Here is a 56,313-nt window from a genome sequence, read left to right on the forward strand (position 1 = left end):
TCGGATTTCGCCGTACGGAACCTGGTCCTCGCCCATCACCGCCGCCGAGGTGGCCGCCGCCGGTGGCGGCCCGCAGTGGCTCGACGTCGTCGCCGGCGAGGTGTGGTGGGCCGAGGCGCGGCCCGGTGAGCAGGGCCGGGTCGCGCTGGTGCGTGCCGTGCCCGGCGGCGCGGAGGACGTGCTGCCCGCGCCGTGGAACGTCCGCAACCGGCTGCACGAGTACGGGGGGCGGCCGTGGGCGGTCGCCGACGGTGTCGTGGTGTTCACGCACTGGGTCGATCAGCGGGTTTACGCCCTGCGCGAAACCGGTGTGGCGCCGCTGACTCCGGAGCCGGCGCAGCCGCAGGGCGTCCGCTACGGCGATCTGCGCGCCGGGCGGGCCGGCGAGGTGTGGGCGGTGCGCGAGCGCGGTGTGGGGCCGCGGCCCACCGACGTCGAGCGGGAGCTGGTGGCCATCGCCGTGGACGGCGGCGGCGAGCGGGTGCTGGCCGCGAGCCACCACTTCCTGACCGTGCCGAAGCTGTCGCCGGACGGGCGGCACGCGGCCTGGTTCGGGTGGGACCACCCGGCGATGCCGTGGGACGGGACCGAGCTGTGCGTCGCCCCCGTCGCCGAGGACGGGTCGTTCGGGCCGCACCGCGTCGTGGCCGGCGGCCGGGACGTCGCGGTGTGCCAGGTCGAGTGGGAGACGGACTCGACGCTGCTCGCGTTGCTGGACCCGGACGGCTGGTGGAACCTGCACCGCGTCGGGATCGACGGGCCGGTGACGAACCTGGCGCCGGTGGAGCGGGAGCTGGGCGGGCCGTTGTGGAAGGCGGGCTCGCGGTGGTTCGTGCCGCTCGGCGGCGGGCGGCACGCCGTTCTGGTGTCCGGCCGGCTCGCGGTGCTCGACGAGGCCGGCGGCTCGGTGACGCCGGTGGCCGAGGAGCTGACGGCGTGGTCGTCGACCGGGCTCGCGGTGCTCGGTGACGCCGTCGTCGGCATCGCCGGCGGCCCGGTCCGGGAGCCGGCGGTGGTGCGGGTCGGGCCGGACGGGGTGGTGACGGACCTGACGCCGCAGCCGGAGCTGCCGTCGGCGTACCTGCCGATGCCACAGGAGCGGGTGTTCACCACCGACGCCGGCGAGACCGTGCCGGTGGTGCTCTACGAGCCGGCGAACCCGGACTTCGCGGCGCCCGAAGGCGAGCTGCCGCCGTTGCTGGTGCACGTCCACGGCGGGCCGACCGGGCAGTACCTGCCGGTGCTGGACCTGGAGGTCGCGTACTTCACGAGCCGGGGCTTCGCCGTGGCGGCGGTGAACTACGGCGGGTCGACCGGGTTCGGGCGAGCCTATCGCGAGCGGCTGCGGGAGCAGTGGGGTGTGGTGGACGTCGCGGACTGCGTCGCCGTGGCCGAGGCGCTGGCGGCGGCCGGGCTGGCCGACGGCGCGCGGCTGGCGATCCGCGGAGGCAGCGCGGGCGGGTTCACCGCGGCGGCGTCGCTGACGACGACGAAGACCTACCGGGCGGGCACCGTGATGTACCCGGTGCTGGACCTGGCCGGGTGGACCGGCGCCGAGGGCGACACGCACGATTTCGAGTCGCGGTACCTGGACGGGCTGATCGGCCCGCTGCCCGCGGCGAAGCAGCGGTACGTCGAGCGGTCGCCGCTGGCGAACGCGGCGTCGCTGGCCGGGCCGGTGCTGTTCCAGCAGGGGCTGGAGGACCGGATCTGCCCGCCGGAGCAGGCGGACCGGTTCGTGGCCGGGCTGGCCGGGCGCGGGATCCCGTACGCCTACCAGCGGTTCGCCGGGGAGCAGCACGGGTTCCGGCAGGCGGCGACGATCGTGGCGGCGCTGGAGGCCGAACTGTCGTTCTACGGGCAGGTGCTGGGTTTCGAGACGCCGGGTGTGGCGCAGCTGGAGCTGTCGCGGTGAGGCCGGCGCGGTTGCGGGCGGGCGACACGGTGGCGCTGGTGGCGCCGGCCGGGCCGGTACCGGCGGACTTGCTGGAGAAGGCGGTGCCGGTGCTGCGCGGCTGGGGTGTCGAGGTGCGGGTGGGGTCGTGCGTGCGGCTCGCGGCCGGGTCGCCGCCCTACCTGTCCGGTTCGGACGCCGCGCGGGCGGCGGAGTTCACCGAGGCGTGGCTGGACCCGGGTGTGCGGTGCGTGCTGGCGGCGCGCGGCGGCTACGGCGTGCAGCGGATGCTGGACCTGGTGGACTGGGCGGCGTTGCGGGAAGCGGGCCCGAAGGTGCTGGCCGGGTCGTCGGACGTGACGGCGCTGCACCGGGCCGTGAACGTCCACTTGGGACTGCCGAGCCTGTTCTCGCCGATGCCGGCGAGCGTGCTGTTCGACGACTGCGCGGTGGAGCACCTGCGGCGTGCGCTGTTCGAGCCGGAGCGGAACCGGGTGGTCCGCGGCGGTTCGCCGCTGGTGCCGGGGCGGGCGTCGGGTGTCTTGACGGGCGGGAACCTGTCGCTGCTGGCGGCGGGGATCGGGACGCCGGAGCAGGGGTCGGCGCGGGACGCGGTGGTGTTGCTGGAGGACGTCACCGAGAGCGTCTACCGGCTGGACCGGATGCTGACGCAGCTGCTGCGCAGCGGCTGGTTCGAGGGCGTGCGCGGGATCGTGCTGGGTTCGTGGGCGGCGTGCGGCGACCCGGCCGAGGTGCGGTCGCTGATGCTGGACCGGCTGGCGCCGCTGGGCGTGCCGGTGGTGGAGGAGTTCGGGTTCGGGCACGTGGCGTCGTCGCCGACGTTGCCGCTGGGCGTGCCGGTGACGGTGGACGCGGACCTGGGGACGCTGACGTTCGACTCCCCCGCGCTGACATGACCCCGGCGGAGGCTCGTTCCCGGTTCGCGTCGGCACGGGTGGCGCGGCTGGCGACCGTGTCGGGTTCCGGGGTGCCGCACCTGGTGCCGGTGACGTTCGCGGTGCGGGGTGACGTGGTGGTGTTCGCGGTGGACCACAAGCCGAAGTCGTCGACGTCGTTGCGGCGGCTGGCGAACATCGCTGCGAACCCGGCGGTGTGCTTCCTGGCCGACGAGTACGCCGAGGACTGGTCACGGCTGTGGTGGGTCCGGGCGGACGGGGTGGCGCGGGTGGTGCCGGAGGCCGAGCGGGCCGAGCCGGTGTCGTGGCTGGTGGCGAAGTACGCGCAGTACGCGGAACGGCCGCCGGAGCACGCGGTGGTGGCGACGGAGATCCACACCTGGCGAGGCTGGTCGGGGTCGGCCTGAACTGCCGGCTCGGCACGGGGTTGTCGTGGCATAGCCCGGGCGTGGCTTACGAGGACCGCATGACGGAAGTCGTGCCCGACGAAGATCTCTCGGTCGAGCCGACCGTGCGCGTCCACGCACCGGAGGAGCACAGCGTTCCGTACGACATCATGGTGTGGTTCACGGAGAAGCTGGCCGAAGAGATCGCACGCAGCCGCCCCGCCCATTCGGGCTACCAGGGCATGTAGTGCGTGGCCGCTGCGGCCGCGCCAGCCAGACGTCAGTCGCGGAGGAACTTCTCCGGGCGGCGCCAGGCGTCGATCAACCCCAGCGGGTCCGGGCGCAGCAGGGACGCCGCCGAGTAGAGGCTTGCCACCACGACCAGCGCGATGAACCACCAGTCGTACAGGGCCTGCTCGCCTGTCGGGTAGTACACCAGCGTCACGAACACCGAGACCGCCACCACCAGCGCCAGGTGCCTCGGCTGCCACTTGAACGCCGACAGGAGTACGAAACCCCAAGTCAGGTACCACGGCAGGGTGGGCGGCATGAGGATCGCCACGGCGAGCAGCGAGATCCCCGCGCGGTACACCGCCTCCGTGCCGCCGCCGCGGGCCAGCCACCACTGGCGGATGCCGAAGCCGATCAGCACCAGCATTCCCGCCGCGCGGGCGACCGTGACGAACGGGGACACCTGGACGTCGACGATCAGGTGGACCAAGTTGTAGAACACCTCGCCGATGCCGGTCGGGATGTTCAGCCAGTTGGCGATGAGCTGCGGGGCCTTGAGCCCGGACCACCAGCCGAGGTTGAGCGAGCCGAGCGAGATCCACGTACCCGCCACGAACACCGGCAGGAACAGCCCCACCGAGGCCGCGCCCGCGCGCAGGAAGTTGCGGACCTTCGACTCGCCGGTGAGGTGGTTGGCCCAGATCCAGACCAGGAACGGCAGGGCGATCGCCGCGGTCGGCTTGATCAGCATGCCGATGGTGACCAGGACGATCGCGACGACGTGCCGGCGTTCCAGCGCGGCCAGGACGCCGATCGTCAGGAACGCGAGCATCATCAGGTCGTTGTGCGGGCCGCCGAAGAGGTGGATCACCATCATCGGGCTGGCCACCGCGAGCCACAGGGCGACCGGGAGCTTGCCGCCGAGATGCTTCACCAGCCGCGGCAGCGCCCACAGCGTGCCCGCCAGCCCGGCGAGCAGCACGACGCGCATGAGGATGACGCCGGCGATCATGTTGTCGCCGGTGGTGGCGACGACACCCTTGGAGATGAGCAGGAACAGCGGCCCGTACGGGGCCGGCGTGGTCTGCCAGAGCGGGTGGACGTTCTGCACGACGTTCGGCAGGACGTCGAGCTCGGCGGGGCCGTTGGCGTACGGGTCGAGGCCGTAGAGCAGCTGGGCGCCCTGGCCGAGGTAGGAGAAGACGTCGCGGGTGAACAGCGGCGGCGAGACGATCAGCGGCGCCATCCAGCAGGCGGCGGCCACGAGGATCGGGCGGCTGCCGATGCGGCCGGCCAGCACGTAGCGGCCGAGCCGGACCCAGGCCCAGACGACGAGACCGAACCCGGTGTAGAGGACGGCGTTGGCGAGCATGCGCCCGTGGCCGTAGCGGACCCAGGACAGCGGGCCGTGGCCGAGGACGGGGTCGGAGATCAGGATGCCGCCGGCGCCGAGCGCGGCGATCATGAGCAGCGTGCTGCCGACCGTGCCCATCGCGATCGTGCGGTACGGGAATCGCGAGGGCACGCGGAGCCGCTCGGCCAGCCCGGCCGAGGGCGTCTGCGTGGGGTCGGTGGTGGTCGCCATTTCCGTTCGGAGATTACACACCGCGCTCGCGCGGGTTTCCCGCAGTGCCGGTTTTCCGCCGGGTCACGTCCCGACCGCGCGGCGCTGGGCGGTGCCGCCGGGCAGGGCGGCCAGCAGGGACTTCGTGTACTCGTGCTGCGGGTCGAGCAGGACCTGCTCCACGGTCCCGGTTTCGACGAGCTCGCCGCGGTACATCACGGCGACCCGGTCGGCGATGTTCCAGGCCAGCCCGAGGTCGTGGGTGATCACGAGCGCGGCGAGGCCGAGTTCGCGGCGCAGCCGCAGCAGCAGCGCGAGGATCTCGCCGCGCACGGACGCGTCGAGCGAGGCGACCGGTTCGTCGGCCACCACCACCGACGGTTCGAGCGCCAGGGCACCGGCGATGACGACGCGCTGGCGCTGGCCGCCGGAGAGCTGGTGCGGCAGCCGGTCGGCGTATTTCTCCGCCGGCCGCAGCTCCGCGGCTTCCAGGGCGCGGTGGACGACGGCGCGCTCGTCGGTCATGCCGTGGATCCGGGGGCCTTCGGCGACGGCTTCGTACACGGTGTGGGCCGGGTTCAAGGCACTGGTCGGGTCCTGCAGGACGAGCTGGACCTGTCGGCGGTAGGCCTTGAGGCCCGCGCCGCCCGCCGGCACCGGCCGGCCGGCGTAGCGGACCACGCCGGAGTCGGGTTTCTGCAGGCCGAGCAGGGTGCGCGCGAGGGTGGTCTTGCCGGAGCCGGACTGGCCGACCAGCGCGACGATTTCGTCGCGGGCGACGGCGAGGTCGACCCCGGCGACGGCGTCGATGCGCTTGCCGGTGCGGTCGCGGAACGACACGCGCAGGTTCTCCGCGGCCAGCAGCGGCTCTCCGCCGGTGACGCGGTCCGCCGGTTCGGGCGGCAGCGGGGTGGCGGTGGCCGGGGCGAAGCGGGACGCCGGGTCGCCGACGGTCGGGAACGCCGCGGCCAGCGCCCGGGTGTGCTCGTGCCGGGGCGCGGTCATCACTTCGGCGCTGGGGCCTTCTTCGACGATCTGCCCGTCGTACATGACGGCGATGCGTTCGCAGGTGGCGGCGAGCACCGACAGGTCGTGGCTGATCATGATCAGGCCGATGTCCTGCTCGGCGACCAGCCGGGAGAGCAGGGCGAGGACCTGGGCCTGGACGATGACGTCGAGGGCGGTGGTCGGCTCGTCGGCGATGATGAGCCGGGGCGAGCAAGCGAGGGCCATGGCGATCATGACGCGCTGCTTCTGCCCGCCGGACAGCTCGTGGGGGTAGGCGCCGGCGCGGCTCGGCGGCAGGTCGACCTGGGTGAGCAGCTCGGCGACGCGGGCGTCGACCTCGGCGTCGGTCGGGGTCTTCCCGCCGGGCGGGTGCAGCCGGATGGGCTCGGCGATCTGCTCGCCGATCTTGCGGACCGGGTTGAGGGCGTGCATGGCGCCCTGGAAGACGACGGACGCCTCGGCCCAGCGGACCGCGCGCAGCCGTCCCCATTTCATGGCGGTGACGTCTTCGCCGTCGAGGACGATCTCGCCGGTGATCTTCGCGGTGCGCGGCAGCAGCCGCAGCACGCTCATCGCGACGGTGGACTTGCCGGAGCCGGATTCGCCGGCGACGCCGAGGGTGCCGCCGGGGTCGAGGGTGAGGCCGACCCCGCGGACGGCGGGCACTTCCTTCTCGCCCACGGCGTAGGTGACGGTGAGGTCCTTGAGCTGCAGCAGCGGGGTGGTCACTTCTTCAACCTCGGGTTGAGCACGGTCTCCAGTCCCCGGCCGACCAGGGTGAAGCAGAGCACGACGAGCACGATGGCGATGCCCGGCGGGAGCAGGTTCCACCAGGCGCCGCGGGTGACGGCGCCGTTGTTGAGCGCGGTCTCCAGCATCGCGCCCCAGGACACGGCGTTCGGGTCGCCGACGCCGAGGAACGCGAGGGTGGCGTCGGCGATGACGGCGTTGCCGACGACGAGGGTGGTGTTGGCCAGCACGAGCGGCAGCACGCCGGGCAGGACGTGCTTGCCGACCACGTGCAGGTGGCCGCCGCCCAGCGCGCGGGCGCGTTCGATGTAGGGGCGGCTTTCGATGGTCAGCGTCTGGGCGCGGACCAGCCGGGCGGTGCTGGGCCAGGCAGTGAGGCCGATGGCGACGATGACGGTGAAGACGCCGTGCGGCAGCACCGCCGAGAGGGCGATGGCCAGCACCAGCGACGGCAGCACGAGGAAGAAGTCGGTGAACCGCATCAGGATCGTCGAGGTCCAGCCGCCGAAGTGGGCGGCGGTGATCCCGATGAGGGTGCCGATGAGCACCGACAGCACGGTGGCGGAGAACCCGACGAGCAGCGAGATCCGGGCGCCCCACAGCGTCATGAGCAGCACCGAGCGGCCGTCGATGTCGGTGCCGAGCCAGTAGCGGGCGCTAGGGGGGTTGAGGGCGCCGCCGTCGGCCTTGGTGACGTCGAGGCCGGATTCGTCGGACAGCACCGGCAGCAGCAGGGCCATGACGACGGTGACGGCGAGCAGGATCAGCCCGGTGAGCGCGCCTTTCTGGACGGTGAATTCGCGCCAGGTCCGGGCGACGGCCTGGCGGCGGCGGCGCCAGGCGATCGCGCGCGGCGATTCGAGGGTTTCGGTGGTGGTCATGAGGTGCGCACCCTCGGGTCGAGCACGCGGTAGAGCAGTTCCGCGAGCAGGTTCATCAGCACGACGGCGCCGGCGAGGACGACGAAGACGCCTTGCAGGACCGGCAGGTCCGGGCCGTGGAGGGCCTGGTAGGTCAGCTGGCCGAGGCCGGGCCAGCTGAACACGGCCTCGACCGACACCGCGCCGGAGACGACCATGCCGAACTGCATGAACACCAGCGTGGTGGTGGGCAGCAGCGCGTTCGGGACGGCGTGGCGGCGGCGGACGAGGTCGTCGCGCAGGCCCTTGGCGCGGGCGGTGGTGAGGTAGTCGGCGTTCATCTCCCCCAGCAGCGACGAGCGCATGATGAGCATGTACTGGGCGTAGAACACGGCCAGGAGCGTCACGCACGGCAGCACCAGGTGGTGCAGCACGTCGAGGGTCTGGGAGAGGAAGCCCGGCGCGGCGTCCGGGGAGTGCATGCCGCGGCTGGGGAACAGGCCGTTGGTGGCGACCAGCAGGATCAGGCCGAGCCAGAACTGCGGGACCGACCACAGGGTGAGCGCGATCCCGGTCTGGGTGCGGTCGAAGGTGCTGTCGCGGCGCCACGCCGCGCGCGTGCCGAGCCACAGCCCGAGGGCGACGGCGAGCACGGTCGCGCTGCCGACGAGCAGGATGGTCGGCCAGAGCCGTTCGTCGATCATGTCGCCGACCGGGCGGTTTTCCAGGTAGGACGTGCCGAAGTCGCCGTGCAGGAGCTTCCAGACGTAGTCGCCGAACTGCTGCAGCACGGGCTTGTCGACGCCGAGGCGTTCGCGCAGTTCCGCGACCTGCTTCGGGTCGGTGGGCCGCTCGCGGACCATGGTCGCGACCGGGTCGCCGGGCAGCATCCGGAACAGGAAGAAGAACAGCACGATCACCAGCGCGATGCTGACGACGGCTTCGACGAGTTTCTTGAGCACGAACCGGGCGGTGCCGGTCGAGCCGCGGTGCTCGGCGGGATCGACGAGCACCGCGGCTTGTTCGGGGGCGGTCATGCTTACTCTCGGTCCTCCGCCGACTTGCCGCGGCGGCCGAGCATGATGCCGCCGCCGACGAGCACGATCACCACGACGGCGCCGACGACGATCCACACGACGGTGCTGCCGCTGCCGGAGTCCGCGGCGGACTGGCTGCCGGCCGGGGTGGCGCCGTAGACGCCCCAGTAGCCGGACTGCTCGAGGATCGCGCCCTCGGGCTGGGGCTGCTTGGTGAAGCCGGAGAACTTGTCGGAGCGGTAGGCCTCGAGGGAGTTCTGGTAGTCGAGCACGACGTTCACGGCCTGGCTGGCGAGCCGGGCCTGGGCCTGCTTGACGATGCCGGCGCGCTTGGCGTCGTCGGTTTCGGCGAGCTGGGCGGCGCGCAGCCGGTCGTACTCGGGATCGCAGAAGAAGGTGTCGGTGGTGGCGCCCTTGCCCTGGGCGTTCGGCCGGGCCGCGCAGGTGTGCAGCTGCAGCGCGGAGTCCGGGTCCGGGTTGGTGGCGTAGCCGGAGACGGCGAGGTCGTACTTGCCGGCGTTGGTGCGGTCGTTCAGCTCGTCGTCGGAGACCAGCTCCTGCTTGACGGTGATGCCGATGTCCTTGAGCCAGCCGGAAACGTACTGGGCGAGGCGCTGGTCGTAGGGCCGGTTGGCGTGCCCGGTCAGGCGCAGTTCGAGCTTGCCGCCGCCGGGGGCGACGCGGACGCCGTCTGGGCCCTTGGCGTAGCCGGCCTGGTCGAGGGCGGCGTTGGCGGCGGCGATGTCGAACTTGACCTGCTCGTCCGGGGCCGGTTCCCAGTGGTAGGCGTGGTAGATCGGCGGGATGATGCCGGTGCCGATCTGGGCGTGCCCGCCGGTGACGCGGTCGACCACGGTCTGGCGGTCGATGGCCTGCACGATCGCCTTGCGCAGCCGGATGTCCTTGAGCGCGGGGTTGCCGTCGCCGATCGGCTGGTTTTCGCTGTTCTGGACGCCGAAGTTGAGGTTGATCTCGTCGTAGCGGCGGCCGGGGGCGGCGTTGGTGGTGATGCCGGGCTGGTTCTTGAGCGCGTCGAACTGGGTCGGGGTGAGCCGGTTGATGACGTCGACCTCGCCCTGGCGCAGGGCGTTGACGGCGGCTTCGGCGTCCTTGAACACCAGCAGCTGCAGCTCGTCGACCTGCGGGGCGCCGCGCCAGTAGTTCTTGTTGGCCTTGAACTTGACGTACTCGTTCTGCTTGTACTCGGTGAGCTGGTACGGGCCGTCGTCGACGCCGACGACCGAGATGTCGTCGGTCTTGGGGTCGTTGAGGTCCTTGATCGGCGCCCAGACGTGCTCCGGCACGATCGGCACGTCGAGCAGGTTCATGTCCGACTGCACGGTCTTGGTCTTGATGACCAGCGTGGTGTCGTCGGGGGCGGTGACGGTCTCGAAGTTGGTGACGTAGCTGCCGTTGGCGGTGCGGGCGTTTTCGTCGGTGAGCATCCGGTTGAACGTGAACGCGGCGTCCTTGGCGGTGACCGGCTGCCCGTCGCTCCACTTGGCCCCGGAGCGGATCTTGAACGTCCAGGTGAGCTTGTCCGGTGACGGGGTCCACGACTCGGCGAGCGCGGGCGAGGCCTGCGCGGTCTCGGCCGAGGGCACGGTGAGGAACTCGTAGATGAAGCGGCCGACCTGCGTCGACGCGGCGAGCGACGCAGTGAACGGGTTGAGGTGGTCGATGCCGGTGGTCAGCGCGACGCGCAGCACCTTGGCCTGCTGGGCCTGTGCGGGCGCGGCGAGCGGGATCGCCGCCAGCGTCGCGGCCGCGAGGGCCGCGCCGGCGCGGGCGATGCGCCCGGTTCTGCGTGGAAAGTGCACCAAAAACCACCCCATCGTTCTCGCTGTGAGCCTCCCCAAGGACGAGAAGTAACCACATACCGGGACAACCGCGCAATATGTTGGCGCCTCGGCAGGTGTCCGATCGTTATCGATCGCTTCCGGTGACGGTGGGTGACGAGCGGTGCGTGCCCGGGGCCCGGGCGGTCTGGTTAGAGTGCCGGGCATGCGCATCATGGTCTCGGCGGACATGGAGGGCGCCACCGGCGTCACCTGGACCGACGACGTCGTGCCCGGTTCGCCGCAGTGGGACCGCTTCCGGCGGCTGTTCACCGGCGACGTCAACGCGGTGCTGGCCGGGCTGTTCGCGGCCGGGGCGAGCGATGTCCTGGTCAACGAAGCGCATTCGTCGCAGCGGAACCTGCTGCTGGAGGACCTCGACCCGCGGGCGCGGATGCTGACCGGGCGGCACAAGCCGCTGTCGATGATGCAGGGCATCGACTCCGGTGTGGACGGTGTGGTGTTCCTCGGCTACCACGCCGGTGCCGGGTTCGACGGGGTGCTGTCGCACACGTACCTGGAGAACCAGATCACCGGCGTGTGGCTGGACGACGTGCCGGCGAGCGAGGGCCGGCTGAACGCGGCGGTGGCCGCGGAGTACGGCGTCCCCGTCCTGCTGGTTTCGGGTGACGACGAAACGTGTGAAGACGCCCGTGACTACGCTCCGGAGGCGGAGCTGGTCCAGGTGAAGGAGTGCGTGAGCCGGTACGCGGCGATCTGCCTGCCGCCGGCGCGCACGGCGGAGCTGCTGACCGGCGCGGCGGCCGACGCCATGGCACTGGCCGGCCGGGAGGAGCGGCGCGTGCGGGCGCACCGGATCGAGGTGGAGTTCGACGCGAGCCACCTGGCGCAGGCCGCGGCGGTGGTCCCGACGGTGGAGCAGATCGGGACGCGCCGGGTCGGGTTCGACGCGGTGAACATGACCGAGGCGATGAAGGCGTTCAAGGTCGTCACGGCGATCGCGGCGGGGGCGGTGCAGGGCATCTATGGCTGACGTCGTCGAGCTGTGCGCGGACCTGATCCGGTTCGACACGACCAACCGCGGCGGCAACGACGCCCGCCCCGAGCGCCCGGCAGCCGAGTACGTGGCCGCGTTCCTCGACGGCCTCGGCATCCCCTCCCGGATCCTGGAAGCCGCGCCGGGGCGGGCCAGCGTCGTCGCCCGCGTGCCGGGAACGGACCCGTCGCTGCCGGCGCTGCTGGTGCAGGGCCATCTCGACGTCGTCCCGGCGGACGCGGCGGACTGGTCGGTGCCGCCGTTCTCCGGCGAGGTCCGCGACGGGTACCTGTGGGGCCGCGGCGCGACCGACATGAAGGACTTCGTGGCGATGGTGCTCGCGGCGCTGGCCGGCGGGGTGCGGCCCCGGCGGGAACTGGTGCTGGCGTTCGTCGCCGACGAGGAGGACCGCGGCGAGTGGGGCGCGCACTGGCTGGTCGCCCGGCACCCGGAGCTGTTCGAGGGGTGTGTGGCGGCGATCAGCGAGTCGGGCGGCTACACCTATCACGTGCCGGCGGCCGACGGGCGTGACGTGCACCTTTACCCGGTGGGGACGGCCGAGCGCGGGACGGCGCACCTGCGGCTGACCGCGCGGGGCCGGGCCGGGCACGGGTCGCGGCCGAACGAGGAGAACGCGGTCACGCGGCTGGTGGGTGCGCTGCACCGGATCGCCGCGCACCGCTGGCCGGTGTCGCTGACCCCGGCCGTGCGGGCGTTCCTCGAGCGGACCGGCGACGCGCTCGGCGTGCCGGTCGACCTGTCCTCTTCGGACGGTGTGGACGCGGCGGTGGCGGCGCTGGGCCCGGCGGGTTCGCTGGTGGTGCCGACGGTCCGCAACAGCACGACCCCGACGATGCTGGACGCGGGCTACAAGGTGAACGTGATCCCGTCGACGGCTTCGGCGCAGGTCGACGTGCGGGTGCTGCCGGGGACCGAGGAAGAGCTGTTCGCGGCTGTGGACGAGCTGCTCGGCGACGGCGTGACGCGGGAGTTCGTGGCGCACCAGCCGCCGGTGCAGGCGCCGGTGGACTCGCCGTGGTTCTCGGCGATGGCCGCGGCCTTGCGGGCGGAAGATCCCGAGGCGGTCGTGGTGCCGTACTGCCTGGGAGGCGGGACGGACGCGAAGGCGTTCGCGCAGCTCGGCATCGACAACTACGGGTTCGCGCCGCTGTGGCTGCCGAAAGGCTTCCCGTACCGGGCGATGGCGCACGGCGTGGACGAGCGGGTGCCGGTGGAAGGCCTGCACTTCGGCACGCGCGTGCTGTCACGGTTCCTGGAGAGCTGCTGAGCCGGTCCTCAGCGCACCGGCGGGTCGGGCAGTTCCGCCTCGATGTCCGGTTCCGGCAGCGGCCGCGCGCCCGCGCCGCCGACCGGGGACGGCGGGAGCGGGCGGCGCGGCTCGCGCACCCCTGCCCCACCGTCGTCGTCCCCCGTGTCCTCCGGGTTGCCCGGGGCCGGCGGCGGTGCCGGGGATCGGTACTTGAGCTGCCGCGCGACTTTGCGGCGTTTCGCAGCGGCCATGGCGGTCCTTTCGCCGAGGTGTCCGTTACCGCGTGAAGGTGGCCCAGTAGCGCAGGCCGTCGCGGACCGTCTCCAGGCTCACCAGGCGGACGCCGTCCTGGGCGACGGACTCGACTTCCGCGCGGCTGAACGGCCACGGCGGGCTCTGCCACGCCGCCATGTCCTGCTTCTCCTCCGCCACTTCGGAGACGATCGCGGTGCCGCCGGGGGCGAGGAACCCGGCCAGCGACCGCAGCGCCGCGGGCCGGTAGTCCCGGGGCATCGCCTGGATGTTGATGATCTCCACGACCAGGTCGAACGCGTGGCGCCACTGCGCGGGCGGGTGCAGCAGGTCCGCGACCACGTAGTCCACAGTGGACTGCGGGAAGCGGGCGCGGGCCGCCTCGACCGCGGCCGGGGCCACGTCGAAGCCCGTGACCCGCCAGCCCGCCGAGGCCAGCAGCTCGGGGTCGTCGCCCAGTGCGCTGCCGACCACCAGGGCCCGCCGGCCCGCGCCGGGGTGGTCGGCGGCCCAGGCGACCAGCTCCGCGGTGGGCGCGCCGCGGGTCCACGGCACGTCGGCTTCGCCGCGGGCGGCGGCGGTGTAGAGCCGGTCGAACCACCCGGTGGGGTCGCCTTGGGCGAGGGAGGCGCGGGCGAGTACGCGGTCGGCGGGGTCCGGCGTCGTCATCGTCGTGACTCTAGCGGCGGCGCCGGGCTCTCGAGACGGGTTCGGGCGGTCAGCCGGCGGCTCGCTCGCCGGAGGGCGGGTGTACGGGAGCGGGCGCATGGTCGCGCTGCTCGTCGGCGGACTGGGCCACGGCGCCGGCGACCCGTAGCGGCTGGTCGCGTTCCCCTCGGTTGTCCAGTTCTGGCCAGGTTTGCCGAGCGGTCTTGACATCGATGTCACCCGCGCGTTTCGCTCTCTGGGCACCGCCGGTCCCCCGTCCGTCGGTCCCCCGTTCACCCTCCAGAGCTTGGAGCAACGATGCCCCGAAGCGCCAGACCGCCGGTCGCGTTCCTGGTGACCGCCGCCGTGGTCGCCGCCGGCCTGGTCGCCATCCCGGCGGCGGCGTCCGCCGCCGATGAAGCCCTGCCCGCCGATTTCTCCTCGTCCTTCGAGCCCGGCGACGTCCAGCCGGCGTGGACCGACACCGTCGACACCGACGCGGCCGGCAAGCCGCGCGCGTACGGCGTCAACGGCGCGAACGGCACCACGATCCCCGGCGACATCCGCGGCAAGGTCACCGAGACCAGCGCCAGCAGCGAGAACACCTCCGGCGGCGAGGTCGTGTCGAACCTGGTCGACGGCACCACGGACACGAAGTGGCTGTCGTGGGACCCGACGGCGTGGGCGCAGATCACGCTGTCGGAGCCGACCGCGATCACGCACTACGCGATCTCCTCGGCCAACGACTTCGCCGAGCGCGACCCCAAGGACTGGACGCTGCAGGGCTCGAACGACGCCAGCGCGTGGACCGACCTGGACACGCAGACCGGCCAGACGTTCGCCGAGCGGTTCCAGACGAACAACTACAAGCTGGCCGCGCCGACGGCGCCGTACAAGTACTTCCGGCTGAACGTCACGCGCAACAACGGCGGCCCGATCCTGCAGATGTCGGAGCTGCTGCTGGCCAACGACGACCCGGCACCGCCGCCGCTGCCGAACATGCGCAGCTTCGTCGACTCCGGCCCGACCACCGGCTACACGAACAAGAACCGGGTCGGCTTCACCGGGCTCAAGGCGTTCCGCTACTCCGGCAGCCAGACCGCGACCGGGCACGGCTGGTCGTACAACAAGATCTTCGACGTCGACATCCCGGTCGTGGCCTCGACCGAGCTGTCGTACAAGGTGCAGCCGCAGTTCATCACCGGCGACCTGAAGTACCCGAGCACGAACGTCGCGATCGACCTGGCCTTCACCGACGGCACCTACCTGCGCAACCTCGGCGCGACCGACCAGTACGGCTTCCCGCTGACCCCGGAGGGCCAGGGCGCTTCGAAGGTGCTCTACGCCAACCAGTGGAACCTGGTGCGCTCGGCGATCGGGCAGGTCGCGAAGGGCAAGACGATCGACCGGATCCTGGTCGGCTACGACAACCCGGACGGCCCCGGCACGTTCCAGGGCTGGCTCGACGACGTCAAGGTCTCGGCCACGCCGACGCCGCCGGCGAGCCTCCGCCCGAGCGACAACGTGATCACCACGCGCGGCACGATGGCCAACGGCACGTTCTCCCGGGGCAACAACTTCCCGGCCACGGCGGTGCCGCACGGGTTCAACTTCTGGACCCCGGTCACCGACGCGGGCGCCGACAACGGCGGCTCGCCGCGCTGGCTGTACAACTACAGCACCCAGAACAACGCGCAGAACCTGCCCGCGCTGCAGGCATTCAGCGTCAGCCACGAGCCCAGCCCGTGGATGGGCGACCGGCAGGTCTTCCAGGTGATGCCGTCCGCGGCCGCCGGCGTCCCGGACGCCAACCGCGACGCGCGGGCCCTGCCGTTCAAGCACAGTGACGAGGTCGCGCGGGCGCACTACTACGGTGTGCAGTTCCAGAACGGGATCAAGACCGAGATCGCGCCGACCGACCACGCGGCGATGTTCCGGTTCTCCTTCCCGGGCAGCGACTCGAGCCTGATCTTCGACAACGCCACCAACGCGGGCGGGCTGACGCTCGACACCGCGACCGGCACGCTGTCCGGCTACACCGACACCGGCAACTACGCCGGCGCGGGCCGGATGTTCGTCTACGCGACGTTCGACAAGCCGGTCACCGCCGGTGGCAAGCTCACCGGGCAAGGCCGCGACAACGTCACCGGCTACCTGCGGTTCGACGCCGGCGCGGACAAGACCGTGCAGATGCGGATCGCGACGTCGCTGATCAGCGTCGAGCAGGCGAAGAAGAACCTCGCGCAGGAGATCGCCCCGGCCGCGACGTTCGACTCGGTGCGTGACGCGGCGCAGAAGGCGTGGGACGACCAGCTGAAGGTGATCGAGGTCGAGGGCGCGTCGAAGGACCAGCTCACGACGCTCTACTCGAACCTCTACCGGCTGTTCCTGTACCCGAACTCGCAGTTCGAGAACACCGGCACCGCCGACAAGCCCGCGTACCAGTACGCGAGCCCCGTCTCGCCGAAGACCGGCGCGGACACCGCGACCCGGACGGGGTCGAAGATCGTCGACGGCCAGCTGTACGTCAACAACGGCTTCTGGGACACCTACCGCACGACCTGGCCGGCGTACTCGCTGCTCACGCCGGACATGGCCGGGAAGATGGTCGACGGGTTCGTGCAGCAGTACCGTGACGGCGGCTGGATCGCGCGCTGGTCCTCACCCGGCTACGCGGACCTGATGACCGGCACCAGCTCGGACGTCGCGTTCGCCGACGCCTACCTCAAGGGCGTGAAGAACTTCGACGTGAAGTCGGCTTACGACGCGGCGCTCAAGAACGCCACGGTGACGCCGCCGAACTCGGCGGTCGGCCGCAAGGGCCTGGACCAGGGCATCTTCCTCGGCTACACACCCAACACGGCCAGCGAGGGCTTCTCGTGGGCGATCGAGGGCTACGTCAACGACTTCGGCATCGCGAACCTGTCGAAGAAGCTGGCCGACGAAGCCGCGCCGAACGACCCGCGCAAGGCGGAGTACCAGGAGAACTACGAGTACTTCACCAGCCGCGCCCAGCAGTACGTGAACCTGTTCGACCCGAGTGTCGGGTTCTTCCAGGGCAAGGACGCCAACGGGAAGTTCACCAAGACCAAGGACCAGTACGACCCGCGCTCGTGGGGCGGGGACTACACCGAGACCGACGGCTGGGGCATGGCCTTCACCGTGCCGCAGGACGGTCAGGGCCTGGCGAACCTCTACGGCGGCAAGGCCGGCCTGGCGAACAAGCTGGACCAGTTCTTCGCCACCCCGGAGACCGCCACCTTCCCCGGGTCCTACGGCGGGGTGATCCACGAGATGCGGGAGGCCCGCGACGTGCGGATGGGCCAGTACGGCCACTCCAACCAGCCGGCCCACCACATCCTCTACATGTACGACTACGCCGGTCAGCCTTCGAAGACACAGGCGAAGGTCCGTGAGGCGCTGTCGCGGCTGTACAACGGCAGCGAGATCGGCCAGGGCTACCCGGGTGACGAGGACAACGGCGAGATGTCCGCGTGGTACATCTTCAGCGCGCTGGGCTTCTACCCGCTGCAGATGGGCAGCCCGGACTACGCGATCGGGTCGCCACTGTTCAAGAAGGCCACGATCCACCTGGCCGGCGGCAAGGACCTCGTGATCAACGCGCCGAAGAACAGCGCGAAGAACGTCTACGTCCAGGGCGTGAAGGTCAACGGCAAGGCGTACTCCTCGACGTCGCTGCCGCAGGACCTGATCGCGAAGGGCGGCGTCATCGACTTCGACATGGGCCCGAACCCCTCGACCTGGGGCACCGGCCCGGACGACGCGCCGAAGTCGATCACCACGGGTGACGCGGTCCCGACGCCGCTGCACGACGAGACCGGCCCCGGCCGGGGCACGCTGTCCACTTCGGACGGCTCCAACGCCGCCGCGCTGATCGACAACACCTCGCGCACCCAGGCCGCCGTCACCGGCGCCCTGCAGTACCAGCTCAACAACACCGACGAGGCCGTCACGCACTACACGCTGACGTCCCAGACCGGTGCGGGCGACCCGAAGAGCTGGACGCTGAAGGGCTCCTACGACGGCAAGACCTGGGCCGTGGCCGACCAGCAGACGAACCAGGCGTTCACCTGGCGGCAGCAGACCCGCGCGTTCAAGGTGGCCAACCCGGCGCACTACGCCTACTACAAGCTCGAAGTCACCGCGACCAGCACCGGCGCCCCGGCGCAGCTGGCCGAGTTCGAGCTGCTGGGCAAGCCGGACGCCGCCTGCACCCGCACGATCACGGGTGCGTCGAACGGGCCGCTGCCGGTGACGTCCGGCACGGTGTGCCTGCAGGACGCGACAGTGTCGGGCCCGGTGACCGTGTCCGGCGGCGCGTCGCTGGTGGTGCGCGGCGGGACGATCACCGGCCCGCTCTCGGCCACCGGCGCCGGGCAGGTCGTGCTCAACCGCACCAAGGTGGGCGGACCGGTGGCGATCACCGGGACGACCGGCACGGTGTCGATCGAGCTGACCGACGTCGGCGGCCCGGTCGCGCTGACCGGCAACCACGGCCCGGTGCTGACGTCGAGCACCGTGGGCGGCCCGCTGGCCTGCGCGGCCAACTCGCCGGCCCCGACGGACTACGACCTGCCCAACACCGTCCGCGGCCCCGCCGCCGGGCAGTGCGCGGCGATCTAGTCCACCCGATCGACCGGGAAGGCCTCCTCACCCCGGTGAGGGGGCCTTCCCGGCGTTCCGGGCCGCGGGCTGGGCCGTTCGGCGGATACGGTGGGCGCATGCCCGACGCCGTGTTCTTCTCCTCCTTCGAAACCGGTGACCCGCAGCCGGTGGACCCGGCCTTGCGGGTCGGCAGCGGCCCCGACCGCTCCCCCACGGCCAAGACCGGCGTCGGCTTCACCGGCCTCAAGGCCCTGCGCTACGACGCCCGCCCCGAGGCCGTCCTGTTCGAGCTGGACGTCCCGGTGACCGCGCGCACCGAGCTGTCCTATGCGGTCTTCCCCGTCGCCGACGGTGAGATCCCCGCCTACCACGCCACCCGGGTCGCCCTCGACGTCGAGTTCGCCGACGGCACCTCGGCCGGCTTCGCCCCGGTGGACGACAAGACCCGCTACGTCGACCAGTGGAACCTCGTCCGGCGCCCGCTGGGGGCGTTCGCGGGCCGCCGCATCAGCCGGATCGTGCTGCGCACCGCGTCCCCCGCGGGCGAGATCACCGGCTGGCTCGACGACGTCCGGATCGCCGAACGCCCCGAGCCGCCGCGCGAGCCCGCCGACTTCGTCCGCACCACCCGCGGCACGCACTCCAGCGGCGAATTCTCCCGCGGCAACACCTTCCCGGCCACCGCCGTGCCGCACGGGTTCAACTTCTGGACCCCGGTCACCGACGCCGGCGTCACCAACTGGATCTACTCCTACCACCGCCACAACGACGACCGGAACCGCCCGGCGCTGCAGGCCTTCGCGCTGAGCCACCAGCCGAGCCCGTGGATGGGCGACCGCCACACCTTCCACGTCATGCCCGGCACCGGCCCGGCCGAACCCGACCGCCGCCGGCGTGCCCTGGCCTTCACCCACGACGACGAGACCGACTCGCCGCACCACTACGGCGTCCGGTTCGCCAACGGCATCACCGCCGACCTCGCGCCGACGTCCCACGCGGCGATCCTGCGGTGCACCTTCCCCGGCGGCCGCGGCTGGCTGCTGTTCGACAACACCGCCAACCGCGGCGGCCTGCGCCTGCACCCGGAACGGGGTGTCGTCACCGGCCACACCTGGATCCGCAGCCGCCTCTCGGCCGGCGCGCGCCGGATGTTCGTCTACGCCGAAACCGACGTCCCGGCCCGGCGCGGCGGCAAGATCCACCGCCCGTTCTGGCGCACCGTGACCGGCGCCCTCGAGTTCGACGCGCCGGCGGTGACGCTGCGGATCGCGACGTCGCTGATCAGCCTCGCCCAGGCCAAGCGCAACCTCGAACTGGAGATCCCGGCCGGGACGCCGTTCGAACACGTCCGCGACCAGGCCCGGCAGCTGTGGCAGGACGTGCTCGGCCGCGTCGAGGTCGAAGGCGCCACCGAAGACCAGCGGACCACCCTGTACTCGAACCTCTACCGGCTGTTCCTCTACCCGAACATCGCGCACGAGAACACACCGAAAGGCATCCGGCACGCGAGCCCGGTCGTGCGCCGGTGGTGGCCGAGCACCCGCACCCGCACCGGCGCGAAAGTCGTCGACGGCGAGCTGTACGTCAACAACGGCTTCTGGGACACCTACCGCACCACCTGGCCCGCGTATGCGCTGCTCACCCCCGAGCACTGCGGCCGGATGGCCGACGGGTTCGTCCAGCAGTACCGCGAAGGCGGGTGGATCGCCCGCTGGTCCTCCCCCGGCTACGCCGACCTGATGACCGGCACCAGCTCGGACGTCGCGTTCGCCGACGCCTACCTCAAGGGCGTCAAGAACTTCGACGTCGAGGCCGCCTTCGACGCCGCCGTCAAGAACGCCACCGTCACCCCGCCGCACCGCGCGGTCGGCCGCAAGGGCCTCGACGAGTCGATCTTCCTCGGCTGGACCCCCTTCTCCGTCCCCGGCGGGCTCTCCTGGGCACTGGAAGGCTGCATCAACGACTTCGGCCTGGCCAACCTCGCCGACGCGCTGTCCCGGGAAAGCGATGGGCCACGCGCCCGGACGTTCGCCGACTACGCCGCCTACTTCCGCGAGCGGGCCAAGAACTACGTCCACCACTTCGACCCCGCGATCGGCTTCTTCCAGGGCCGCCACCGCGACGGCCGCCGCAGGTTCGCCCCCGAAGGCTACGACCCGGCCGCCTGGGGCGGCGACTTCGTCGAAACCAACGCCTGGAACACCGCCTTCACCGTTCCCCACGACGGCCCCGGCCTCGCCGCGCTGCACGGCGGACACGCCGGCCTTGAAGCCAAGCTCGACACCTTCTTCGCCACCCCGGAGACCGGCCGCCGGCCCGGCGCGTACGGCGGGCTGATCCACGAGATGACCGAAGCCCGCGACGTCCGCATGGGCCAGTACGGCCACTCCAACCAGCCGTCCCACCACATCCCGTACGTCTACAACCTCGCCGGCGCGCCCGCCAAGACCCAGCGCGTCGTGCGGGAAGTCCTCCAGCGGCTCTACACCGGCAGCGACATCGGGCAGGGCTACCCCGGCGACGAGGACAACGGCGAAATGTCGGCGTGGTGGGTGTTCGGCGCACTGGGTTTCTACCCGCTGGCCACCGGCAGCCCGCGCTACGCGATCGGCTCGCCCCTGTTCGAAAAGGCCACCGTGCACCTCGGCGGCGGCAAGCGGCTCGTCGTCCACGCCCCCGGCAACACCGCCGAGACCGTCTACGTCCGCGGGCTCACCGTCGACGGCCGGCCCCACGACGCGACCACCATCTCCCACGCCACCCTCGCCGGCGGCGCCGAGCTGGTCTTCGACCTCGCGACCGAGCCCACCGGCTGGGGCGCCCCGCCACCACCGGCCGCCCACCCGGACCCGGTCACCGACCTCACCGGCACCGCGACCGCCTCCGACGGCACGAACGCCGGCGCGCTGTTCGACGACACCACCCGCACCCAGGTCACCTTCCGCACCACCACCCCGGCGATCGAGTTCACCGTCACCGGCCCGCCCCGCCCGGTCGTGCTCTACACGCTCACCTCCGGCACCCGCCGCGGCGACCCCAGCGCGTGGGTCCTCGAAGGCTCCGACGACGGCACCCGCTGGACCACCCTCGACGAACGCCACGGCGAGCTGTTCCGCTGGCGCCGCCAGACCCGTCCCTTCGCGCTCGCCCACCCGGCCGCGCACCCGCACTACCGGCTGCGGATCACCGCCACCCGCGGCGGCCGCGCCACCGTCGCCCAGTGGGAGCTGCTCGCCCGATGAACCACCTCCGCTCCGCCGCGCTCGACCGGCTGGCGGCGGCCGACCCCGGGCTGGTCCGGCTGCGCCTGGCCGGCTCCGCCGTCCTCGGCATCGTCCTCGCCGTCGCCGCCCTGCTGCCCACCCACGTGCCGCTGACCGTCATGCTCGTCGGCGCCGTCGCCGCGATGATGTCGGCCTTCACCGTCAACGACGCCACCCCCGGCGGCCAGGCCGTCACACTCGCGCTGGCGTTCCTCACCGGCGCCGCCTCGATCACCGTCGCCAGCCTCGGCTCGGCTCTGCCGCCGCTCGACAGCGTCGTGTTCGTCCTGCTGATCTTCGTCGCCGTCTACGCCCAGCGCTTCGGGCCCCGCGGCACCGCGCTCGGCTCGATCGGCTTCTTCCTGTTCTTCTTCCCGATGTTCCTACAGGCCCACCTCAAGCAGGTCCCGCAGCTGCTGATGGCACTGGCCGTCGGCGTCCTCGCCAACGCCGTGGTCCGCTTCGTCCTGTTGCGCCACCACCCCGAAGCCGAGTTCCTCCGCGTCCGCCGCGCCTTCCGCGCCCGCCTCGGCGCGGCCGTCCGCGCCACCGAGGCCTACCTGGCCGTCAACGGCTCCGAACGCACCCGCAAGCAGCTGCGCAGCGCACTGGCCCGGCTCCACGAATGCGTGCTGCTCATCGAAGACGCCGCCCCCGACGTCGTCGACGCCCGCGCCGCCGACCGCCTCCGCCGCCGCGCCATCGAAGTCGAGCTGGCCGTCGAATGGCTGGCCATCACCGTCCAGCGGACCTGCTCCGACGAGCTCGGCACCGACGTCCGCGACGACCTCATCGCCCGGCTCGCCCGCTTCCGCGCCCTGATGGAACGCGACCCGCGCGAGCTGCCGCTGATCAGCCAGACCGGCGAGTTCAGCCGCATGCTCGTCGAAGGCAGCCGCATCGACTCCCACGCCGCCCCGGGCGACGGCGTCCGCAAGGCACTGGCCGAGCTCGCCCTGGCCGACGACCGCGCCCAGCGCGCCGCCGCCCCGGAAGCCACCCTCGACCCGCTCGACGAGGACGACGACGAGGAACCGACACCCGCGTTCGCCTACGACAACCGCACCCGCAGCGCCATCCAGGCCGTCGTCGGCGGCGGGCTCGCCGTTCTCGGCGGCGAACTCGTCTCCCACCAGCGCTGGTACTGGGCCGTGCTCACCGTGTTCGTGGTGTTCATCGGCGCCTCCAGCGCCGGCGCCACCTTCGTCAAAGGCGTCCGCCGCCTCGGCGGCACCCTGATCGGCATCGTCGGCGGCGTCCTGCTCGCCCTGCTCGTCGGCGGCAACACCACGGCCACGCTCGCCCTCATCCTGGTGTGCGTCTTCGGCATGGTCTACACCGCCCGCGTCTCCCAGGTCGTGATGGCCTTCTTCATCACCAGCATGCTCGGCCTGCTCTACAGCCTGCTCGGCACGTTCAGCCTCCAGGTGCTCTGGATCCGCGTCGCCGAGACCGCCGTCGGCGCCGCCGCGGGCATCCTCGCCGCCGTCGTGATCGTCCCGGTCCGCACCCGCTCGGTCATGCTCGACGACATCACCGGCGTGCTCGACGAGCTCGAGGAGTTCCTGGAACACGCCTGCGGCCTGCTCACCGGCGAGGAGAACGTCAACATCATCGAACTCTCCCGCGACCTCGACCGCGCCGTCGAACAGGTCCGCACCACCATCGAGCCGCTGACCCACCCGGTCAACCTGCGCAGCGCCCGCCGCGACTACGGCTGGCACGTGCTGACCACGCTCGAAACCATCGCCTTCCGCGCCCGCCACGTCGCCGCCCGCGCCCAGCCCGGCCAGCTCGCCGGCCCCACCGCCGACCGCCTGCGCCAGTTCACCGGACGGCTCCTGAGCAACATCGACGTCGTCCGCAAGGCACTGGAGTCGCCGGGTGGCCCCACACCCGGCACGCTCGTGCGCGACGACGGCACCCCGGTCTCCGACCGCGTCGAGCAGGCCGAGACCCGCGCCGTCCTGTCCAGCCTCAGCCACCTCGACGAAGCCCTCGTCTCCCTCGGCCGCGTCTTCGACATCCAGGCCACCGACCCCCGGACCCCGGCCAAGAAGTGAGAGCCGGGACGGCCCGCCGCCCCGGCTCTCACCGCGCTCCGCTCACGGACAGGTCAACCACGCGAAGTGGTAGGTGGTGGTGATGCTGCCGTCGGTCGAATCCATCGTCACGTAGCTGGTCGTCTTCTTCGGATCCGACGTCCCCGCCGCGGCCCGCAATTCCGTGTTGATGTTCAGATTGCGTTCCTCGCCGCACGGCTTGAACGCGATCGCGCCCACCTCGGTCGAATCGGTGAAATGCCAGTCGTCCTCGAACGGCCCGGCCAGCGGATGCTGCACGTACGCCGTCGGAGAATTACCCTGGAAATAGTAGTTCGCTCTTTCCAGCCCGGTCGCACCGCGTTCCAGGTGCGCGAATCCACGGTAGTCGGCCTGCGCGATTCCGTAGGTGAAGCCCTGCGGCACGTGCACCCGCAACCCGATCTGGCAGTTCTTCCGCGCGTCCAGCGGCCCCGCCCCGACGCCCACCAGTGCCGTGTAGGTGCTGTAGGTCACCGTGAACGCCGTGTTGTCCTGCGAGACCGCCACCGCGGCCGTGTTCGGCGGACACCCGGTGCCGTTGGCGTTGACGACGTCGATGACGATTTTGTCGGGCGGCGGCGGAGTGTTCCACGAATGCGGGACGACCACGGAGGACAGCGCCACAACGGCGGCAGCGACCGCAGAAAGCATCGGAATCCTTCCCAATACATTCGAATTGGGTACGGGGGCGCCGACCATGGTAGCGAAAGGATCACGGAAGCAAACCCCGCTGAACGGAGCAACGCCGCGCAGTCGTCCCACCACGCGGCATTGCCCATCATCCGACAATTTCGCACTCCCCATTCCCGCCAGGTGCGGACGTATTCATGAGGAAAACGATTTCGCACCCCCGGTCCACCCGGTCGCCGCCGCGATCACCCCCGCGACGTCCGGGCTTGATCGTTTCACCGCGGAGATCAGGAACAGCGCCAGGTGTACGGGTGGGAGTGGCGCGTCGCCGCGTCGTACCGGTACCCGCCCGCGGTCCCGTCATCGCCGAGCACCACCGGCAGATCCGCCGCCACGTCACCGAACCTGCCGGCGAAGACACCCTGGTTCCACACGCCGTACCTGGTCCCGGCCGCGTCGTTGCCGCCGCTCGCCTCGTCGATCCGGCCGACGATCAGGCCGGCGGCGTTGATCGTGAAGCCCGGGTTCCCGTTGGACAGGTTGTAGCTGGAGCTCGGCAGCACGTGCGCCGCGTGCTGCTGGTCCCAGTACACCCCGACCTTCTTGCCGCCGAACACGCCGTAGCCGACCACCCGCCCGTTCTTGACGGCCTCCGGCCACGCGTACTGCAGCCCCGGCAGGCCACCGAGGTGCGTCAGCGTCCCGTCCCGCCACAGATCCCCGCCCGAGAGCACGATCGTCCCGTCGGTGTCCACCGCGACCGGCCCGCCCCCGAGGACGGCGCCCCGGTCAGCAGCGTCACCGAACCCGGCTGGGCCGCGGGCCAGCGGACCGCGGTCAGCCCCGACCCGTCCTGCTTGCGCACCACCCCGATCACGTCACCCGACCCGGTGATGCCGGCCGCGGCCGACCGCGTGTACCCGGCCGGCAACTGGCCCGGCGCCGGGAACGGCAGCGCCACCAGCTTCCCGCCCGAGCTCTTGAACGCCCGCTCGAACACGAACCCCGAACCGAACAACGTCGTGTACGCCGTCCCGGCGACCGCCCCCGAACGGTTCTCCGCCGTCACCCGCGCCCCGCCGGTCCCGGCCGTGCCCAGATCGGCGTACGTCCCACCGGTCCACGACGCCGCCCGGGTGGTGTCGCCGAACTGGTCGCTCGGCAGCGCCCAGCCGGCGAACCCGCCGTTGTCGTCGGTGGCCGTCACGGCCGCGCTCACCGACGTGCCCGCGCCCAGCGCGGTGGGCTTCCAGGTGCAGGCGGCGGCCGACGTCGCGGCGGCCGCGGCCTGACCCGAACCCAGCAACCCCGCCGCCACCAGTGCACAACCCAGCGATCTGAACTTCATCGTCTCCCCTTCGTCCGCGGCGGCAGGCAGCCGCCCCCGCCCGAACGTAACGACGCGGCGACACCGGATCCGGATTCGCCCGCCGTGACTAGGGAAACCACCCGAGATCCCCAGCGTCCACAATGGACGAATCAGGCCACCAGCGCGGCGGCCCGCCCCAGCGTCTCCACCCCCGCCACCGACCACGGCCCGGCCGTGATCACGACCGCGTGCCCGATGCCCCACGCGGCGAACTCCGCACACCGCCTGGCGAACGACTCCGCCGGCTCCCCGGGCGCCAGCCGCGTGCTGATCGTCTTCTCGATCGCCTCGTACGGCCGCCCGGCCTCGGCGCAGTGCCGCGCCAGGACAGCCAGCTTGTGCCGCACCGTCTTCCCACCGTCCGGGACGTCGAACACATTGCACGCATCGGCGTACCGCGCGACCAGCCGCAGCGTCTTCCGCTCGCCCGCCCCGCCGATCAGCACCCGCGGCCGCCGCACCGGCAGCGGGTTCCCGATCGGCCGGTCCAGCCGGTAGTGCGCACCCTCGAACGGCGAGTCGTCCCCCGCCCACATCCGCAGCGCCAGCCGCACGGTCTCGTCGAGCCGCTCGAACCGCTCGCCCACCGGCGGGAACGGCAGGCCCATCGCCCGCGCCTCCCCGTCGTGGTGCCCGGTGCCGATCCCGAACCACGCCCGCCCACCGGAGAGGACGTCGAGCGTCGTGACGGCCTTGACCAGCAACGCCGGCGGCCGGAACGTCACCGCCGAAACCATCGTGCCCAACCCGATCCGGCTCGTCCGCGCCGCGAGGAACCCCAGCGTCGTGTACGCCTCCAGCATGGCCGAATCCGGCGTGCTGTTCGGGTCCGCCTGCAGCAGGTGATCGGCCACCCACAGCGTGTCCAGCCCGGCGGCCTCGGCCGCCACGGCGACGTCCGCCAGGTCCCCGGCCGGCCCGCCGGCCCACGAGAAGTCCGTGACGCCGATGCTCACCCGCATCACGACCCCCTCGTGAGCAGTTCCATGTTGTGCCCGTCCGGGTCGGCGAAGTACACCCGGCGGCCGCCACCCACGACGTCGACCTCACCGGCCCGCTCGTGGAACGGATCCGCCCAGTACGCGATCCCGGCCTGCTCGATCCGCGCCATCGCGGCGTCGAAGTCGGCTTCGCCGACCAGGAACGCGTAGTGCTGGGCGGTCACCCGATCCACCCGCAGGTAGTCCAGCGTCACGCCGTTCGCCAGCTCGATCGGCACGAACGGCCCGGTCACCGGCCCGGTGCGCAGGCCGAGGATCCCGGCGAGGAACTCCGCCGACTTCTCCCGGTCCGTGGCCCACACGATCGTGTGATTCAGCTCGACACTCATCACGCGTCCCCTCCCGGCGCGGACGCGAACGGCGGCGGCCCGCCGATCGGGCTCAGGTGGATGCCGGCCAGCCGCCAGCGGCCGTCGTCGCGCACCAGGACGTGCGTGGCGCGGAACCGGCCGTCCACCGGGTTGTCCCGGTGCTTCGCGACCTGGGTGTGCACGCCGATCGCGACGGCCGTCGTCCCGAAGTCGCGGACCTCGACCTCGTCCCAGGTGAGCCGCTCGGTCACCAGGTCGCCGCTGCGGTAGCGCGCCAGCCACTGGTCGCGGTCCAGGACGAAGCCGAGCGGCCCCACCAGCCGGAAGCCCTCGGCCGCCAGTCCCGCCAGCGCTTCGGTGTCTCCCCGTTCCTCGGCCGCGGCCCAGACCCGGCCCAGCTCGCGGACCTGCTCTTCGGTGCTCATCGCGTTCCCCTTTCGTTCGATATCTCAACGTTAGATATCTAACCATTAGATGTCAAACGCTTAGACTTCTCCGCACCTGCGCTAAAGTCCACCCGTGCCAGCACCCGCCACCGCCCCCATCGGCGTCGTCCTCGCCCGCACCGCCAAAACCGCCGGCCGCGCCTTCGACCAGGCCCTCGCCGCCGCCGGCGGCTCCCAGCCCGTCTGGCAGATCCTCATCTCCCTCAAAACCACCCCCGTCGCCAACCAGCGCGAACTCGCCGACGCCGTCGGCATCCAGGGCGCCACCCTCACCCACCACCTCAACGGCATGGAAGCCGCCGGCCTCGTCACCCGCCGCCGCGACCCCGCCAACCGCCGCGTCCACCTCGTCGAACTCACCGACGACGGCGAACAGCTCTTCCACCGCCTCGCCTCGGCCGCCATCGCCCACGACCAGCGACTCCGCCACGGCTTCACCGAAGCCGAGATCGCCCACCTCGCCGACCTCCTCCACCGCCTCGCCGCCAACGTCACCGACAGCTGAACGGCGAGCTGGACAACCGGGGCTTCACCACCCGGACCCCCAGAGCGATCCTCGCAACAGTGACTGGACGCACCCGACCGGCGACGCCAGGGAGAGATAGGCTCCACTGCACTAGCCAAAGTCGTCTCAAGCTGGAGAACCGCAATGAGCCAAGCCCCTGTCAACGTGACCGTCACCGGCGCCGCCGGCCAGATCGGCTACGCGCTGCTCTTCCGCATCGCGTCCGGTCAGCTGCTCGGCCAGGACGTCCCGGTGAAGCTGCGGCTCCTCGAGATCCCGCAGGCGGTCAAGGCGGCCGAGGGCACCGCCATGGAGCTCGAAGACGGCGCGTTCCCCCTCCTGGCAGGCACCGACATCTTCGACGACCCCAAGCAGGCCTTCGAAGGCACCAACATCGCCCTCCTCGTCGGCGCCCGCCCCCGCAGCAAGGGCATGGAACGCGGCGACCTCCTCGAGGCCAACGGCGGCATCTTCAAGCCACAGGGCGAAGCCATCAACGCCGGCGCCGCCGACGACGTCAAGGTCCTCGTCGTCGGCAACCCGGCCAACACCAACGCCCTCATCGCCCGCTCGCACGCCCCCGACGTGCCGGCCGACCGCTTCACCGCGATGACCCGCCTCGACCACAACCGCGCCCTCGCCCAGCTCGCGAAGAAGCTCGGCGTCCCGGTCACGGAGCTCAAGAAGGTCGCCATCTGGGGCAACCACTCCGCCACCCAGTACCCCTCGGTCCAGCACGCCGAATTCGGCGGCAAGAAGATCGCCGACGCCGTCGACCAGGCCTGGCTCGAGAACGACTTCATCCCGACCGTCGCCAAGCGCGGCGCGGCCATCATCGAAGCCCGCGGCCTTTCCTCCGCCGCCTCCGCCGCCTCCGCCGCCATCGACCACGTGTACACCTGGGTCAACGGCACCCCGGCCGGCGACTGGACCTCCGCCGCGGTCGTCTCCGACGGCTCCTACGGCGTCCCCGAGGGCCTCATCTCGTCCTTCCCCGTCACCGCCAAGGACGGCAAGTACGAGATCGTCCAGGGCCTCGAGATCGACGACTTCTCCCGCGCCCGCATCGACGCCTCCGTCGCCGAGCTCGTCGAGGAACGCGACACCGTGCAGAAGCTCGGCCTCATCTGAGCCCGCTCACGCGCTGAGGGCCGCCGTCCACCGTGGACGGCGGCCCTCGTCATGATCGCCGAAAGCGAACTCCGCACGCTCACAGCGAAACCACCGCCGGCCACGGCGGTTCCGGCCCTACCGTCAAGGCCATGACGCTTCTCGCCGTACCCGACATGCAGGTGGCCACCCAGTCCCCCGACGACTCGGTCTACCAGCAGCTCCTGCGCGACCGCATCGTCTTCCTCGGCTCCGAGGTCAACGACGAAGTGGCCAACCGGCTCATCGCCCAGCTGCTCCTGCTGGCCGCCGACGACCCGGCCAAGGACATCACCTTCTACATCAACTCACCCGGCGGCTCGGTCACCGCGGGCATGGCCATCTACGACACGATGCAGCTCGTCAAGCCGGACGTCGCCACCTACGGCCTCGGCTTCGTGGCCTCCATGGGCCAGTTCCTGCTCTCCTCGGGCGCACCCGGGAAGCGCTACCTGCTGCCGAACACTCGGATCGTCATGCACCAGCCCTCAGCGGGCATCAGCGGCGCCGCCACCGACATCGCCATCCAGGCCGAGGTGTTCGGCAAGATGAAGCGCCGCATCGCGGAGATCACCGCCCGGCAGACCGGCCAGACGGTCGAGCGGATCACCGCCGACGCCGACCGCGACCGCTGGTTCGACGCCGACGAAGCCCTCGCCTACGGCTTCGTCGACCACATCGTCGCGGGCGCGTAGACCGCAATGGCCTGACTCTCCGCCTCGTTGCGGTTTTTGGCGCGGAGCCACCGCGGGCCGATTTTGAAAAAAATCGGCCCGCGGTATAGGTCGTTATACACTCAGGGAGTCAGACTCCGTTGAGGCCGCGGCGATTCAGCAGGGGTTCGATCTCGGGGTCGCGGCCGCGGAACGCGCGGAAGGCGTCCATGGGGTCGATGCTGCCGCCCCGGCCGAGGAGGGTGCGGCGGAAGTGGTCGCCGTTCTCGCGGGTCAGTCCCCCGTTTTCGCGGAACCACTGGACGGTGTCGGCGTCGAGGACCTCGCTCCAGATGTAGGAGTAGTACCCGGCGCTGTAGCCGCCGCTGAAGATGTGCGCGAAGTAGGTGGTGCGGTAGCGCGGCGGGATGGCGTCGAGGGCCACCCCGGCCTTGACGAGCGCGTCCGTCTCGAAGCGCTGGACGTCCTCGACGCGGTCGTCGGCGCCGAGGCGGTGCCAGGCCTGGTCGAGCAGGGACGCCGCCAGGTACTCGGTGGTGGAGAAGCCTTCGCCGTACTGCTGGGCGGCCAGGAGCTTGTCGACCTGCTCCTGCGGCAGCGCTTCACCGGTCTCGTGGTGCTTGGCGTAGTTGGCCAGGACCTCCGGCCACAGCATCCACATCTCGTTGACCTGGGACGGGTACTCGACGAAATCGCGGGGCACGTTGGTGCCGGAGAACGTCGGGTAGCGGACGGCCGAGAGCAGGGCGTGCAGGGCGTGGCCGAACTCGTGGAACGCGGTGACGACCTCGTCGAAGGTCAGCAGGGTCGGCTCCCCCGCCGGCGGCTTGCCCACGTTGAGGACGTTGACGACCACCGTCTTGCGGTCCAGCAGCCGGGACTGGTCGACGAAGGTGTTCATCCAGGCGCCGCCGCGCTTGTTGTCTCGGGTGTAGAGGTCGAGCAGGAACAGCCCGAGCGGGCTGCCGTCGGCGTCGAAGACCTCGAAGGTGCGCACGTCGGGGTGGTAGGTCGGCAGGTCGGGCCGCTCGGTGAAGGTGAGGCCGTAGAGCTTGGTGGCGGCGAAGAAGACGCCGTCGGCGTACACGCGCCCGGCTTCGAAGTACGGCCGCAGCGCCTCGGTGTCGACGTCGAAACGCTCGCGCCGGACCTGCGCCGCGTAGTACGGCCAGTCCGACGGCCGCAGCTTCGCGCCGGGCACGTCGGCCTCCAGCAGCTGCTGGAGCTCCGCGGCTTCGGCGCGGGCGTTCGCGACCGCCGCCGGCGCGAGCCGTTCGAGCAGGCCGGCCGCGGCTTCCGCGGTCTTCGCCGTCTCGTCGGCGATGACGTACGCCGCGTGGTTCGGGTAGCCCAGCAGCGCGGCCCGCTCGGCCCGCAGCCGCACGATGTCCGCGACGACCGCGTTGTTGTCGAACTCGTTGCCGCGGTTGCCCCGCGCCATCGACGCGGCGTGGATGCGCTCGCGGACGTCGCGGTCGCGCAGCGTCTCCAGCGGTGACGCCTGGCTCGTCGGCAGTGTCAAGGTCAGCACGTACTTGCCGGACTCGCCACGGGCGGACGCGGCTTCGGCGGCGGTGGCGATCGCGCCCTCGCCGAAGCCGGCCAGCTCCGCGCGGTCGGCGATGACCACGGCCAGGTCGTTGGTGTCCTTGAGCAGGTTCTGCTGGAACTTGGTCTGCAGCGTCGACAGCTGCTCGTTCAGCTCGCGCAGGCGGGCCTGCTCGCGCTCGCCGAGGCCGGCCCCGGCGCGGCTGAAGTCGGTGTGCCGCCGTTCCAGCAGCCGCAGCGACTCCTCGTCGAGGCCCAGCTCGTGGCGCCGCGCGTGCAGGGCGTCGATCCGGGCGAACAGCTTCGGGTTCAGGTGGATCGCATCGTGGTGGGCGGCCAGCTTCGGCGCGAACTCCGCCTGGATGGCCTGGATCTCGTCGGTGCTGTTGGAGCCCGAGAGGTTGTAGAAGACGCTCGCGACGCGGCCGAGCAGCTCGCCGGCGCGTTCGAGGGCCACGATGGTGTTCTCGAACGTCGGCTCGGCGTCCTGCGCCGCGATCTGCTCGATCTCCGCGGCGTGCTCGGCCAGGCCGGCCTCGAACGCGGGCCGGTAGTGCTCGTCGGCGATCCGGTCGAAGGGCGGCAGGGCGTAGGGCAGCTCGCTGGGTGCGGCGAACGGGTTGTCCGGCGAAATCATCGGCGCAGGCTCCTGGTCGGGGTGACACTCTCGGTCCCGCCACCCTACGGGGTCCGCCGCCATCGATGTCAGCGCTTTCCGGAGGTGGCCCAGATCACCGTCCGGTGGTACCGCCGACGACGGCGTCACTGGTCCCGGCCGTCTTCCGGCCGCGCTTCGGCTTCGGCTCGGGCGGCACGATGCCCCGCAGGTCGCCGCCGTGGTCGTTGACCCGCAGCACGAACGGCCGCGTCTCGGTGTAGCGCACGACCGAGATGGACGCCGGATCGACGACGATCCGCTGGAAGGCGTCGAGGTGCTGGCCGAGCGCGTCGGCCAGGATGGACTTGATCACGTCGCCGTGGCTGCACAGCAGCCAGACGGCGTGGTCGCCGTGCTCGGCGGCGATCCGCCGGTCGTGGGCGCGGACGGCGGCCACCGACCGCGCCTGCATCTGCGCGAGCCCTTCGCCGCCGGGGAACACCGCGGCCGACGCGTGTGCCTGCACCACCCGCCAGAGCGGCTCCTTGGCCAGGTGCTTGAGCTCCCTGCCGGTCCAGTCCCCGTAGTCCACTTCGGACAACCCGGGCTCGACCACCTTGTCGAGCCCGCGCGCGGCGGCCAGCGGCCCGACCGTCTGCTTGCACCGCAGCATCGGCGACACGACGAGCCCGGCCAGCGGCACGCCGTCGAGGCGGCCCACCAGGTTCTCCGCCTGGGCGCGGCCGGTGTCGTCGAGGTGGACCTTCGGGGAGCGCCCGGCGAGGACGCCGGAGCCGTTGGCCGTCGACTTGCCGTGCCGCAGCAGAATGACCGTACTCACGGGCCCCAGCCTACGTGCCCGCGATCAGTGGCCGACCGGCCCCGCGTTCGGGTCGAGCACCCCGGTGAAGATCAGCACGAACAGCAGCACGCCGAGGACCAGCCGGTACACCACGAACGGCACGAAGCTGCGATTCTTGATGTAGGCCATCAGCCACGCGATCACCGCGTACCCGACGCCGAAGGCGACCAGCGTGGCCAGGATCGTCGGGCCCCACTGGGCAGGCACGCCGCCCGAACCGATGTCCTTGAGCTTGTAGACGCCCGAGCCGAACACCGCCGGCAGCGCCAGCAGGAACGAGTACTCCGCGGCCTCGGCGCGGGTGTAGCCCAGCAGCAGGCCCGCGCTGGTCGTGCCGCCCGAACGGGACACCCCGGGAATGAGCGCCAGCGCCTGCGCGAAGCCGAAACCCAGCCCGTGCGGCACGGTCAGGTCGTCGAGCGTGCGCTCCTGCTTCCCGATCCGGTCGGCGAGCAGCAGGATCAGGCCGAACACGATGAGCACGGTCGCGGTGATCCGCAGGTCGCGGAACGCACTGTCGATCTGGTCCTGCAGGAGCAGGCCCAGCACCACGATCGGCAGCGAGCCGACGATGATCAGCCAGCCCAGCCGGGCGTCCGGGTCGCGGCGCCACTCCCCCTTGTACAGCGAGAAGAACCAGGCCCGCAGGATCTTGCCGATCTTCGGGCCGAAGTAGATGATCACCGCCAGCTCGGTGCCGATCTGCGTGACGGCGGTGAACGCCGCGCCCGGGTCGTCCCAGCCGGCGAGCGCGGCGACGATCCGCAGGTGCGCGCTCGAGGAGATCGGCAGGAACTCCGTCAGGCCCTGGACCAGGCCCAGGACGAGTGCTTCGAACCAGCCCACGTCAGGCCACCCCCGCCAGCTCGAGAGCTTCGACGGCGGTGCGCAGCGCGCCCGCCGGGTCCGGGGTGTACGGCGACACCGACAGGGTCGTCACGCCGGCCTCGGCGAATTCCGTCATCTTCTCCGCGATCCGTTCCTTCGGGCCCAGCAGCGACGTCGCGTCGAGGAACTCCAGCGGCACCGCCGCCATCGCCCCCGCTCGGTCGCCGGCCAGGTATTTCTCCTGCACTTCGGCGGCTTCGGCCGCGAAGCCCATCCGGCAGGCCAGCCGGTTGTAGAAGTTCTTCTCCCGGCTGCCCATGCCGCCGAGGTAGAGCGCGGCGTAGGCGCGGACGGCGTCCGCGCACGCGGTCCAGTCGTCGCCGGGCACCAGCGGCACGGTCGGGACGACGTCGAAGCCGTCCAGGGTCCGGCCGGCCCGCTCGGCGCCGGCCCGGAGGTGAGCCAGCTGCTCCCCCGCGTGCGCCGGCGAGAAGAACACCGGCAGCCAGCCGTCGGCGATCTCGCCGGTCAGCTCCAGGTTCTTCGGGCCGATCGCCGCCAGGTAGAGCGGTATGTGCCTGCGGGCGGCCCGGACGGTCAGCCGCAGCGCCTTGCCGGGCCCGTCCGGCAGCGGCAGCGTGAAGTGCTCGCCCTCGTGCGCCAGCCGTTCCCGCCGCAGCGCCTTCCGCACGATCCCGGCGTACTCGCGGGTGCGGCCCAGCGGCGACGTGAAGCGGACGCCGTGCCAGCCCTCGGACACCTGCGGCCCGGAGACCCCGAGGCCGAGCCGGAACCGGCCGCCCGAAAGCGTGTCCAGTGTCGCGGCGGTCATCGCGGTCATCGCCGGCGTCCGGGCCGGGATCTGCAGCACGGCGGCCCCGACGTCGATCCGCGCCGTCTGCGCCGCGATCCACGTGAGCACGGTGACGGCGTCCGAGCCGTAGGCCTCCGCCGCCCACACGACGGCGTAGCCCAGCTCGTCCGCCTGTTTGGCCAGGGCCAGGTTCGCCGGGTCGTTCCCCGCGTCCCAGTAGCCGAGGTTGAGTCCGATTCGCACGGTGCCAGACCCTAACGGGGGCCTTGATCGCGACACGACTCACCTTGGTCTCGTCCGGACGGGGGTGCCCACTAGGCTCGGCGGTCGTGGAAAAGCGACTGCTCGGCCGCTCGGGACTGCGCGTCTCGCGGATGGCGCTCGGCACCATGACCTGGGGTGGCGACACCGACGCGGAAGAAGCGGCCAGCCAGCTGGTCGCCTTCGTCGACGCCGGCGGCACCCTGGTGGACACCGCCGACATCTACGGCGAGGGCGAGAGCGAACGGGTGCTCGGCTCGCTGCTCGGCGACCTCGTGCCCCGCGACGACGTCGTCGTGGCGACGAAGGCGGTCGCCCGGCGCGACGACGGCCCGTTCGGCGGCGGCGCTTCGCGCGGCGCGCTGCTCACCGCGCTCGACGGCTCGCTGAAGCGGCTCGGCACCGACCACATCGACCTCTGGCAGCTGCACGCGTGGGACAGCTGCGTACCGATCGAGGAGACGCTCGCCGCCCTCGAGTACGCGGTGACCAGCGGGAAGGTCCGCTACGTCGGCGTCTCCAACTACGCGGGCTGGCAGCTGGCGACGGCCGCCGCCCGCGCCGCCGCCGTCGCCCCCATCATCTCCACCCAGGTCGAATACTCGCTGCTGGAACGCGGCGTGGACCGTGAGGTGGTGCCGGCCGCCGAGCACCACGGCATCGGGCTGCTGCCCTGGGCCCCGCTCGGCCGCGGCGTGCTCACGGGCAAGTACCGCACCGGCACGCCCGCCGACTCGCGCGGCGCGAACAGCGCGTACGCCGGCTACGTCGAGCACCACCGCACCGACCGCGCCGCCCGGATCGTGCAGGCGGTCGCGACCGCCGCCGACGGGCTCGGCACGTCGCCGCTGGCGGTGGCGCTGGCCTGGGTCCGCGACCGGCCCGGCGTCGTCGCCCCGGTCGTGGGCGCGCGGGACACCGGCCAGCTCACCGGCTCGCTGGCCGCCGAGGACATCACCCTCCCGCCCGCCATCCGCTCGGCGCTCGACGACGTCAGCGCCATCGAGGCCGGCTACCCGGAACGCTGGCCGCGGTAGGTGTCTGTTGGGTGACACGCACGTGACGGCGAGGGGTTCGAGGAGCATGCTGGTGAAGACCAACCACCGAGGGACAACCGGAGGCACAAGCGTGCGTCGGCTCACCGCCGTGTCGTGGATCGCGCTGCCGCTCGCCGGTGCACTGGCGCTCTCGGGCTGTTCTTCGGCGAAGTCGACCGGCGACGAGCTGCAGATCGTGGCCAACCCCGTCGCAGCGGGCCCCGCGGTCTCGCCCGCGGTGTCGGTCAAGCCCGCCGGGCAGGTCCTCCCCACCGGGTCCGTGTCCGCCCTCGCCGTCGACCCGGCGACGGCCACCCTCGTTGTCGCCGTCTCCGAGCCCCCTTCCCTGCAGCTGTACGACCTGAACGCGCTCGCGTCACCCGCGGTGAATATGCCGTTATACGGCAAGGCGAGCCGGCTGACGGTGTCGCCGGGGCGGGTCGAGGTGGCGGAGCCGCAGCCGGGGGTCGTGCAGCAGCTGACGTTGCCGGACCGGAAGCTGACCGAGACGAAGGTGGGCGGGAGCCCGGTGTCGAGCCTGGTCTACGGCGACGGCCGGCTGGTGGCGATGGGGGCGGCGAAGGACATCCGGGTGCTGCCGGCGAGCGGTCCGGCCCGGACGATCGGCGGGCAGCTCTACAGCGCCGACGACGTCGTCGACACCGGGAAGGGTGTCGTGGTGCTGGACCGGCTGCGGACGGCGGTGTTCTCGGTCGACGTCGCCGCGGGGAAGGTCGGCGAGGGCCTGCGCGCGGGTGACGGTGCGGCGAACGCCGTCGCGGACTCCTACGGGCGGGTGCTGGTGACGGACGCGCGGGCCGGGGCCCTGCTGGCGTTCTCCGCCGATCCGCTGATCCTGCGGCAGCGTTATCCCGTGCCCGGCGGCGCGTACGGGATCGCCTACGACGCGCGGCGGAGCCTGGCGTGGGTGACGCTGACCGGGCGCAACGAAGTGGTCGGGTTCGACGTCCGCGGCGGCGAGCCCGTCGAGAAGTACCGGTTCCCCACCGTGCGCCAGCCGGACTCGGTCGGGGTGGACGAGAAGAGCGGCCGGGTGCTCGTCGGCTCGGCCGCGGGAGAAGGGACCCAGGTGATCCAGCCATGACGACGGTCAGCGAGGCGGTGGTCGAAGGGGATTGGGAGTATCGCCGCCTGCACCTCCCCCCGGGCGTGTCCCGGCGTGCGGCGGCGATCCAGCTCTCCATCCACGCGGAGTTCGCGGGCTGGGAACTGCGCACGGTGCGCCTGTACGCCGACGGCACCCGCCGGGTCTGGCTGCGCCGCAAGAAGACGGCCGAGAGCCTGCCGGGCGCGCTGCCGACCTAGGCACCCGAGTCACTGCGGTGGTGAGTGGGGAACAGTGTTCTGCCCCTGTTGCTCAGCCCAGCACCCGGTTCAGCCAGTCACCCCAGGTCTTCTCCGCCACCTCGGCGTCCACGTCCGGGGTGAACAGATGGTGGGCCGCCACCATCGGGCCGCGGAAGCCCCGCAGGAAGCGGAGCATCGCGTCGGCCGTGCGGATTCCCGTCGTCTGGTCGTTCGCCGCGTAGACCACGCCTTCCCGCGGGGCCCGGCCGTCCAGCAGGATCCGGACCCGGTCGCCCACCGCGGGCCGCGCGGGCAGGCCCAGTGCCTCGCCGAGCCGGGCCCAGGCGGCGTCCCAGTCCCCGATCGGCGGTCCGAACGCCGTCACCGGGACCGCCGTGCGGCCGCCGAAGTGCGTGACGTACTCGACCAGTGTGCGGAAGAACAGCGCGCCACCCGCGGTCATCGCCTCGAACTCGTCCTCCCAGTCTTCGCCGGGCAGGAAGCCGCTAGTGACGCAGCGGACCACCGAGCTGCCGCCGTCGCGGGCCTCGACGAGGAACTCGTAGGCGATCGTCCGCCCGTCCGGGGCGGGTTCGGTGCCGTAGGCGAGTTTTTCGAGCGGGTCCCACTCCCGGATCCGGAACTCGGGCCGGTACCCGCCGAACGCGCCGCGGATGACGCCGCCGGTGCCGCCTTCGACCTCGTTGCGGCCCATGAACCACGAGTCGATGCCGGGCCGGGTCGCGATGGCCGCCCAGATCTCTTCCGGCGTCGCGTCGACCTCGGCCGACTCGGTCAGCTCGAACTCACGCCCCACCGGCGGCCTCCTCCGGGACGCTCGGGTGGACGGCGACGACCACCCGGTGCGGACGGCCCTTTTCGGCCGTTTCGTCGTGGTACTTCCCGACCAGCGCGGTGATCGCGGCCGTCAGCTCTTCGGCGAACGCGGCGCGGTCGGCCGCCGAGGCGAACCGGACCTCCCCGTCGAGCGCGAAGGTCGCGACGCGCTGTTTCGCCTTCGCCGCGCCGGTGATGAGCAGGCCGACGTCCCGGACGAGCCGTCCGGCGACGGCGAGCAGCCACCGGGCGGAGAGCCGGTCGGGTGACTGGGCGGGGTCCGGCTGGACCGCGCCCAGCGCGGCCGGCGAGATGACGTACGACGACGCCGTCGCCCGCATCATCCGCTCGGTGACGTTGCCTTTGCGCCGCTCCTCGACCAGCTCGACCAGCCCGTGCTTCTCCAGTGCCCGCAAGTGGTAGTTGACCTTCTGGCGCGGCAGGTCCACGCGGGCGGCCAGCATGGTGGCCGACGCCGGTTCCGCCAGCTCGGCCAGCAGCCGGGCCCGGACCGGGTCCAGCGACACCTCGGCCGCCGCCGGGTCTTCGATCACCGCCACGGAGAACATGCGGCCAGCCTCCAGCCGAACACAGAAGTTGTCAAGAACTTCGGTTTTGTCGGTAGCTCGCGTTGACCAGCGCCACCACGCGTGGCAGCACCTGCGCCGCCGCCTCCAGCGGGACGACGTGCCCGACGCCGGGCAGCACCACCGTCGTCCCGCCGTCGAGCCCGCGGACCCACTGCTCGACGTCCGATGCGCGGACGATCCGGTCCCGCTCCCCCACGATCGCCGTCACCGGCAGGCCGCTGACCTGGGCCAAGGCGGCGTCGCGCGCGTAGGCGTCCAGCGCCGGGCGGAAGAGCGACACGGTGTGCGGCCAGTTGCCGCGGATCATCTTCACCGTCAGCTCGACCAGCTCCGGGTCCGGGTCGTCGCCGAACAGCCACCAGCGCAGGCCCGCGCTGACCGCCCGGCTCGTGTGCTCGCGCACCACGCCGAAGAGCTTCGAGCCGAGCACCGCCTCGAGGTCGCGGGCCAGCTTGCCCAGCGCGTTCGGCCAGGTCGCCGACACCTCCGTGGCGAGAGTGCCCGACGACGTCGCGAGCAGCACCAGGCCCGAAACCCGCGCGGCGAACAGCTCCGGGTGCCGCTGGGACAGCGACATGATCGCGAGGCCGCCCATGTCGTGCCCCACCAGCACCACCCGGCCTTCGGGTACTTCGCCCGCCAGCAGCTCGGCGAGGTCGTCGGCGAGCTGGGCCATGGTCGCGGTGCCGCGCCGCGCCCGCCCCGATCCGCCGTGGCCGCGCTGGTCGTAGGTCAGCACGGCCACGGGACCGTCGGCCGCGTCCGGCACCAGCGGCGCGATCCGCCCCCAGCTGCGCTGGTCGAGCGCGTAGCCGTGGACGAACACCACGGTCACCGGCGCGGCCGGGTCGCCCCTGCGGACCACCTGCAGGGACGTGCCGTCGGCGAGCGCGAACGCGGTCATCAGCTCGAGCGCAGGAACCGGTCCAGCACGCGGGTGCCGAACTTCAGCGCCTCGACCGGGACCCGCTCGTCGACACCGTGGAACAGCGCCGAGAAGTCGAGGTCGGCGGGCAGCTTGAGCGGCGCGAAACCGAAGTTGCGGATGCCGAGCTGCTGGAACGACTTCGCGTCGGTGCCGCCGGAGAGCATGTACGGCAGCGTCTTCGCGCCCGGGTCTTCGGCCAGCACCGCGGCGCTCATCGCGTCGACGAGCGCGCCGTCGAACGTCGTCTCGACCGGCGGCAGCTCCATCCACTCCTTTTCGATGTCCGGGCCGAGCAGGTCGTCGAGCTCGCGGTCGAACGCCTCCAGGCGGCCGGGCAGGATCCGGCAGTCGACGGCGGCCTCGGCGACCGACGGGATGACGTTCGACTTGTAGCCGGCGGTCAGCATGGTCGGGTTGGCGGTGTCGCGCAGGGTCGCGCCGATCATCCGCGAGATGTTGCCGAGCTTGGCGACCGAGCCCTCGAGGTCGTCCTCGGGGAAGTCCCAGCCGGTGATCTCGGTGACGCCGGCGAGGAACTCCTTCACGGAGTCGGTGAGCACCAGCGGGAAACGGTGGTTGCCGAGCTTGGCGACGGCTTCGGAGAGCTTGGTGACCGCGTTGTCGCGGTGGATCATCGAGCCGTGGCCCGCCGTGCCGCGCACGCGCAGCTTCATCCAGCGGATGCCTTTCTCCGCCGTCTCGATCAGGTAGGCGCGGACGTCGTCCTTGAGCGTGATCGAGAAGCCGCCGACCTCGCTGATCGCCTCGGTGACGCCCTCGAACAGGTCCGGCCGGTTTTCGACGAGCCACTGGGCGCCGTACTTGCCGCCGGCCTCTTCGTCGGCGAGGAAGGCGAAGACGAGGTCACGCGGCGGCACGATGTTGTTGATCTTGTAGTGGCGGGCCAGCGCGAGCGCCATCCCGCACATGTCCTTCATGTCGACCGCGCCGCGGCCCCAGACGTAGTCGTCCTGGACCGCGCCGGAGAAGGGGTGGACCGACCACTCGGACGGATCGGCGGGCACGGCGTCGAGGTGGCCGTGGATCAGCAGGCCGCCGCGGGAGCGGTCGGCGCCCTCCAGCCGGACGATCACGTTGTGCCGGTTCTTGCCGCCCGACTCGACGTAGGTGATCTCGTAGCCGGCGTCGGTCAGCTTCTCCGCGACGTACTCGGCCGCGGCCCGCTCGCCGACCAGCGTGTCGGGGTCGCCGGTGTTGGTCGTGTCGATGCGGATGAGCTCGCTGGTCAGCGTGACGGCCTCGGCCGCGGCGGCTTCGATCAGGTTCGGTTCGGTCACCGGCCATTCCTATCATTCGCCGGGGCGGTACCGCTGTCCGTGGGATCAGCCGCGGCCCAGGGCCGACACGACCTCCGACACCGGGCGCAGGTGCTGGTTCAGCACGCGCAGGGCCTCGTCGGCGTCGTGCGCGTCGAGCGCGGCCACGAGCGTGCGGTGCTCGGCGTCGATCACCGGCAGCCGTTCCGGCCGGGCCTCCAGCGCGCGCACGGCGACCCGCTGCTGGCGCGACCGCAGCGTGTCGTACAGCTCGGTCAGCACCGAGTTGCCCGCGGCGTTGACGATCGCGCGGTGGAACGCGCGGTCCAGGCCCGACACGGCGAACCAGTCACGCGCTTTCCCGGCCCGGTCCATGTCCTCGATCAGGCCGGCCATCTCGGCCGGCGCCCCCGCCCGCGCCGCGCAGACCTGGGTGATCGCATGGCCTTCGATCAGCCGACGGCTCTGGTAGACCTCCTCCAGCTCGCGCGCGGTGACCGTCCGGACCTGCGCGCCCTTGCGCGGCAGCAGGCTGATGAAGCGTTCGGCCGCCAGGCGGTGGAACGCCTCGCGGACCGGCGTCCGCGACACCCCGACCACCCCCGAGACCCACTGTTCGTCCAGGAACCGCCCGCCTTCGAGCTCGCCCGCGATGATCCCGTCGCGCAGCCACGCGTACACGCGGTCGCGCGCCGGGCCGGACGGAGCGCTGGTCGTCATGCCTCTCCCCTCGTTCGGCGGCCAGCTTAGCGTCTGGACCGAACGATATCCATCGTGTATACACGGTGCACACAACGATCGGAGCTACCGTCGTCCGCGCAGGAGGTCCCCGATGTCCCCAGTCCCCGCCGACCGGCGCTACGCCGTCTGGCTCTCCGACCCCGGCTTCGCGGCCGCCGAAATCGCCCGCGGGATCGGCTACGGCGCCGCCGTCCTCGACATCGAGCACGGCGCCTTCGACCTGGCGGACCTCGAGCGGTTCATCCCGTTCCTGCGCGCGCTCGGGCTGGAGGTGCTGGCCAAGGTCCTCGGCCCGGAACGCGGCCCGATCCAGCAGGCCCTCGACTTCGGCGCCGACGCGGTCGTCATCCCGCACGTCGAGAACGCCGCGCACGCGAAGGCCGTCACGGCGTATGCGAAGTTCCCGCCGCTGGGCGACCGCAGCTTCGCCGGCGGCCGCACCACCGGGTACCGCGGCTTCACCGACGCCTGGGTCGCCGAGCAGGACCGGCGCACCCGCTGCCTGCCGATGATCGAGGACGCGGGCGCACTGGAGGACGTCGCCGAAATCCTCGCACTGGACACAGTGGACGGTGTGTTCGTCGGCCCGTCGGACCTGTCGCTGCGTCGCGAACGCGGCGCGTACACCCGCGAGGAAGGCGATTTCGCCGACCTGAAGCGCGTCGCCGACGCCGCCCGCGCCGCCGGGAAGCCGTGGATCCTTCCCGCGTGGAGCCGGGCGGAGAAGGAGTTCGCCCTCGCCAACGGCGCCGGGCAGCTGGCGCTCACCATGCAGCACGGCGCCCTCGCCGCCGGATTCACCGCGGCCTTCGAGGAGACCACGGCGCTCGCGGAGCAGGCGCGATGACGACCGCCGAGAAGAGCAGAACCCGCACCGCGGGCCGGACCCGCTGGACGATCGCGGGCGTGCTCGGCGTCGGCTCGTTCGTCAACTACGTCGACCGCGTCAACCTGTCCATCGCCGGGCCCGAGATGATGCGCGAGTTCCACCTCAGCGCGGCCCAGCTCGGGGTCGTGGCGTCGGCGTTCCTGTGGACGTATGCGGTGCTGCAGCTGCCGATCGGCGCGATCATCGACCGGATCGGCGTCCGCTGGGTCAACCGCGCGGCCGCGCTGCTGTGGGCCGTCGCGTCGTTCCTGACCGCGTCGGCGGGCGGGCTCGGCCTGCTCATGGTGTCCCGGCTGGTGCTCGGGTTCGGCGAAGCGCCGACGATCCCGGCGGGCTGGCAGGCGATCGGCCAGTGGTTCCCGCGTGCCGAGCGCGGTCGCGCGACGGCGATCTTCGACGGCTGCGCCAAGATCTCCAACGTCCTGGGCATCCCGGTGATGGCCTTCCTGGTGACGGCGTTCGGCTGGCACTCCGCCTTCGTGTTCACCGGGATCCTCAGCCTCGGGTACCTGCTGGTGTGGTGGCTGCTCTACCTGACGCCGAAGCAGGCCCTCGCCCGCGGGCGGCTGTCGCCGGCGGAGTTCGCCTACCTGCGCGAGGGCGGCGCGGACGACGAGGACGCGCCCACGCCGAGTTCGCTGACCGGGCTCGGCAACCTCCTGCGCCGCCGCAAGACATGGGGGCTCGCCCTCGGGTACGCGTCCTACACCTACGCGTACTACGTCCTGCTGACCTGGCTGCCCGGCTACCTGGAGAAGCAGTTCGGCGTGAAGCTGCTGGCCGGCGGTCTTTACACGATGATCCCGTGGCTGGTGGCCGTGCTCGCGCAGTTCCTCGTCGGCGGGATCGTGCTGGACCGGCTGATCGCCCGCAGCGGCGACGAGACCAAGGCACGGCGGATCGTGCTCGTCGTCAGCATGCTGGTGTCGCTGTCGGTCGCCGGGGCCGCGTACGCCGGTTCCGTCGCGGTGGCGCTGGTGTTCCTCTCGATCGGCGCCGCCGGGCTCGCCGTTTCGGTGCCCGCCGGGTCGAGCATCGTGGCCGTCATCGCGCCGGAAGGCTGTTCCGGCACGCTCGGCGGGCTGGTCAACTTCGTCGCCAACCTGATCGGCATCGCCGCGCCGATCGTCACCGGCGCCGTCGTCGACGTGACGGGCTCGTTCGCCGGCGCGTTCCTGGTCACCGGCGTGGTGCTGCTCGCCGGCATCTTCTGCTACACGGTCGTGCTCGGCAGGCTCGACCGCATGCCCGCCGCTCCCCGGAAGGAAATCCCATGACGTTCGTGGCTCTGGCCCAGTTCGCGCCCGGCGCCGACAAGGCCGCCAACCTCGCGCAGATCACGAAGCTGGCGGGCGACGCGGCCGGCCGCGGCGCCCGGGTGGTGGTGCTGCCCGAGTACGCGATGTTCACGGTCCCGGCGATGGACCACCGGTTCGTCGAGTCCGCCGAGGACCTCGACGGCGAGTTCGTGACGGGACTCCGGTCGCTGGCCCGGGACCGCGGCGTCGCGATCGTCGGCGGGATGAACGAGCGCCTCGACGGCACGCGGATCTCCAACACACTGGTGGCGGCCGCCCCGGACGGCACCGTGGCGGCGCTGTACCGCAAGATCCACCTGTACGACGCGTTCGGCTTCCGCGAGTCCGACGTGGTCCGCGCGGGCGAGCTGACCGAGCCGGAGACGTTCGAAGTGGACGGCGTCCGCTTCGGCCTGCAGACGTGCTACGACCTGCGTTTTCCTGAGATGACGCGCCGCCTCGCCGACGCGGGCGCGCAGGTGGTGCTGCTGCCGGCGGAGTGGGTGCCCGGGCCGTTGAAGGAGTACCACTGGAGCACGCTGGTCCGCGCCCGCGCGATCGAGAACACGCTCTACGTGGCCGCGGCGGGCCAGGCGGCGCCGACGGGGTCGGGCACCAGCATGCTGGTCGACCCGATGGGCGTGGTGGTGACGTCGCTGGGCGAGCAGACGGGCGTGGCGGTCGGCGAGGTGTCCGCGGAACGGATCACGCAGGTCCGGGCGAAGAACCCGGCGCTGCGGTTGCGCCGGTTCACGGTGGTGCCGCGTTAGCCGGGTCCACTGTGAACCGGCGCTCGTCGGCCTGATCTTCTCCCCGATCCCGCTGATCGGGGTGATCGCCTGGCCACCGGTGATCGTCGGCCGGGTCCTGTCCTTCGTCGGGGTGAGCCAGGCGAACAAGGGCGTGGCCAGCAACAAGGGGCTCGCGATCGCCGGTGTCGTGCTCTCCGCGATCGGCCTCGTCATCTGCGTGATCTGGGCGGCCGCGTCCGGTGTCGCTCGTCGCCGACACCGCGGGCTCGCTGCCGACCGCGCCGCCGGTGGTGCCGACCAGCGTGGCCGCCGCCGCGGCCCACCCTGGCACCGGCGAGCAGGCGGCCGCGAAGCACACGGTCGGGTACAAGGTGGCCCGGACCGGCAAGGCCGCGACCATCACCTGCACCACCGACGGGATGACGAGCACCAGCCAGGAGCCGACGGCAAAGGTGTTCAAAGGAAGCCACCGCCGAGGGCGACGGCGTCGCCAGCGGCAACATCGGCACGCTCGGGAACGGCTGAGCTCGGCCGGCGGCGGGATGGCAGGATGCGGCCATGCCCTCCCTGCCTCTCGACGGCGTCACCGTCGTGTCCTGCGAACAGGCCGTCGCCGCGCCGCTGGCCACCCGGCACCTCGCCGACCTCGGGGCCCGGGTGCTCAAGATCGAGCGGCCCGGCGGCGGCGACTTCGCGCGTGCCTACGACGAAACCGTGCACGGCCAATCCAGTCACTTCGTCTGGCTGAACCGGTCCAAGGAAAGCGTCACCCTCGATCTCAAGAGCGACGCCGCGGAGCCGGTCATGGCGGCCCTGCTCGACCGGGCCGACGTGTTCGTCCAGAACTTCGCGCCCGGCGTCGCCGAACGGCTGGGGCTGGGCGCCGCGCGGATCCGTGCGGCGCGGCCGCGGCTGATCACCTGCTCGGTCTCGGGCTACGGATCGAGCGGCCCGTACCGCGACGCGAAGGCGTACGACCTGCTCATCCAGTCCGAAGCCGGGCTGGTGTCGGTGACGGGCTCGGCGTCCGAACCGGCCAAGAGCGGCATCCCGGCCGCGGACATCGGCGCCGGGATGTACGCCTTTTCCGGCATCCTGTCCGCGCTGTACGAGCGGGAACGCACCGGGCGCGGCACCGAGCTCGAGGTCAGCCTGTTCGACTCGCTCGTCGAGTGGATGGGGTTCCCGCTCTACTACGCCGGTTACGGCGGCACGCCGCCGCCGCGGACCGGCACGAGCCACCCGGCGATCGCCCCCTACGGCACCTTCACCGCCGGCGACGGCACCGAGCTGGTGCTGGCCGTGCAGAACGAACGCGAGTGGGCGGCCTTCTGCGAGCACGTCGTCCGGCGGCCGGAATGGGTCACCGACGAGCGGTTCGCCACCGGAAGCGCCCGCGTCGCCAACCGGCCGGCGCTCGAACGCGAAATCGACGCGATCGTCGCGACGCTGACCGGCGCCGAGCTGGAGGCACGGCTGAGCGCCGGCCGGATCGCGCACGCCCGCCGCCGCGAGCTGCCCGACGTCCTGGCCCACCCCCAGCTCACGGCGCGGGAGCGGTTCGCGGAGGTCGCGACGCCGGGCGGGCCGGTCCGCGCCACGCTGCCGCCGATCACCGTCCCCGGGCGCGCGCCGCGGATGGACCCGGTGCCGGCGCTCGGCGAGCACACGGACGCCGTCCTGACGGAGTTCGGCTTCGACGCGGCGGAGTTGCGGCGTCAGGGCGTCGTCTGAGGCGTCACGCGCCCAGGATCCGCCGGGCCCGCGCGAGCACCGGCCGGTCCACGAGCTGTCCGTCCACAGCGGACGCCGACGCGCCCGCGGTGAGCACTTTCGTGGCCCAGGCCAGCTCGGCTTCGGTCGGCGCGAAGCCGGCGCGGACCGGCTCGATCTGCCGCGGGTGGACGCAGAGCTTGCCGCCGAAGCCCATCCGGCGCGCGTAGCGGACGTCGGCCGCGAGCCGTTCGTCGTCGCGCAGATCCGTGGTGACGCCGTCGACCGGCGGCGCGAGCCCGGCCGCCGCCGACGCGATCACGAGCCGCGAGCGCGCGTAGGCGAACGGCTCCGGATCCTCGGGGGCCACGCCGAGCTCAGCGGCCAGGTCGACGCTGCCGAAGGCGAGCCGCGTCACCGACGGGGCGGCGGCCAGCTCCCCGGCGCTTTCGACCCCGCGCGCGGTCTCGACGAGGGCCACGACTTCCCGGAACGCGGTCAGCACGCCGGGCGTCTCGGCCTTCGGCACCAGCACCGGGACGCCGCGCGCGGCCACCAACGCGGCGTCGGCGTCGAACCAGGGCGTGCCTGGGGCGTTGATCCGGACCATGGCGTGGTTCTCGGCGAGCCAGGCGGCGACCTCGGCGCGCGCGGTGTCCTTGTCGGCCGGGGCGACGGCGTCTTCGAGATCGAGGATCACGACGTCCGCACCGGCGGCGACGGCCTTGCCGAAGCGGTCCGGACGGTCACCGGGCACGAAGAGGTAGGTGGTCGCGGTCACCGTGGTCACGGTAATGCCCGGTGCGGAGCGCGGGTAAGGGGTGCGGGTGGCCGGGAGTGCGTGTTCACCCGATGCCGCGAGGGTGCCCTCAGGACGACCGTGGGTCCTCGGACGAAGGAGTGAGGACACGATGCGCGGCGACTGGATCTACGACTGGGTGCGGGTGGAGATGGAGTACCGGGCGGGCCCGCCGCCCGTGGTACGGCGCGGCCGCGCGGACCGCCGGGCACCACGCCACTGGGCGGCGCTGTGGGCTGGATTGTTCCCGGCGCACAAGGCGCGTGAGGCGTGACGCCGGGTCAAGTCGAGCACCTCCGCACCCGCCGGGCCTGAGAACGCAGTCAGGTCGTCAACAAGCCGTCCCGTGCGCGGGCCAGGTGGTCGCGCAGCTCCGCCTCAGCGCTTGCCGGGTTTCCGGAGGCGATCGCCGTCAGCAGGCGCCGGTGCTCCACCGCCAGTTCCGCCGGGTCCGGGTACGACCCGCGCAGGCGGGCCAGGCACAGCTGCATCTCCTCCTGCAGCGGCGGGTAGATCCGGTTCAGCCGGGTGCTGCCCGCCGCGGCGACGAGAGCCAGGTGGAACTCCGTGTGCGCTGCCACCCGCTCGCTCCACCCCGCCTCCGGTGGCAACGCCTCCAGCGCCGCCAAGGCCGCCGATGCCCCGGCCAAGGGACGCCCCTGGGAAATGATCAGGCGCGCAGCCGTCAGTTCCAGTGGCAGGCGGACCGTGAACAGGTCCCGCACGTCGTCGTCGGTCAGCACCGGTACGCGCAGCGACCGGCCCCCCGCACGCTCCACCAGGTGCCGCGCGACCAGTTCCTGAAGTGCCGAGCGCACCGTCGGGCGGGCCACGCCGAACGTCGTCGCCAGGCCCTGTTCCGTCAGCGGCCTGCCCGGTTCCAGCTCGCCGCTGAGGATCCGGTGGCGCACCTCCGCCACCAGCGCGTCCCGCGTGTTCGTCGTCTGCAGCACCATCAGGAGCCGTGCACCCGTTCCACCGTCGCCACCAGGTCGCCGAGGCCGGGCAGCACGGCGTCGGCGATCGACGGGTCGTGCGGGTCGCCGTGCCGGTTGATCCACACCCGCGGGATGCCCAGCGCCTGCGCGGGAACCATGTCGTGGAAGTGGCTCTGCGCGACGTGCACCCAGGTGTCCCGAGTGGCGCCGAACGACGCCGCGAACCGCTCGAAATGCGCGTGCCCCGGCTTGTACGAGCCGACGTCTTCCGAGGTCACCACCGCGTCGATCGGCACGGCCAGCCGGCGCTGGGTCTCGCCGATCAGGTCGCGGTCGCAGTTGGTCAGCAGGGCGATCCGCCAGCCCGCTTCGCGCAACGCGGTGAGCGCGGGCCGGGTGTCCGGGAACACCGGCCAGTACGGCAGCCCGGTCCCGAGCACCGACGCGTCGTCGGGCGCCAGCTCCAGCCCCGCCTCGGCCGCCGTTCGCCGCACCGACTCGGCGAGCACTTCCCGGTAGCGCCGCACCGGCTTCTCCGCCTGGACCTGCGGCTCGATCCGGTTGTGGATCTCCAGCAGCTCGGCGCCACGGCCGGGGAACAGCAGCTCGAGCCCGGTCGTGATCCCGTGCCGCCAGTCCACCAGCGTGCCGAAGCAGTCGAACGTCGCCCAGCGCAATTCGGTCATACAGTCAGTCTGCTATACGGTTATACCGAAGGCAACCGTCACCGCTTCCGATAGCGCAACGCACCCGCGTCGGCCTGCTCGGCGAGGTATTCGGCGAACGTGATCTTCCCTTCACGATGGTCCGGCGCCAGGTGCCCGCCGCCCGCGTACGCCCGGAAGGTCTCCCCCGGCACGGCCACCGGGACGGTCCGGCGACGCCGGCCACTCGCGGCCAGGACGGCCTCGGTCAGCTCGGCGGCCGGCAGGATCTCCGGGCCGCCGAAGTCGTCCGCGCGGCCCGAGGGGTCGCCCAGCGCCAGGTCCGCGAGCCGTTCCGCGACGTCCCGGACGTCGACGGGCTGGAACGAGACGCGCGGCACCGGCACCACCGGCAGCCGGGCCGCGCCGGCGAGCAGGGTCCGGACCAGCGCGTGGAACTGCGTGGCCCGCTGGATCGTGTACGGCAGCCCGGATCCGGCGATGAGCTCTTCGGTCTCGCGTTTCGCCCGGTAGTAGCCGAGCGGAACGCGGTCGACGCCGACGATCGAGACGTAGACCAGGTGCGGGGCACTCGCCCAGCGCGCCGCTTCGACGAGCGTGCGCGCCAGCGCCGCCTCGCGCCCGAAGTAGTCCGTGGCGCAGTGGACGACCACGTCGGTCCCGGCCACGGCGCTGTCGATGCCGCGCCCGGTCCGCAGGTCGCCGGGGACGACGTCCGGCGAGGCCCGCCGGCTCAGCACGCGGACCTCCTCGCCGGCCGCCCGCAGCCGCGCCACCACCGCGCCGCCCAGCTGACCGGTGCCGCCGGTGACCAGGATCCGCACGTCGACCACCTCCGGCGTCATCCTGGCACGAAGGTGCCCGCCGGGAAACGGCTTCCCGGCGGGCACCGGCGGCGCTCAGGTGCGGATGATGGTGAAGGTGGATGTCGTGTTGCGGATGTCCTGGTCGTTGTCGCTCAGCGTCAGCCCGGTGAAGGTCGCCGAGCCGACGGCCGGGCCCTGGCCCGGTTCCGGCAGCTCGTTGGCCCAGATGCCGATCCCGGACTTGGCGTCGAAGGCGTCCCCGCTGCGGTGCGCGCCGGTGATCGACACGTTCGTCAGCACGGTGTCCTCGACCGGGTGCTCCGGCGTGGTGCCGTCGTACTTGGTCTGGAACATGACGCCGCTGTAGGTCGGGCTCTGGATGTCCACATCGGACACCCGGATCCCGCGGAACTCCTTGGACGCGGAGAACAGCCAGATCGCCGGAAAGGTCTGCTGGCCCCAGAAGTGGCCGCCGTCGCGGACGAGGGAGGCGTTCTGGACCGTCGTCGGCGGCGGCCCGAACCCGAGGAACGGGTAGCCGAAGTCGAGCGAGCTGATCGTGATCGCCGAATACGTCAGCGTGTCGGCGATGTAGAAGTTGCGGAAGGTGTTGTTGTACCCGCCGTACACCGCGAGCCCGGCCGCGCGCCACGGGGTGAGCGAGGTCAGGTTCTCGAACACGTTGTCGTACTGGTTGCCCTGGTTGATGTCCGTGGCGGCGAACAGCGCGAAGCTGTCGTCGCCGGTGGACCGGGCCTCGTTGTTGGTGACGTGGTTGCCGGTGCTGCCGTTGGTGAGGTTGATCCCGTCGGCGAAGGTGTCGCGGATCCGGGAGTTCTTGATCGTCGTGTTGTCCACGTTGGTGCCCCACACCATCACGACCTGGTGCTCCACCCAGATGTTGTCGATGGTCAGGTTCGCGACATCGGTCAGGTTGAACACCTTGCCGGGGCCGTCGATCCGGGAAGTGTAGTTCCCGAACACGGCGAACCCGCTGAACGTCGAGCCGTTCGCGCTCGCCTGCACGTCGACGCCGATGTCGGTGTTCTCCTGCCCGGACGGCGCGGAGAACTTCGTGAACCACGGCCCCGCGCCGGTGACCGTCACGGGCTTGCCGTAGACGTTCAGCTTGCTCGAGAGCGAGTAGTTCCCGGCCGGCAGGTAGACCCCGGTGAGGGTGGTGTCCTGCCGCACCTTGTCGAGCGCGTTCTGCACGTCCTGCTGGGTGAAGCCGGCCGGGACCGCGAAGTGCGCCGGGTCCGGGTTGGCCTGCGCGGTGGCCAGCTCGAAGTTCACGAAGTCGATCGCGTAGTTCGTGCTGTTGGCCGCGTCCTTCTGCAGCTTGATCTTGTGCCCGGCCGGCACGGTCGTGCCGAGCAGCATGCCGGCCTCGTCGTAGATGTGCCGCGGTCCGCTGCCCGGTGAATTGCCCGGCCCGGTTTCGGCGCCGTAGAGCCACGCGTAGTGCGAGGTCAGGTCGATCGCCTTGAGGAAGGTGCCGTCGACGTAGACGTTCAGCGTGGCGTTGATGCCACCGCCGCCCGGCGCGTCCGGGATGGAGAACCGCGTGACGAGCGTGTTGGTCGCCGCGCGGGTGGTGAACTCCACCGACGCGCCGGTCGAGTTCAGCGTCACGGCCCTGCGTCCCGACGCCTCGCCCGCGAGGTCGCCGATCGTGCGGTTCGGGCCGACCACCGCGGCGCCGCCGGCGACCACGCCGTCCTCGGCCTCGTACATGTCGTAGGGCATGTTCGCGCCGCGGCCGACGAACAGCGCCTGCGTGCCGGTGTTGTTGCCCTGCTTCACCGGCAGCTCGTTGGCGTCGTTGGCGACGACGGTCTTGACGGTGTACCGGCCGTTGGCCGCGCTCCACGTGCCGACGGTGACGGGAGCCGCGGTCGCTCCGGGCGCGATGGTCCCGGTGTAGCTTCCGGTCAGCGTCTTCACGACGGTGCCGTTCTGGTCGGCGATCGTCACCGTGACGCCGTGCCCGCCGCCTGCCGACGCGATCGTGCCCTGGTTGCGCAGCGTCGTGCTGAAGGTGACGACGTTGCCCGCGGCGGGGTTGTCCGGCGACCACGAGGTGGCCGCGACGAGGTCGGAGCTCTGGACCGGGCTGACGACCAGCGCGGTGGAGGCGGTGTAGGAGTTGTTGGCCTCGTTCTGTTCGATGACGGCGTTGGCCTCGTCGACCTTCGCGGTCAGCTGGTAGCTGCCCGCGTCCCGGGTGCCGATGTTCGCCGACACCGTCGTGGACGCGCCGGCGGCGAGCGCGCCGACGTTCGCGGTGCCGACCTTGGTGGTGCCCAGGTAGAGGTTGACGTTCGTCGCGCCCGAGGCGGCCGTCCCGGCGTTGCGGACGGTCGCGGACGCGGTGATCGCGTCGGTCTCCACGGGGTTCTGCGGCGACCACGACACACCCGAGATCGTCAGGTCGGGGTTCGGCGCCGGGACGCCGAAGACCTGGAACTCCGCGGCCTGCCCGCCGCCGGCCCCGGAGTTGGCGGTGACGCGCAAGCGGACGTCGGCGGCGCGGCCGCCCACGGGGATCGTCACGGTGTTGCCGGTCGCGGGGTCGAAGCCGTAGGTCTGCGCGGGCACGAGCGTGGTGAACGCCGAGCTGCTCTGCTCACGGCCTTCGACGGCGATCGTCTGCGTCCGCGGGCCCCAGGCCGGGTCGGGGTTGAGCTTGACGACGACCTGGTTCAGGTCGGCGTTCGAGCCGAGCGCGACGGTCAGCAGGTTCGGGTAGGTGCCGCCACCGCCCTCCCAGTACGTGGTCAGGGAGTTGTCGTTGGCGTTCGCGGCGACGAAGTCGTACTGCGCCGAAGACGCCGTGATGGGCTTGCCGAGCGCGAGGTTCGTGCCGGCCTGGGTGCCGGTGCGCGTCACGGTGTTGCTGTTCGCCGACTGGTTGCCCGCCGCGTCTTTCGCGCGGACGAAGTAGGCGACGGTCGCGCTGTCGGGCTGGCTGTCGGTGTAGGTCAGGACGTTTCCGGCGACGCTGCCGCGGAGCTGGCCGTTGGCGTAGACGTCGTAGCCGGTGACGCCGGTGTTGTCGGTCGAGGCCGACCAGGTGAGCCGGATCTGGCCGCTCGACGGCTGGGTGTAGGCGAGGTTGCCCGGCGCCGACGGCGGCTGCGTGTCCCCGCCGGCCGGGCCGTGCACCTCGAACTCGGACAGCTGCGCGGCGGGCCAGCCGGTGTTGGCGCTGACGTTCAACCGGACGAACCGGGGCTTGCCGGTGACGTCCACGGTGACCGTGTTGGCCTTGGCCGGGTCGAACAGGTAGCCGGCCGAGGGCTTCAGGTCGGTGAAGGTCGTCCCGTCGGTGCTGCCCTGCACGCTGAAGGTCTCGGTGCGGGCGCCCCAGTTCGCGACGGGCAGCTTGAGCACGAGCTGCGCGACGTCCGTGGGGGCGCCGAGGTCGGCCTGGATCCATTGCGGGAACTGGTTGTTGGTGCTTTCCCAGTAGGTGTCCTGGTTCCCGTCGCCGGCGTTCGAGGCGGGATAGCCGGCGAGCTGGCTGCTGGCGGTGTAGGTGGCGACGGCGGCTTGGGCGGCGGGCTGGACGGCCGGGGCGGCCGCGGGCGTGGCGCTCGCCGGGACGGCGGGGGTGGCCAGGACGAGGGACAGGGCGGCGCAGGTCGCCGCGCGCGACAGAAGTCGCTTCGTTCTCATGGGGTTCCTCTGATCCGGGGAGGGAGGGAGACGGGTGGAGACGAGCAGAACCGGGGAACGGACGCAGCGGGCGCGGTCCGGTGGCGCGCGCGGGCAGCACGGAACAGCCGTCATGGGCACCTCTTCGTCGAGGGCTGGGCAGGATGTTCCTGACAGTTGCCTTGATTTCTCGTCGATCTGTCAGGTTCTTGCACTGATTCGTTCAAGAGTTACAGTGACGTGGGTCTCAAGTCAACGCCCGGACGCCGAAAGGCCTCCTCGCGGGGAGGCGAGGAGGCCTTGGCAGCGAAGTTTCTGGCGGAGGGAGGTGGGGTGGATCGCCGCGCGGGCGCCCACGAAGCTCAGCGCCTGGCGCCGAGCCGGATCCCGGGATCCCGGCGCGCGGGCGCCCCCGGAATGTCAGCGCACGCCGGAGCTGGATCGCACGAGAATCGGGCGCGCAGGCCTTCCGCGCCTGGCGCCGAGCCGGATCGCGGGATCCCGGGCGCAGGCCACCGACCGCAGGGCACCGCACCGCGCCCAGCCGGATCGCGAAGATCCCGAGGCGCAGGCCAACCGCGGAATGTCAGCGCACGGCGCCCAGCCGCATCACGCGAACACCGAGCGCGCAGCCGTCCCGCCGCAGCTCAGCGCACGGCGCCCAGGCGGATCGCGCGGGTGCCGGGTGCGTCGGCCGGGTCGCCGCAGTGCGCGCAGACCGTCGCCGGTGTCAGTACCTCGCCGCATGCGTGGCGCCACAACGTCGGCGGTTCGCCCCGGTGGACGTACTTGTCGCCCCATGCCATCAACCCCAGCAGGATCGGCTGCAACGCGCGGCCGGCCTCGGTCGGGTAGTACTCGAAGCGCGGTGGGTGGTCCTCGTACTGCACCTTCTCGAGCACGCCCGCGTCGACGAGCTTGCGCAGCCGGGCCGCCAGGATGTCTCGGCTGGCGCCGGTGTTCTCCGCGATCCGGTTGAACCGCCGCTCGCCCAGCATGATCTCGCGCAGCGCCAGCAGGCTCCAGCGTTCGCCGACGACCTCGAGGGCCTCGGCGACCGAGCATTCGCGACCGCGCCGGACCATGCCACCTCCCTGGGATTGAAAACCCAACCTAGCACGTCACGCGACTGTGACCTGGGGAACAAGCGAGTTGTGGAATCCAACTCACCGGGCGTATACCGAAGGCATCCCCGATCTGCGAGGAGGCAGACGCCATGACGGACGCGGTGATCGTCGACGCGGTACGGACCCCGATCGGCAAGGGCAAGCCCAACGGCACACTGGCCGGGGTGCACCCGGTCGACCTGCACGCCCACGCGCTGCGTTCGCTGCTCGAGCGCACCGGTGTCGACCCGGCGCGCGTCGACGACGTGATCAGCGGCGCCGTCGGCCAGATCGGCGAGCAGAGCACGAACACCGCCCGCTGGGCCGCGCTGGCGGCCGGGCTGCCGGAGTCGGTGCCCGCGGTGACCGTCGACCGCCAGTGCGGCAGCAGCCAGCAGGCCGTCCACTTCGCCGCGCAGGGTGTCATCGCCGGCGCGTACGACGTCGTGATCGCCTCCGGTGTCGAGTCGATGAGCCGGGTGCCGATGGGCAGCCAGGTGGCCGGGCGGGACCCGTTCGGCCCGCAGATCGCCGCTCGCTACCCGGACGGCCTGGTGCCGCAGGGCATCAGCGCGGAGCTGATCGCCGCCAAGTGGGGCTTCACCCGGGCGCAGCTGGACGAGTTTTCCGCGGAAAGCCACCAGCGCGCCGCGAAGGCGTGGGCGGCGGGCAAGTTCGCGGGCGAGGTGGTGCCGCTCAAGGCACCGGGTCCCGACGGCGCCCTCGTGGACGTCACGACCGACGAGACGGTCCGCCCGGCCACCACACCCGAGATCCTCGCCGGCCTCAAGCCCGCGTTCCGCGCGGACGTCTGGGAGCGGCGGTTCCCGGACCTCGGCTGGCACGTCACGGCGGGCAACTCGTCACCGATCAACGACGGCGCGGCGGCCCTCATGATCACCAGCAGCGAGACGGCGGCAGCGCTGGGCCTGCGGCCACGGGCCCGCATCCACAGCTTCGCGGTCGCCGGCGACGACCCGTTGTACATGCTGACGGGCGTCATCCCGGCAACGCGCACGGTACTGGCGCGCGCGGGACTGGAGGTATCGGACATCGACGCGTTCGAGGTGAACGAGGCGTTCGCCAGCGTGGTACTGGCCTGGCAGGCGGAGATCGGCGCGGACCTGGCGAAGGTCAACGTGAACGGCGGCGCGATAGCACTGGGCCACCCACTGGGAGGCAGCGGCGCCCGGCTGATGACAACGCTGCTGTCGGTGCTGGAGCAGACGGGCGGCCGCTACGGCCTGCAGACGATGTGCGAAGCGGGCGGCCTGGCCAACGCAACGATCATCGAGCGCCTGGACTGACCGGGCAGCCAAGAAACCCAGACCCGCAACCCCGAATCCGAAGCCGTAGTCACAATGGCGCTTCGGGGTTGCGGAAAGCAGGAAAGCCGGGAACCACATCAGTCCGGCTCCGGAGGCTCCTCGACACCATCACGCTCGGCCCACTCCAGCAGCGGATCGAGGGAGAAGACAGCGCCGTCGATCCCGGCATGAAGGTCACCCAGCTCGGCAAAGCGCGCCGGCACGGTAGCGATGGTGAAGTCACCGGGCTCGACGTCGTCGATCTCGTCCCACCGGATCGGCGTCGAAACCGTGCCTTCCGGGTTACCCCGCACGGAGTAAGCGCTGGCGATCGTATGGTCACGGGCGTTCTGGTTGTAGTCGACGAACAGCATCCGCGGGTCACGGTCCTTGCGCCACCAGGTCGTCGTGACGTCGTCCGGAGCACGACGCTCCACCTCGCGCGCGAAGGCGAGAGCCGCCCGCCGGACCTCCGAGAACCCCCAACGGGGCTCGATCCGGACGTAGACGTGCAGCCCGCGGCCGCCGGAGGTCTTCGGCCAGCCGACCGCGCCGAGCTCGTCGAGAACCTCCTGGGCGACGTGCGCGACCCGGCGGACGCGGTCGAAGCCGCAGTCGGGCATCGGGTCGAGGTCGATGCGCCACTCGTCGGGCTTCTCGGTGTCGGCGCGGCGCGAGTTCCACGGGTGGAACTCCACTGTGGACATCTGCACCGCCCACGCGACGTGCGCCAGCTCGGTGACGCACAGCTCGTAGGCGTGCCGTCCGTAGCGCGGGAAGTCGACCCGGACGGTCTCCAGCCACGGCGGCGCGCCGTGCGGGACGCGCTTCTGGTGGACCTTCTCCCCCGCCACGCCCGACGGGAACCGGTGCAGCATGCACGGCCGCTCGCGCAGCGCGTTGACGATGCCGTCGCCCACCGAGAGGTAGTAGTTGACCAGGTCGAGCTTCGTCTCGCCGCGGGCCGGGAAGTACACCCGGTCGGGGTTGGAGATCCGCACGGTCCGGTGCCCGACCTCGAGCTCGACCGCCGCCGACTTC

51 protein-coding genes (2 of these 51 running past the window's edge) are annotated in these 56,313 nt (G+C 71.8%); 21 read left to right on the forward strand and 30 right to left on the reverse strand.

Annotation, left to right across the window (positions count from 1 at the left end; genetic code table 11):
• The 4 genes in view from BT341_RS26940 to BT341_RS45510 are tightly spaced (at most 59 nt apart) and all read left to right on the forward strand, a layout consistent with a single transcriptional unit that may run on beyond the window.
• Positions 1-1,915, forward strand: the 3' portion of a protein-coding gene (locus tag BT341_RS26940; RefSeq protein WP_072478933.1) for a prolyl oligopeptidase family serine peptidase. 5 nt of this gene lie to the left of the window's left edge; the window shows 1,915 of its 1,920 coding nt (coding positions 6-1,920); its start codon lies beyond the left edge, outside the window; the stop codon is at positions 1,913-1,915.
• The gene (locus tag BT341_RS26945) at positions 1,912-2,811 is read left to right on the forward strand and encodes a S66 peptidase family protein (protein ID WP_072478934.1); all 900 of its coding nucleotides are present in this window, start codon (positions 1,912-1,914) and stop codon (positions 2,809-2,811) included. Before BT341_RS26940 ends, BT341_RS26945 begins: the two co-directional genes overlap by 4 nt.
• Positions 2,808-3,218: a TIGR03668 family PPOX class F420-dependent oxidoreductase gene (locus BT341_RS26950; protein WP_072478935.1), complete on the forward strand. Its 411-nt coding sequence runs from the start codon at positions 2,808-2,810 to the stop codon at positions 3,216-3,218. The genes BT341_RS26945 and BT341_RS26950 overlap by 4 nt, the downstream gene beginning before the upstream one ends.
• 59 nt (positions 3,219-3,277) lie before the next feature.
• On the forward strand, positions 3,278-3,445 hold the full coding sequence (locus tag BT341_RS45510) for a hypothetical protein (protein WP_177328902.1): 168 nt from the start codon (positions 3,278-3,280) through the stop codon (positions 3,443-3,445).
• 32 nt (positions 3,446-3,477) lie between these two features.
• Here BT341_RS45510 and mptB read toward each other — a convergent pair whose 3' ends face one another.
• The 5 genes from mptB to BT341_RS26975 form a co-directional block, all read right to left on the reverse strand.
• Entirely contained in the window at positions 3,478-5,013 is a 1,536-nt protein-coding gene (gene mptB / locus BT341_RS26955) for a polyprenol phosphomannose-dependent alpha 1,6 mannosyltransferase MptB (RefSeq protein WP_072478936.1), read from the reverse strand.
• A gap of 63 nt (positions 5,014-5,076) precedes the next feature.
• Positions 5,077-6,729: a nickel ABC transporter ATP-binding protein NikE gene (gene nikE / locus BT341_RS26960; RefSeq protein ID WP_072478937.1), complete on the reverse strand. Its 1,653-nt coding sequence runs from the start codon at positions 6,727-6,729 to the stop codon at positions 5,077-5,079.
• Entirely contained in the window at positions 6,726-7,631 is a 906-nt protein-coding gene (locus tag BT341_RS26965; protein ID WP_072478938.1) for an ABC transporter permease, read from the reverse strand. The genes nikE and BT341_RS26965 overlap by 4 nt, the downstream gene beginning before the upstream one ends.
• Positions 7,628-8,647 (reverse strand): ABC transporter permease, encoded by a 1,020-nt coding sequence (locus BT341_RS26970; protein ID WP_072478939.1) that lies wholly within the window; start codon positions 8,645-8,647, stop codon positions 7,628-7,630. Before BT341_RS26970 ends, BT341_RS26965 begins: the two co-directional genes overlap by 4 nt.
• A 2-nt stretch (positions 8,648-8,649) precedes the next feature.
• Positions 8,650-10,482, reverse strand: a complete 1,833-nt coding sequence (locus BT341_RS26975) for an ABC transporter substrate-binding protein (RefSeq protein ID WP_072478940.1) — start codon at positions 10,480-10,482, stop codon at positions 8,650-8,652.
• A 169-nt stretch (positions 10,483-10,651) separates the two neighbouring features.
• On the opposite strand from BT341_RS26975, the gene BT341_RS26980 reads away from it, so the two are divergent.
• On the forward strand, positions 10,652-11,479 hold the full coding sequence (locus BT341_RS26980) for a M55 family metallopeptidase (RefSeq protein WP_072478941.1): 828 nt from the start codon (positions 10,652-10,654) through the stop codon (positions 11,477-11,479).
• Complete coding sequence (locus BT341_RS26985; protein ID WP_072478942.1) at positions 11,472-12,770, forward strand: M20/M25/M40 family metallo-hydrolase; 1,299 nt, start codon at positions 11,472-11,474, stop codon at positions 12,768-12,770. Before BT341_RS26980 ends, BT341_RS26985 begins: the two co-directional genes overlap by 8 nt.
• A gap of 8 nt (positions 12,771-12,778) precedes the next feature.
• On the opposite strand, the gene BT341_RS26990 is transcribed toward BT341_RS26985, so the two are convergent.
• On the reverse strand, positions 12,779-13,003 hold the full coding sequence (locus tag BT341_RS26990; RefSeq protein ID WP_072478943.1) for a hypothetical protein: 225 nt from the start codon (positions 13,001-13,003) through the stop codon (positions 12,779-12,781).
• Between the two features lie 25 nt (positions 13,004-13,028).
• Positions 13,029-13,673 carry a class I SAM-dependent methyltransferase gene (locus BT341_RS26995; protein ID WP_072478944.1) on the reverse strand — a complete coding sequence of 215 codons (645 nt, stop codon included), beginning with the start codon at positions 13,671-13,673 and terminating at the stop codon, positions 13,029-13,031.
• Between the two features lie 297 nt (positions 13,674-13,970).
• Between BT341_RS26995 and BT341_RS27000 the strand changes: the two genes are divergently transcribed.
• From BT341_RS27000 to BT341_RS27010, 3 genes are all read left to right on the forward strand, one after another.
• Positions 13,971-18,296, forward strand: a complete 4,326-nt coding sequence (locus BT341_RS27000; RefSeq protein WP_072478945.1) for a GH92 family glycosyl hydrolase — start codon at positions 13,971-13,973, stop codon at positions 18,294-18,296.
• Between the two features lie 98 nt (positions 18,297-18,394).
• The gene (locus tag BT341_RS27005; RefSeq protein WP_072478946.1) at positions 18,395-21,520 is read left to right on the forward strand and encodes a GH92 family glycosyl hydrolase; all 3,126 of its coding nucleotides are present in this window, start codon (positions 18,395-18,397) and stop codon (positions 21,518-21,520) included.
• The gene (locus tag BT341_RS27010; RefSeq protein ID WP_072478947.1) at positions 21,517-23,604 is read left to right on the forward strand and encodes an FUSC family protein; all 2,088 of its coding nucleotides are present in this window, start codon (positions 21,517-21,519) and stop codon (positions 23,602-23,604) included. The genes BT341_RS27005 and BT341_RS27010 overlap by 4 nt, the downstream gene beginning before the upstream one ends.
• 42 nt (positions 23,605-23,646) lie before the next feature.
• Here BT341_RS27010 and BT341_RS27015 read toward each other — a convergent pair whose 3' ends face one another.
• From BT341_RS27015 to BT341_RS27040, 6 genes are all read right to left on the reverse strand, one after another.
• Complete coding sequence (locus tag BT341_RS27015) at positions 23,647-24,276, reverse strand: DUF4360 domain-containing protein (RefSeq protein ID WP_072478948.1); 630 nt, start codon at positions 24,274-24,276, stop codon at positions 23,647-23,649.
• A 266-nt stretch (positions 24,277-24,542) separates the two neighbouring features.
• Entirely contained in the window at positions 24,543-25,010 is a 468-nt protein-coding gene (locus tag BT341_RS27020) for a hypothetical protein (RefSeq protein ID WP_072478949.1), read from the reverse strand.
• Positions 24,950-25,603 carry a hypothetical protein gene (locus BT341_RS27025; protein ID WP_143168652.1) on the reverse strand — a complete coding sequence of 218 codons (654 nt, stop codon included), beginning with the start codon at positions 25,601-25,603 and terminating at the stop codon, positions 24,950-24,952. The genes BT341_RS27020 and BT341_RS27025 overlap by 61 nt, the downstream gene beginning before the upstream one ends.
• 131 nt (positions 25,604-25,734) lie before the next feature.
• On the reverse strand, positions 25,735-26,586 hold the full coding sequence (locus BT341_RS27030; RefSeq protein ID WP_072478951.1) for a TIGR03560 family F420-dependent LLM class oxidoreductase: 852 nt from the start codon (positions 26,584-26,586) through the stop codon (positions 25,735-25,737).
• Positions 26,586-26,954, reverse strand: a complete 369-nt coding sequence (locus BT341_RS27035; protein ID WP_072478952.1) for a VOC family protein — start codon at positions 26,952-26,954, stop codon at positions 26,586-26,588. Before BT341_RS27035 ends, BT341_RS27030 begins: the two co-directional genes overlap by 1 nt.
• A complete protein-coding gene (locus BT341_RS27040; protein WP_143168653.1) occupies positions 26,954-27,361 on the reverse strand; it encodes a nuclear transport factor 2 family protein in 408 nt (135 codons plus the stop codon). The genes BT341_RS27035 and BT341_RS27040 overlap by 1 nt, the downstream gene beginning before the upstream one ends.
• A 94-nt stretch (positions 27,362-27,455) precedes the next feature.
• Here BT341_RS27040 and BT341_RS27045 point away from each other — a divergent pair, with 94 nt between their 5' ends.
• From BT341_RS27045 to BT341_RS27055, 3 genes are all read left to right on the forward strand, one after another.
• Positions 27,456-27,887 (forward strand): MarR family winged helix-turn-helix transcriptional regulator, encoded by a 432-nt coding sequence (locus BT341_RS27045; RefSeq protein ID WP_072478953.1) that lies wholly within the window; start codon positions 27,456-27,458, stop codon positions 27,885-27,887.
• Positions 27,888-28,031: 144 nt separating this feature from the next.
• Positions 28,032-29,018, forward strand: a complete 987-nt coding sequence (locus BT341_RS27050; RefSeq protein WP_072478954.1) for a malate dehydrogenase — start codon at positions 28,032-28,034, stop codon at positions 29,016-29,018.
• 131 nt (positions 29,019-29,149) lie between these two features.
• Positions 29,150-29,731 (forward strand): ClpP family protease, encoded by a 582-nt coding sequence (locus tag BT341_RS27055; protein ID WP_072478955.1) that lies wholly within the window; start codon positions 29,150-29,152, stop codon positions 29,729-29,731.
• 109 nt (positions 29,732-29,840) lie between these two features.
• On the opposite strand, the gene BT341_RS27060 is transcribed toward BT341_RS27055, so the two are convergent.
• From BT341_RS27060 to BT341_RS27075, 4 genes are all read right to left on the reverse strand, one after another.
• The gene (locus tag BT341_RS27060; RefSeq protein ID WP_072478956.1) at positions 29,841-31,895 is read right to left on the reverse strand and encodes a M3 family metallopeptidase; all 2,055 of its coding nucleotides are present in this window, start codon (positions 31,893-31,895) and stop codon (positions 29,841-29,843) included.
• A gap of 94 nt (positions 31,896-31,989) precedes the next feature.
• Entirely contained in the window at positions 31,990-32,697 is a 708-nt protein-coding gene (locus BT341_RS27065; RefSeq protein WP_072478957.1) for a histidine phosphatase family protein, read from the reverse strand.
• 24 nt (positions 32,698-32,721) lie between these two features.
• Positions 32,722-33,564, reverse strand: a complete 843-nt coding sequence (locus BT341_RS27070) for an undecaprenyl-diphosphate phosphatase (protein WP_072478958.1) — start codon at positions 33,562-33,564, stop codon at positions 32,722-32,724.
• Position 33,565: 1 nt separating this feature from the next.
• Positions 33,566-34,603: an LLM class F420-dependent oxidoreductase gene (locus BT341_RS27075; protein WP_072478959.1), complete on the reverse strand. Its 1,038-nt coding sequence runs from the start codon at positions 34,601-34,603 to the stop codon at positions 33,566-33,568.
• Positions 34,604-34,689: 86 nt separating this feature from the next.
• Here BT341_RS27075 and BT341_RS27080 point away from each other — a divergent pair, with 86 nt between their 5' ends.
• The 3 genes from BT341_RS27080 to BT341_RS27090 all read left to right on the forward strand — a co-directional run bounded on the left by BT341_RS27080 (position 34,690) and on the right by BT341_RS27090 (position 36,984).
• Positions 34,690-35,658 (forward strand): aldo/keto reductase, encoded by a 969-nt coding sequence (locus BT341_RS27080; RefSeq protein ID WP_072478960.1) that lies wholly within the window; start codon positions 34,690-34,692, stop codon positions 35,656-35,658.
• A 91-nt stretch (positions 35,659-35,749) separates the two neighbouring features.
• Positions 35,750-36,763 (forward strand): YncE family protein, encoded by a 1,014-nt coding sequence (locus BT341_RS27085; protein ID WP_072478961.1) that lies wholly within the window; start codon positions 35,750-35,752, stop codon positions 36,761-36,763.
• Positions 36,760-36,984 (forward strand): DUF5703 family protein, encoded by a 225-nt coding sequence (locus tag BT341_RS27090; protein WP_072478962.1) that lies wholly within the window; start codon positions 36,760-36,762, stop codon positions 36,982-36,984. Before BT341_RS27085 ends, BT341_RS27090 begins: the two co-directional genes overlap by 4 nt.
• 52 nt (positions 36,985-37,036) lie before the next feature.
• Here the strand turns inward: BT341_RS27090 and BT341_RS27095 are convergent, their stop codons facing one another.
• From BT341_RS27095 to BT341_RS27115, 5 genes are read right to left on the reverse strand one after another with little or no spacing between them, the layout of a single operon-like run.
• Positions 37,037-37,783, reverse strand: a complete 747-nt coding sequence (locus BT341_RS27095) for an SRPBCC family protein (protein WP_072478963.1) — start codon at positions 37,781-37,783, stop codon at positions 37,037-37,039.
• A complete protein-coding gene (locus tag BT341_RS27100; RefSeq protein ID WP_177328903.1) occupies positions 37,773-38,372 on the reverse strand; it encodes an ArsR/SmtB family transcription factor in 600 nt (199 codons plus the stop codon). The genes BT341_RS27095 and BT341_RS27100 overlap by 11 nt, the downstream gene beginning before the upstream one ends.
• A 31-nt stretch (positions 38,373-38,403) precedes the next feature.
• Entirely contained in the window at positions 38,404-39,297 is an 894-nt protein-coding gene (locus BT341_RS27105; RefSeq protein WP_072478964.1) for an alpha/beta fold hydrolase, read from the reverse strand.
• On the reverse strand, positions 39,297-40,619 hold the full coding sequence (locus BT341_RS27110; protein ID WP_072478965.1) for a M20/M25/M40 family metallo-hydrolase: 1,323 nt from the start codon (positions 40,617-40,619) through the stop codon (positions 39,297-39,299). The genes BT341_RS27105 and BT341_RS27110 overlap by 1 nt, the downstream gene beginning before the upstream one ends.
• Before the next feature lie 45 nt (positions 40,620-40,664).
• Entirely contained in the window at positions 40,665-41,318 is a 654-nt protein-coding gene (locus tag BT341_RS27115) for a GntR family transcriptional regulator (RefSeq protein WP_072478966.1), read from the reverse strand.
• 112 nt (positions 41,319-41,430) lie between these two features.
• On the opposite strand from BT341_RS27115, the gene BT341_RS27120 reads away from it, so the two are divergent.
• From BT341_RS27120 to BT341_RS27130, 3 genes are read left to right on the forward strand one after another with little or no spacing between them, the layout of a single operon-like run.
• The gene (locus BT341_RS27120; RefSeq protein ID WP_072478967.1) at positions 41,431-42,186 is read left to right on the forward strand and encodes an HpcH/HpaI aldolase family protein; all 756 of its coding nucleotides are present in this window, start codon (positions 41,431-41,433) and stop codon (positions 42,184-42,186) included.
• Positions 42,183-43,505, forward strand: a complete 1,323-nt coding sequence (locus BT341_RS27125) for an MFS transporter (RefSeq protein ID WP_072478968.1) — start codon at positions 42,183-42,185, stop codon at positions 43,503-43,505. Before BT341_RS27120 ends, BT341_RS27125 begins: the two co-directional genes overlap by 4 nt.
• Positions 43,502-44,296, forward strand: a complete 795-nt coding sequence (locus BT341_RS27130) for a carbon-nitrogen hydrolase family protein (RefSeq protein ID WP_072478969.1) — start codon at positions 43,502-43,504, stop codon at positions 44,294-44,296. The genes BT341_RS27125 and BT341_RS27130 overlap by 4 nt, the downstream gene beginning before the upstream one ends.
• Here BT341_RS27130 and BT341_RS47680 read toward each other — a convergent pair.
• Positions 44,277-44,738, reverse strand: a complete 462-nt coding sequence (locus BT341_RS47680) for a hypothetical protein (protein ID WP_072478970.1) — start codon at positions 44,736-44,738, stop codon at positions 44,277-44,279. The two genes, BT341_RS27130 and BT341_RS47680, sit on opposite strands and share 20 nt — an antisense overlap.
• A 98-nt stretch (positions 44,739-44,836) precedes the next feature.
• Here BT341_RS47680 and BT341_RS27140 point away from each other — a divergent pair, with 98 nt between their 5' ends.
• A complete protein-coding gene (locus BT341_RS27140; protein WP_072478971.1) occupies positions 44,837-46,012 on the forward strand; it encodes a CaiB/BaiF CoA transferase family protein in 1,176 nt (391 codons plus the stop codon).
• A gap of 4 nt (positions 46,013-46,016) precedes the next feature.
• Here BT341_RS27140 and BT341_RS27145 read toward each other — a convergent pair whose 3' ends face one another.
• Positions 46,017-46,772, reverse strand: coding sequence for an HpcH/HpaI aldolase/citrate lyase family protein (locus BT341_RS27145; RefSeq protein WP_084743006.1), 756 nt, complete (start codon positions 46,770-46,772; stop codon positions 46,017-46,019).
• A 130-nt stretch (positions 46,773-46,902) separates the two neighbouring features.
• Here BT341_RS27145 and BT341_RS45515 point away from each other — a divergent pair, with 130 nt between their 5' ends.
• A complete protein-coding gene (locus tag BT341_RS45515) occupies positions 46,903-47,064 on the forward strand; it encodes a hypothetical protein (protein ID WP_177328904.1) in 162 nt (53 codons plus the stop codon).
• A gap of 49 nt (positions 47,065-47,113) precedes the next feature.
• Here the strand turns inward: BT341_RS45515 and BT341_RS27150 are convergent, their stop codons facing one another.
• From BT341_RS27150 to BT341_RS27170, 5 genes are all read right to left on the reverse strand, one after another.
• Positions 47,114-47,746 (reverse strand): GntR family transcriptional regulator, encoded by a 633-nt coding sequence (locus BT341_RS27150; protein WP_072478972.1) that lies wholly within the window; start codon positions 47,744-47,746, stop codon positions 47,114-47,116.
• Positions 47,746-48,414, reverse strand: a complete 669-nt coding sequence (locus BT341_RS27155) for an HAD family hydrolase (protein WP_072478973.1) — start codon at positions 48,412-48,414, stop codon at positions 47,746-47,748. Before BT341_RS27155 ends, BT341_RS27150 begins: the two co-directional genes overlap by 1 nt.
• A 38-nt stretch (positions 48,415-48,452) precedes the next feature.
• On the reverse strand, positions 48,453-49,238 hold the full coding sequence (locus BT341_RS27160) for an SDR family oxidoreductase (RefSeq protein ID WP_072478974.1): 786 nt from the start codon (positions 49,236-49,238) through the stop codon (positions 48,453-48,455).
• 54 nt (positions 49,239-49,292) lie between these two features.
• On the reverse strand, positions 49,293-52,880 hold the full coding sequence (locus BT341_RS27165) for a discoidin domain-containing protein (RefSeq protein WP_072478975.1): 3,588 nt from the start codon (positions 52,878-52,880) through the stop codon (positions 49,293-49,295).
• Positions 52,881-53,506: 626 nt separating this feature from the next.
• The gene (locus BT341_RS27170; protein ID WP_072478976.1) at positions 53,507-53,944 is read right to left on the reverse strand and encodes a winged helix-turn-helix transcriptional regulator; all 438 of its coding nucleotides are present in this window, start codon (positions 53,942-53,944) and stop codon (positions 53,507-53,509) included.
• 131 nt (positions 53,945-54,075) lie between these two features.
• On the opposite strand from BT341_RS27170, the gene BT341_RS27175 reads away from it, so the two are divergent.
• Positions 54,076-55,272 (forward strand): thiolase family protein, encoded by a 1,197-nt coding sequence (locus tag BT341_RS27175; protein WP_072478977.1) that lies wholly within the window; start codon positions 54,076-54,078, stop codon positions 55,270-55,272.
• A 98-nt stretch (positions 55,273-55,370) separates the two neighbouring features.
• Here the strand turns inward: BT341_RS27175 and ligD are convergent, their stop codons facing one another.
• Positions 55,371-56,313 carry the 3' portion of a non-homologous end-joining DNA ligase gene (ligD, locus tag BT341_RS27180; RefSeq protein ID WP_072478978.1) on the reverse strand. It continues 8 nt past the right edge of the window, so only the last 943 of its 951 coding nucleotides appear in the window; the start codon falls outside the window, past its right edge — the gene reads right to left on this strand; it ends in the stop codon at positions 55,371-55,373.

It is taken from the genome of Amycolatopsis australiensis, assembly GCF_900119165.1.
Taxonomy (GTDB): Bacteria; Actinomycetota; Actinomycetes; order Mycobacteriales; family Pseudonocardiaceae; genus Amycolatopsis; species Amycolatopsis australiensis.

Excerpts from the sequence above, each read along its gene's own strand:
- BT341_RS27140 (WP_072478971.1), top strand. The coding sequence starts at position 44,837 with ATGCCCTCCCTGCCTCTCGACGGCGTCACCGTCGTGTCCTGCGAACAG.
- BT341_RS26975 (WP_072478940.1), bottom strand. The coding sequence starts at position 10,482 with ATGGGGTGGTTTTTGGTGCACTTTCCACGCAGAACCGGGCGCATCGCC.
- BT341_RS27030 (WP_072478951.1), bottom strand. The coding sequence starts at position 26,586 with ATGCGGGTGAGCATCGGCGTCACGGACTTCTCGTGGGCCGGCGGGCCG.
- BT341_RS45515 (WP_177328904.1), top strand. The coding sequence starts at position 46,903 with ATGCGCGGCGACTGGATCTACGACTGGGTGCGGGTGGAGATGGAGTAC.
- BT341_RS27010 (WP_072478947.1), top strand. The coding sequence starts at position 21,517 with ATGAACCACCTCCGCTCCGCCGCGCTCGACCGGCTGGCGGCGGCCGAC.
- BT341_RS27175 (WP_072478977.1), top strand. The coding sequence starts at position 54,076 with ATGACGGACGCGGTGATCGTCGACGCGGTACGGACCCCGATCGGCAAG.
- BT341_RS26995 (WP_072478944.1), bottom strand. The coding sequence starts at position 13,673 with ATGACGACGCCGGACCCCGCCGACCGCGTACTCGCCCGCGCCTCCCTC.
- BT341_RS27060 (WP_072478956.1), bottom strand. The coding sequence starts at position 31,895 with ATGATTTCGCCGGACAACCCGTTCGCCGCACCCAGCGAGCTGCCCTAC.
- BT341_RS27130 (WP_072478969.1), top strand. The coding sequence starts at position 43,502 with ATGACGTTCGTGGCTCTGGCCCAGTTCGCGCCCGGCGCCGACAAGGCC.
- BT341_RS27035 (WP_072478952.1), bottom strand. The coding sequence starts at position 26,954 with ATGAGTGTCGAGCTGAATCACACGATCGTGTGGGCCACGGACCGGGAG.
- mptB (WP_072478936.1), bottom strand. The coding sequence starts at position 5,013 with ATGGCGACCACCACCGACCCCACGCAGACGCCCTCGGCCGGGCTGGCC.
- BT341_RS27050 (WP_072478954.1), top strand. The coding sequence starts at position 28,032 with ATGAGCCAAGCCCCTGTCAACGTGACCGTCACCGGCGCCGCCGGCCAG.
- BT341_RS27115 (WP_072478966.1), bottom strand. The coding sequence starts at position 41,318 with ATGACGACCAGCGCTCCGTCCGGCCCGGCGCGCGACCGCGTGTACGCG.
- BT341_RS26990 (WP_072478943.1), bottom strand. The coding sequence starts at position 13,003 with ATGGCCGCTGCGAAACGCCGCAAAGTCGCGCGGCAGCTCAAGTACCGA.
- BT341_RS26965 (WP_072478938.1), bottom strand. The coding sequence starts at position 7,631 with ATGACCACCACCGAAACCCTCGAATCGCCGCGCGCGATCGCCTGGCGC.
- BT341_RS26950 (WP_072478935.1), top strand. The coding sequence starts at position 2,808 with ATGACCCCGGCGGAGGCTCGTTCCCGGTTCGCGTCGGCACGGGTGGCG.
- BT341_RS27005 (WP_072478946.1), top strand. The coding sequence starts at position 18,395 with ATGCCCGACGCCGTGTTCTTCTCCTCCTTCGAAACCGGTGACCCGCAG.
- BT341_RS27120 (WP_072478967.1), top strand. The coding sequence starts at position 41,431 with ATGTCCCCAGTCCCCGCCGACCGGCGCTACGCCGTCTGGCTCTCCGAC.
- BT341_RS27155 (WP_072478973.1), bottom strand. The coding sequence starts at position 48,414 with ATGACCGAATTGCGCTGGGCGACGTTCGACTGCTTCGGCACGCTGGTG.
- BT341_RS26980 (WP_072478941.1), top strand. The coding sequence starts at position 10,652 with ATGCGCATCATGGTCTCGGCGGACATGGAGGGCGCCACCGGCGTCACC.
- BT341_RS27090 (WP_072478962.1), top strand. The coding sequence starts at position 36,760 with ATGACGACGGTCAGCGAGGCGGTGGTCGAAGGGGATTGGGAGTATCGC.
- BT341_RS27000 (WP_072478945.1), top strand. The coding sequence starts at position 13,971 with ATGCCCCGAAGCGCCAGACCGCCGGTCGCGTTCCTGGTGACCGCCGCC.
- BT341_RS27100 (WP_177328903.1), bottom strand. The coding sequence starts at position 38,372 with ATGTTCTCCGTGGCGGTGATCGAAGACCCGGCGGCGGCCGAGGTGTCG.
- BT341_RS27055 (WP_072478955.1), top strand. The coding sequence starts at position 29,150 with ATGACGCTTCTCGCCGTACCCGACATGCAGGTGGCCACCCAGTCCCCC.
- BT341_RS26970 (WP_072478939.1), bottom strand. The coding sequence starts at position 8,647 with ATGACCGCCCCCGAACAAGCCGCGGTGCTCGTCGATCCCGCCGAGCAC.
- BT341_RS27165 (WP_072478975.1), bottom strand. The coding sequence starts at position 52,880 with ATGAGAACGAAGCGACTTCTGTCGCGCGCGGCGACCTGCGCCGCCCTG.
- BT341_RS27040 (WP_143168653.1), bottom strand. The coding sequence starts at position 27,361 with ATGAGCACCGAAGAGCAGGTCCGCGAGCTGGGCCGGGTCTGGGCCGCG.
- BT341_RS27025 (WP_143168652.1), bottom strand. The coding sequence starts at position 25,603 with ATGAAGTTCAGATCGCTGGGTTGTGCACTGGTGGCGGCGGGGTTGCTG.
- BT341_RS27015 (WP_072478948.1), bottom strand. The coding sequence starts at position 24,276 with ATGCTTTCTGCGGTCGCTGCCGCCGTTGTGGCGCTGTCCTCCGTGGTC.
- BT341_RS27150 (WP_072478972.1), bottom strand. The coding sequence starts at position 47,746 with ATGGTGCTGCAGACGACGAACACGCGGGACGCGCTGGTGGCGGAGGTG.
- BT341_RS27170 (WP_072478976.1), bottom strand. The coding sequence starts at position 53,944 with ATGGTCCGGCGCGGTCGCGAATGCTCGGTCGCCGAGGCCCTCGAGGTC.
- BT341_RS27160 (WP_072478974.1), bottom strand. The coding sequence starts at position 49,238 with ATGACGCCGGAGGTGGTCGACGTGCGGATCCTGGTCACCGGCGGCACC.
- BT341_RS27125 (WP_072478968.1), top strand. The coding sequence starts at position 42,183 with ATGACGACCGCCGAGAAGAGCAGAACCCGCACCGCGGGCCGGACCCGC.
- BT341_RS26985 (WP_072478942.1), top strand. The coding sequence starts at position 11,472 with ATGGCTGACGTCGTCGAGCTGTGCGCGGACCTGATCCGGTTCGACACG.
- BT341_RS45510 (WP_177328902.1), top strand. The coding sequence starts at position 3,278 with ATGACGGAAGTCGTGCCCGACGAAGATCTCTCGGTCGAGCCGACCGTG.
- BT341_RS27105 (WP_072478964.1), bottom strand. The coding sequence starts at position 39,297 with ATGACCGCGTTCGCGCTCGCCGACGGCACGTCCCTGCAGGTGGTCCGC.